Annotated in this window: 39 protein-coding genes (1 of these 39 only partly in view); 14 read left to right on the forward strand and 25 right to left on the reverse strand. The window is 50.7% G+C overall.

All coding sequences use genetic code 11. The features are described from left to right. Positions 1 to 668, forward strand: partial view of a uroporphyrinogen-III synthase gene (locus tag AC6I7T_RS05670; protein WP_497792357.1) — the 3' portion only. Its footprint begins 208 nt before the window's first position; the window shows 668 of its 876 coding nt (coding positions 209-876); the start codon falls outside the window, past its left edge; it ends in the stop codon at positions 666 to 668. Between the two features lie 74 nt (positions 669 to 742). On the opposite strand, the gene AC6I7T_RS05675 is transcribed toward AC6I7T_RS05670, so the two are convergent. The 7 genes from AC6I7T_RS05675 to AC6I7T_RS05705 all read right to left on the reverse strand — a co-directional run bounded on the left by AC6I7T_RS05675 (position 743) and on the right by AC6I7T_RS05705 (position 6839). Further along, on the reverse strand, positions 743 to 2392 hold the full coding sequence (locus AC6I7T_RS05675; RefSeq protein ID WP_497792358.1) for an IS1634 family transposase: 1650 nt from the start codon (positions 2390 to 2392) through the stop codon (positions 743 to 745). Between the two features lie 265 nt (positions 2393 to 2657). Then, the gene (locus AC6I7T_RS05680; protein ID WP_497792359.1) at positions 2658 to 3353 is read right to left on the reverse strand and encodes a class II aldolase/adducin family protein; all 696 of its coding nucleotides are present in this window, start codon (positions 3351 to 3353) and stop codon (positions 2658 to 2660) included. A gap of 258 nt (positions 3354 to 3611) precedes the next feature. Continuing rightward, positions 3612 to 4505: a 2-dehydropantoate 2-reductase gene (locus tag AC6I7T_RS05685; protein ID WP_497792360.1), complete on the reverse strand. Its 894-nt coding sequence runs from the start codon at positions 4503 to 4505 to the stop codon at positions 3612 to 3614. 197 nt (positions 4506 to 4702) lie between these two features. After that, entirely contained in the window at positions 4703 to 4963 is a 261-nt protein-coding gene (locus tag AC6I7T_RS05690; RefSeq protein WP_497792361.1) for a TrmO family methyltransferase domain-containing protein, read from the reverse strand. 143 nt (positions 4964 to 5106) lie between these two features. Next, on the reverse strand, positions 5107 to 5439 hold the full coding sequence (locus AC6I7T_RS05695; protein ID WP_497792362.1) for an ArsR/SmtB family transcription factor: 333 nt from the start codon (positions 5437 to 5439) through the stop codon (positions 5107 to 5109). A 28-nt stretch (positions 5440 to 5467) separates the two neighbouring features. After that, positions 5468 to 5926: an SRPBCC family protein gene (locus AC6I7T_RS05700; protein WP_497792363.1), complete on the reverse strand. Its 459-nt coding sequence runs from the start codon at positions 5924 to 5926 to the stop codon at positions 5468 to 5470. A gap of 346 nt (positions 5927 to 6272) precedes the next feature. Then, positions 6273 to 6839 carry a dihydrofolate reductase family protein gene (locus AC6I7T_RS05705; RefSeq protein WP_497792364.1) on the reverse strand — a complete coding sequence of 189 codons (567 nt, stop codon included), beginning with the start codon at positions 6837 to 6839 and terminating at the stop codon, positions 6273 to 6275. Positions 6840 to 7128: 289 nt separating this feature from the next. On the opposite strand from AC6I7T_RS05705, the gene AC6I7T_RS05710 reads away from it, so the two are divergent. After that, the gene (locus AC6I7T_RS05710; protein WP_497792365.1) at positions 7129 to 9906 is read left to right on the forward strand and encodes an ABC transporter permease; all 2778 of its coding nucleotides are present in this window, start codon (positions 7129 to 7131) and stop codon (positions 9904 to 9906) included. A 36-nt stretch (positions 9907 to 9942) separates the two neighbouring features. Here AC6I7T_RS05710 and AC6I7T_RS05715 read toward each other — a convergent pair whose 3' ends face one another. The 3 genes from AC6I7T_RS05715 to AC6I7T_RS05725 form a co-directional block, all read right to left on the reverse strand. After that, complete coding sequence (locus AC6I7T_RS05715; RefSeq protein WP_497792366.1) at positions 9943 to 10278, reverse strand: ArsR/SmtB family transcription factor; 336 nt, start codon at positions 10276 to 10278, stop codon at positions 9943 to 9945. Further along, positions 10259 to 10711: an SRPBCC family protein gene (locus tag AC6I7T_RS05720; RefSeq protein ID WP_497792367.1), complete on the reverse strand. Its 453-nt coding sequence runs from the start codon at positions 10709 to 10711 to the stop codon at positions 10259 to 10261. The genes AC6I7T_RS05715 and AC6I7T_RS05720 overlap by 20 nt, the downstream gene beginning before the upstream one ends. Before the next feature lie 293 nt (positions 10712 to 11004). Further along, positions 11005 to 14475 (reverse strand): TonB-dependent receptor, encoded by a 3471-nt coding sequence (locus AC6I7T_RS05725; protein ID WP_497792368.1) that lies wholly within the window; start codon positions 14473 to 14475, stop codon positions 11005 to 11007. Between the two features lie 428 nt (positions 14476 to 14903). On the opposite strand from AC6I7T_RS05725, the gene AC6I7T_RS05730 reads away from it, so the two are divergent. The 5 genes from AC6I7T_RS05730 (at position 14904) to AC6I7T_RS05750 (ending at position 23461) form a co-directional block, all read left to right on the forward strand. Next, positions 14904 to 15326: a DUF3788 domain-containing protein gene (locus AC6I7T_RS05730; RefSeq protein ID WP_497792369.1), complete on the forward strand. Its 423-nt coding sequence runs from the start codon at positions 14904 to 14906 to the stop codon at positions 15324 to 15326. Positions 15327 to 15393: 67 nt separating this feature from the next. Further along, a complete protein-coding gene (locus AC6I7T_RS05735) occupies positions 15394 to 15972 on the forward strand; it encodes a TetR/AcrR family transcriptional regulator (protein WP_497792370.1) in 579 nt (192 codons plus the stop codon). After that, complete coding sequence (locus AC6I7T_RS05740) at positions 15956 to 17440, forward strand: nitrilase-related carbon-nitrogen hydrolase (protein WP_497792371.1); 1485 nt, start codon at positions 15956 to 15958, stop codon at positions 17438 to 17440. Before AC6I7T_RS05735 ends, AC6I7T_RS05740 begins: the two co-directional genes overlap by 17 nt. Before the next feature lie 675 nt (positions 17441 to 18115). Next, the gene (locus tag AC6I7T_RS05745; RefSeq protein WP_497792372.1) at positions 18116 to 20137 is read left to right on the forward strand and encodes an FG-GAP-like repeat-containing protein; all 2022 of its coding nucleotides are present in this window, start codon (positions 18116 to 18118) and stop codon (positions 20135 to 20137) included. A gap of 582 nt (positions 20138 to 20719) precedes the next feature. After that, on the forward strand, positions 20720 to 23461 hold the full coding sequence (locus AC6I7T_RS05750) for a M16 family metallopeptidase (RefSeq protein WP_497792373.1): 2742 nt from the start codon (positions 20720 to 20722) through the stop codon (positions 23459 to 23461). 188 nt (positions 23462 to 23649) lie between these two features. Here the strand turns inward: AC6I7T_RS05750 and AC6I7T_RS05755 are convergent, their stop codons facing one another. Together AC6I7T_RS05755 and AC6I7T_RS05760 are read right to left on the reverse strand one after the other, a co-directional pair. Next, positions 23650 to 24597 carry an EamA family transporter gene (locus tag AC6I7T_RS05755; RefSeq protein ID WP_497792374.1) on the reverse strand — a complete coding sequence of 316 codons (948 nt, stop codon included), beginning with the start codon at positions 24595 to 24597 and terminating at the stop codon, positions 23650 to 23652. 93 nt (positions 24598 to 24690) lie between these two features. Next, positions 24691 to 25173 (reverse strand): GNAT family N-acetyltransferase, encoded by a 483-nt coding sequence (locus AC6I7T_RS05760; RefSeq protein ID WP_497792375.1) that lies wholly within the window; start codon positions 25171 to 25173, stop codon positions 24691 to 24693. A 106-nt stretch (positions 25174 to 25279) separates the two neighbouring features. On the opposite strand from AC6I7T_RS05760, the gene AC6I7T_RS05765 reads away from it, so the two are divergent. Beyond that, positions 25280 to 26203, forward strand: a complete 924-nt coding sequence (locus AC6I7T_RS05765; RefSeq protein ID WP_497792376.1) for a LysR substrate-binding domain-containing protein — start codon at positions 25280 to 25282, stop codon at positions 26201 to 26203. A 211-nt stretch (positions 26204 to 26414) separates the two neighbouring features. Here the strand turns inward: AC6I7T_RS05765 and AC6I7T_RS05770 are convergent, their stop codons facing one another. The 3 genes from AC6I7T_RS05770 to AC6I7T_RS05780 all read right to left on the reverse strand — a co-directional run bounded on the left by AC6I7T_RS05770 (position 26415) and on the right by AC6I7T_RS05780 (position 31985). Beyond that, on the reverse strand, positions 26415 to 26600 hold the full coding sequence (locus tag AC6I7T_RS05770; protein ID WP_497792377.1) for a hypothetical protein: 186 nt from the start codon (positions 26598 to 26600) through the stop codon (positions 26415 to 26417). 19 nt (positions 26601 to 26619) lie between these two features. Next, positions 26620 to 31098, reverse strand: coding sequence for a beta strand repeat-containing protein (locus AC6I7T_RS05775; RefSeq protein WP_497792378.1), 4479 nt, complete (start codon positions 31096 to 31098; stop codon positions 26620 to 26622). Positions 31099 to 31373: 275 nt separating this feature from the next. Next, the gene (locus AC6I7T_RS05780) at positions 31374 to 31985 is read right to left on the reverse strand and encodes a TetR/AcrR family transcriptional regulator (protein ID WP_497792379.1); all 612 of its coding nucleotides are present in this window, start codon (positions 31983 to 31985) and stop codon (positions 31374 to 31376) included. 716 nt (positions 31986 to 32701) lie between these two features. Here AC6I7T_RS05780 and AC6I7T_RS05785 point away from each other — a divergent pair. Continuing rightward, positions 32702 to 36097: a S41 family peptidase gene (locus tag AC6I7T_RS05785; protein ID WP_497792380.1), complete on the forward strand. Its 3396-nt coding sequence runs from the start codon at positions 32702 to 32704 to the stop codon at positions 36095 to 36097. Between the two features lie 143 nt (positions 36098 to 36240). On the opposite strand, the gene AC6I7T_RS05790 is transcribed toward AC6I7T_RS05785, so the two are convergent. The 6 genes from AC6I7T_RS05790 to AC6I7T_RS05815 all read right to left on the reverse strand — a co-directional run bounded on the left by AC6I7T_RS05790 (position 36241) and on the right by AC6I7T_RS05815 (position 44052). Next, positions 36241 to 37392 (reverse strand): acyltransferase family protein, encoded by a 1152-nt coding sequence (locus AC6I7T_RS05790; protein ID WP_497792381.1) that lies wholly within the window; start codon positions 37390 to 37392, stop codon positions 36241 to 36243. A gap of 39 nt (positions 37393 to 37431) precedes the next feature. Next, positions 37432 to 39810 (reverse strand): hypothetical protein, encoded by a 2379-nt coding sequence (locus tag AC6I7T_RS05795; RefSeq protein ID WP_497792382.1) that lies wholly within the window; start codon positions 39808 to 39810, stop codon positions 37432 to 37434. Positions 39811 to 40242: 432 nt separating this feature from the next. After that, complete coding sequence (locus AC6I7T_RS05800) at positions 40243 to 41547, reverse strand: hypothetical protein (RefSeq protein ID WP_497792383.1); 1305 nt, start codon at positions 41545 to 41547, stop codon at positions 40243 to 40245. A gap of 139 nt (positions 41548 to 41686) precedes the next feature. Next, positions 41687 to 42259, reverse strand: coding sequence for a GNAT family N-acetyltransferase (locus AC6I7T_RS05805; RefSeq protein ID WP_497792384.1), 573 nt, complete (start codon positions 42257 to 42259; stop codon positions 41687 to 41689). Between the two features lie 54 nt (positions 42260 to 42313). After that, positions 42314 to 43486 (reverse strand): 3,4-dihydroxy-2-butanone-4-phosphate synthase, encoded by a 1173-nt coding sequence (ribB, locus tag AC6I7T_RS05810; RefSeq protein ID WP_497792385.1) that lies wholly within the window; start codon positions 43484 to 43486, stop codon positions 42314 to 42316. 338 nt (positions 43487 to 43824) lie between these two features. Then, positions 43825 to 44052 carry a hypothetical protein gene (locus tag AC6I7T_RS05815; RefSeq protein ID WP_497792386.1) on the reverse strand — a complete coding sequence of 76 codons (228 nt, stop codon included), beginning with the start codon at positions 44050 to 44052 and terminating at the stop codon, positions 43825 to 43827. A 309-nt stretch (positions 44053 to 44361) separates the two neighbouring features. Here AC6I7T_RS05815 and AC6I7T_RS05820 point away from each other — a divergent pair, with 309 nt between their 5' ends. From AC6I7T_RS05820 to AC6I7T_RS05840, 5 genes are all read left to right on the forward strand, one after another. Beyond that, entirely contained in the window at positions 44362 to 44955 is a 594-nt protein-coding gene (locus AC6I7T_RS05820; protein ID WP_497792387.1) for a hypothetical protein, read from the forward strand. Between the two features lie 437 nt (positions 44956 to 45392). Continuing rightward, positions 45393 to 45902: a DUF892 family protein gene (locus AC6I7T_RS05825; RefSeq protein WP_497792388.1), complete on the forward strand. Its 510-nt coding sequence runs from the start codon at positions 45393 to 45395 to the stop codon at positions 45900 to 45902. A gap of 148 nt (positions 45903 to 46050) precedes the next feature. Continuing rightward, entirely contained in the window at positions 46051 to 48147 is a 2097-nt protein-coding gene (locus tag AC6I7T_RS05830; RefSeq protein ID WP_497792389.1) for a beta-galactosidase, read from the forward strand. 115 nt (positions 48148 to 48262) lie between these two features. Next, the gene (locus AC6I7T_RS05835) at positions 48263 to 50230 is read left to right on the forward strand and encodes a tetratricopeptide repeat protein (protein ID WP_497792390.1); all 1968 of its coding nucleotides are present in this window, start codon (positions 48263 to 48265) and stop codon (positions 50228 to 50230) included. Beyond that, positions 50227 to 51675, forward strand: coding sequence for a tetratricopeptide repeat protein (locus AC6I7T_RS05840; protein WP_497792391.1), 1449 nt, complete (start codon positions 50227 to 50229; stop codon positions 51673 to 51675). The genes AC6I7T_RS05835 and AC6I7T_RS05840 overlap by 4 nt, the downstream gene beginning before the upstream one ends. Positions 51676 to 51825: 150 nt before the next feature. On the opposite strand, the gene AC6I7T_RS05845 is transcribed toward AC6I7T_RS05840, so the two are convergent. The 4 genes from AC6I7T_RS05845 to AC6I7T_RS05860 all read right to left on the reverse strand — a co-directional run bounded on the left by AC6I7T_RS05845 (position 51826) and on the right by AC6I7T_RS05860 (position 57603). Next, complete coding sequence (locus AC6I7T_RS05845; protein WP_497792392.1) at positions 51826 to 53418, reverse strand: carboxylesterase/lipase family protein; 1593 nt, start codon at positions 53416 to 53418, stop codon at positions 51826 to 51828. 10 nt (positions 53419 to 53428) lie between these two features. Then, positions 53429 to 54763, reverse strand: coding sequence for a diaminopimelate decarboxylase (lysA, locus tag AC6I7T_RS05850; RefSeq protein WP_497794558.1), 1335 nt, complete (start codon positions 54761 to 54763; stop codon positions 53429 to 53431). A gap of 80 nt (positions 54764 to 54843) precedes the next feature. Next, positions 54844 to 55452: an anaerobic ribonucleoside-triphosphate reductase activating protein gene (locus AC6I7T_RS05855; protein ID WP_497792393.1), complete on the reverse strand. Its 609-nt coding sequence runs from the start codon at positions 55450 to 55452 to the stop codon at positions 54844 to 54846. Positions 55453 to 55455: 3 nt separating this feature from the next. Then, positions 55456 to 57603 carry a ribonucleoside triphosphate reductase gene (locus AC6I7T_RS05860; protein WP_497792394.1) on the reverse strand — a complete coding sequence of 716 codons (2148 nt, stop codon included), beginning with the start codon at positions 57601 to 57603 and terminating at the stop codon, positions 55456 to 55458. Between the last annotated feature and the right edge of the window lie 68 nt (positions 57604 to 57671).

The raw sequence follows: 57671 nt of genomic DNA on the forward strand, positions 1-57671 counted from the left end.
GAGCTGGTGCACGTATCCTCTTCGACTCCATCTTTACTCAATACGATCGCGAAACCTTTCTCTCCTCGCTACGTCGGACGAAGATTGCCGTGCGCGGGCCCAAACCACAGTCTGTCTTGCGCGAATTCGGACTTACAGCCTCCGTTGTGAGCACAGAACCCAGCACATGGCGCGAAGTTCTGGAATCCATGGATAAAGCCTTCGGTCCAGATATGAAAAATGTCCGGATCGCCGTACAGGAATATGGCGCAACAAATACTCCACTGCTCGAAGGACTTGCTTCAAGGAATGCGACAGTTACGAGGGTTCCCGTATATCAATGGGCTCTCCCGGAAGATGTCACAGAACTTAAGAACACAATTCACGCTCTCCTGCGAAAAGAGATCGATGTGGTTCTCTTCCTTACGGGAGTGCAGGCAATCCACCTGATGGAGGTGGCCAAGGAGATGGGACTTACAGAGGATCTGCGCAAGGCGTTCCGCTCTACGGTTGTCATCTCCGTAGGCCCAAGCACTACGGAAGAACTGGAGCGGCAGGGCATCACACCTGACTTTCAACCCTCCCATCCGAAAATGGGCGTCATGATCGCTGAAGCGGCACAGATCAGTCCGAAACTGTTAGCTGGAAAGCGCCCGGGACAGACGCAGACAGACGGATCTTCCGTTTGAAAGGGGGCAGAGATTTAGGTGTAACAGGAAGAGGGGAAAGAGATTGTTGTTCTCCGAGCGGGAAGAGGTTCTGACTACATAGCGGGAAGATGGACGTGGAGAGCATCCAGAATTTGCTTCTGGCGTATATCCGGCAAAGGCAGTTTGGTAAGGGTTGATTTCTCGTCGACCGGATAATGCAAAAGACATAGACGTTCTAAGGAAGCCAGGGCATCGGGCAAGGTAATAGCATTAGGGTCCGTATCGGTGGTGCCGAAAGCAGCTCTTAATCGTTGTTCGATGGTGCGGCTAAGTTTCAAGGCCAACATACAACAGAAGACATGTCCACGCGTACGATCTTCTTTGCGCACGAAGATGGGGCGGATATCCAATAACCCAGTTTTTATTGCACGAAAATCTCTTTCTACTTTCTGCAGTGCCATGTAGCTGTCATGCACCTGCTGGGTGTCGAGTTGTGTCATGGGGACATCGGTAGCCAACACGTAACAGCCCGCTAAGAGCAAAGCCTGCTGTATGGCTTCCTCTTTACGCTGTAGTCGCAGGAGATTTCCCTCTTGGATTAACTCAACAATTCCGCCTACCTTATGTCTTTGTGCCCAGTCTTGTAGCTTGCGCAATCCTGTTTCTGGTTTGCAGCGAGGATGCTGTTCCACCTGTACGTTACGTTGTTGGACCAACCGTTCCAGCTTGGTCAACTTATCTTCTAGACGGTATTTCTCTCGTCGCTCAGTGTCTTCGTTTTTGCGCAGGATATAACGAGTCCCGTTATCCTGAACCTCACAAATCTGAGAACTAAACAGATCCAACTGCAGGAGTCCCTGGCCCAGGAAACGACGAATCTGGGGATCGGTAAGAGCTGTAATGTAGTGCAGACCCCGCTGCTGAAGCTCTTGTTGGCCTTTGCTCTTGACCATTCCACGGTCGCCCACGAAGATCAATTCTTGAACCTGAAACTGTTGCTGAAGGAGACGGATCTGCTCCGGTACGGTGCTGGGATCGGCGGTATTGCCGGCAAATACACGCACCGCCAACGGCTCTCCCTCCAGATCGGTCAGCAGCCCAATGACAATCTGCATCTTGCCGCGTTTGCCATCGCGGTTATAACCGAAGGCTGCTAATTGGTTTTGCTCGCCTTCCAGGTAGCTGCTGGTGACATCGTAGAGAAACAGTTGCGGAGGTTCACTGTGCTGACGTCGATAGTGCCGATACAGCGCTTGCTCGATCTTTTCTTGCCGCAGGCATAGATCATCCAAGGCTTCGTATAAATCATCTTCACAGAACGACTGCAGACCCAACACTTCACTCACCGCCTGATCCTGGCTCCAGCGCACCGCCGAGAGTCGAGAACCTTGATGGGCAATCCGCGCCAGCACCAAAAACAAACCCAACTTGCCCAGTTCGCGATTTCCTAGAGCCGAACTAATCCCTATCTGATCGGCCAGTTGTTTAAGAACGGACAGGAGTCCGAAGGACGGCCCCAAGGTTGGCAAGCCGGTGATGGCTGCCTGATCGAAATCACCACGCAAAGCACCGCGAAGAGCGGCAATGCGTTCGTTTGACCAATGAGAGATGTTGGCGATGGTACGGTTCTTGATCTTGCCATCCTGGCGGTAAGACTCTCGCAGTAAGATGGCCGGTGGCGAGTTGCGGTTAGGAACAACAGCAACGTACATGCGTAAAAGAATAGCATAATAATGAACACTATAAAATATTATGTAAACCATTTACATGACTACATTTAGACACGCGAAAACCAATACCTCCATATCTCTCAATTATTTATCGATTTTTTGGCCCGGAAGATCCGACAGACTAGACCATCTCTACAGACGTGAGGGGAAGGACACAAAGGCCTACACAGCTTTCTGCCAGGAAAGCTGCACCGCTCCGGGGCTGGCAAATCTATGCCTATGAGGGAAATGTCTACGAAAACAGTGATGAGGCATAAAGCGTCAGCTTCGAAAAAGCCACGCTCCATACCTCGTACCGCTAGACAGGAACGGGAGTCCGGGACTCTGTGGAATGAGCCTTGTCCAGATATTTAGCCCTGGCTTTAAGAAGATCGTGGATATCCTGATCCTGCAATGGACGCGCCGACCCCAACTGGTGAGTCACCAGGCAGATATGGGCAAAGTGCTCTAAAGTTTCCATTTTCAGGAAGGCATCTAGAAGCGATTCTCCATACGTTACAGCCCCGTGATTTGCGAGCAGAATGACGGAATGATGGGGAATGATCGGCGCCAGACTGGCAGCCAGAGCATCGGTGCCCGTCGTGGCATATGGAGCAAGTGGAACCGAGCCCAAGGACATAATGGCCTCCGAGCATATCGGTTCGTCGAGTGGACGCCCGGCACAGGCGAAACCTGTAGCAATTGGCGGATGCGAGTGAACCACCGCATTTACGTCCGGTCTGGCCCGATAAATCGCGAGATGCATATTGATCTCGCTGGTTACATTCCGCGAGCCGAATACCTTGCGACCCTCTAGATCGGTAATCACCATATCCGAGGACTTAAGCATGTATTTGCTGCACCCCGTAGGCGTAGCCAATAAGCGATCAGCAGAGAGCCTGACAGAGAGGTTCCCTGAGGTACCGGGCATGAAGCCCAGCCGATAAAGCCATCTGCCGAATTTGACGAGATCGCGTCTTAGCTCATCCTCTGCCATGCATCCTGCAGTCGTCATCTTCACTCCACCCAGGTTCTGCCATCCATTCCATCACACTTGGAGCAACTACAAGCGCCGATTTACTCACGAAATAACCGAATCGGTCCCGCCGGGTATCTAAAAGGGAGAATCGGGTGACATATGAAACCCTAAGATGCACGCCAGAGACCAAAAGACAACCCGATTCCGTTGGCTTTCCCTAATAACCGCTCATCGGCCGAAGCAATCGAAAATCTGATCAATTCGAGTCATCACGAATACAAATTGCAAAATTTGCTATTTCGCCGTAGGTATTGCCGTACGCTCAAATGCCTGAAGCAGTGCCACAACCATTCGATTCGACGGCGTGTCGATGCCATGTTTTTCGCCCTTACGAACTATAACTCCATTTCGGGCGTCAACCTCCATAGAGCGTCCAGCCATTCGATCTGCCAGCATGGAATTGATGGAATCTGCAGGCTGGGCTCGATAGCGGGCAAGCACCTTCTGCGGCATCTGGTCATCGAGCCGGGCGCCTTCGGCCCTTCCTACGGCAACGCACTCCGCAACAATGTCCATAGCCACCCTGCCCAGTGCCTCCTCTTGTAAGATGCCGGCAGGCTTCATGACTAGTGCGGAAACCGCTCCCGCCGAGTTTACGCATAATTTCAGCCATGCCTCGGTAATGAAATCATCTGCAAGCTTAACTTCCGCTTTCGTTCCGCTAAATAATTCGGCGAAATCTCGTCCCAAGGTAGTCGTCTCCACCTTCATGAGCGCACCACCACGCTGCAAAACAAGCCCCTCTTCCTGGCGCTCTACCGAGCAATCGATAACTACAGGAACAATTCGCTCCGAAGGCAAATATGGCGCAAACCGCTCGCGGTGCTCCACTCCATTTTGCAGAACAGCTACCGGAGCTCCCTCCCGGGTCAAGCCAGGAAACCAGGCGGCAGTAGACTCAGCATCGTATGCCTTAGTCGATACCAGCACCCAGTCGACTGGTTGAGCTTCTTTAGGATCGAAAATATTCCGAGCATGAACTGAAACAGGACCATCAGGCGTCTTTACGGTCAGAGTCCGAAGAGGTCGACGCGTGCAGAGAGTGATCTCATGCCGGCCGGCTGTCTGCAAAAGCCCAGCCAGTGCACCCCCAATCGCCCCCACACCCACAACTGCCACTCGCGCCATAACCGACTCCTTACATAAGCTGTTCCCTAACAAAATACACGCTTTCTTCGCCTTCATTCACAGACTTTAGGAACTGGCCGGGACGAAGCATATCGATTTCGGAACGCCGGAGAAAATTGCGAAGGGAGTAATTGTGATCACGCCCACAACTGCGGGGAACAAAGAGGAAGGGCTTCCTTGGGAAAGTGAGAAATACACTATAAGGCGGGTTTGATGTCCACGACCGGAGTTCCATCGATTGCTTCCAGGGGACCCACTCTGAGGGAACCTTCCGCAACCTCAAAAACAGTCACGGGATGAAGACCAATGGGATTGGGGCGATCGGGGGAGCGCGTGTCAAAGACTCCGGTTATTGAAAAACTCTTGTCTCCACGGGGATGGACCTTCAAGACATCCCGCTTTGCCTGATGAAACCATGTGATCAGGACGATTTCCCGGCCCGCAACTACTCCAGCCAAGCCATCGCGAAAAGCCGGAAGAACTTCTATCCACGCTTCGGGGCGCCTTCGATTCCCTGCCTAGGCGCGTCCTGCCGATTCTTCAACGGCGAACGTACGAATCCTATTGGATTCACAGAGTAGCTAGCTCCATTCGCCATCTGCTATTCCTCCTCAGATTCGCTGAGCAGTCTTCCCAAACGATCAAGGCGCTTTGCCCACAAGGAACGACGATCATTTATCCATCTTTCTGCCACAGTCAGCCCGGCAGGCTCCATATGGCACGTACGAACCCGTCCAACCTTCGTGGTATGCACAAGACCACTCTTTTCCAGGACCTGTAAGTGCTGAACAACTGCCGCCAGGGTGATCGACAACGGCTCGGCCAAGCTCGAAACCGAAACAGGCCCCTCGCTCAATCTCTCAATGATTGCGCGCCGAGTCGGATCTCCAAGAGCATGAAAAACAAGATCAATTTTTACTTTCTGATTTGCCATGATTCCGTTTCGTCTGCTGATTCCTCAGCTACTCGGAAAATGCCTTAACAAGATTGTCGAGCAATAAACGCCATCCGTCCTGACGAATCTGCTGACCATCCGCTCCCTCATAGAATGCTGCCTGCTCCGTAAAAATAAAATCCGTTCCCTCTTCGGCAGGTAACAGCTCCATAGTAACGAGAGAAGAAGAGATACATTTTGACCCCAGGCTCATGTTGTAGGCAAAAACGACTCGCGTGTTCAGCACAATATCCCGATACACAGTGTCATTCGTAAATACCCATCCATTCTTTGCCTTCCGGACCGTGCGTTCAACGCCCCCAACTCGGAAATCCATTTCGAAGGATTCCGTCTGCGACTCCTCTCCGTCAGCAAACCAACGGCGTTTCTTTTCCGGATCAGACAGCGCAGCAAATACTTTTTCCAGAGATTGAGTATAGCGGCGCTCAATCACGAAGGTACTATGGGTGACAAACCGTTCTGCCATACGAATCTCCCCACAAAGGTATAGTACAAACTTAAGCTTTACTTATTGCTTGGTTCAGAACAATTTTGGGTATCCACCGCGTCTCCAGCTAGAGAGGAATCAGGGTTACGGTGTCCGATCCGGCAAAGGTTAAGTGCAGCTTTTCTTGACGGAAAAGCTGCGCAGTCCTCTGTGGCTTGCGGATACATCTACCCTGATTCCTCCCTCGCGCAATTCCGGCGTTACCAAGTCCGATCAAAGATCAGTTGGGGGCCGTTTTCTTCGCCGGAAAGTGGCTCGTGGACACAGCTATGCATCTATCTTCAATGGTTTTGGGCTTTCAACAGTCCGTCAGGTTAGCTTAGTGCTAAGCTGCGGGTTCATAACAGAGGAGGGTCTTTCCATTCTGAAAGATCCGTGAGCCTACACGGTTCAGCCTCAGAGTTTTCCCTATTCCATTGAATAGGGTTCTTCCTTTACCGAGGACTACTGGATTTATGACCAACTGATATTCGTCAATCAAACCTTCGGATGCCAGTTGAGAAACAATATTACCACTCCCCAGAATCACCAGAGTATCGCCTGTCCCGTTCTTCATACTCTGCACCTCTGTAACCATGTCGCTCTTTATCAGGCGGGTGTTATTCCACGTAACAGTGTTCAAAGTTTTTGAGAATACAACCTTGGGCATTCGATTCATACCTTCAGCAACAGCAGGCATGTGCTGCATAGCTGCAGCCGTTGGCCAGAAACTCACCATCAACTCGTATGTAATTCTTCCCATCAGCAACTGTCCGCCTCCGCTTGCATTCTGGGCAACAAATGCCGCGTATTCTGGATCGTCGTTTCCTGCACGCGCCCAATTGAAATCTCCATTCTCTCCAGTAAAGTAGCCATCCAACGTCACATGATTAAAAACAATCAGTTTTCGCATCTCATTTCTCCTCTAGTCATGGGCATTCTCCGTAGAAACGTACACATGGATCTCTCCATCGACACTTTAGCATGCGCTTGAGTATTGGCACGTTTACCACTATTGTCAAGCCAATACTTAACCATTGTTAAATCTCAACATGTTAGGTCTTAAGACTTCGTTTCGATTACAGCGACTCCGCGTGAATAGAGAAAACTCAACCGGTCGGGGCCTTCTTTCAGACTTCCTCTTGACAATCTAGAGAAGCAAGGCTCATGATTCCTCTAGATTGTCTAGAGGTTCTCAATCCATGCTCTACAAACTGCTGCGAAGTTTTTGGATCGGACTAAAAACACTTTTCAACCCAGCTCATCGAAGCGCTGAGCTGGATGAAGAGCTTCTTGGTTATCTGGAAGCTGCCACACAAGACAAAATGCGTAAGGGCATGAGTCGTTCCGAGGCAGTACGCGCCGCTCGAATCGAAATTGGCAGTATGGAAGCAGTCAAGCAGAAGGTTGTAACTGCCGGCTGGGAATTCGTAGCCGAATCCCTCTGGCAGGATCTTCGTTATGGCTTCAGGCAATTGCTTCGTAGCCCGGGCTTTTTCTCTGTCACAATCGTGACACTGGCCTTAGGAATTGGAGCAAATACGGCTGTTTTTACGCTGGTCCACGCTGTCATGTTAAAGCAGCTGCCAATCTCCGATCCTAAACATCTCTATCGTGTTGGCGAGGGTGAATTCTACTGCTGCGAATGGGGTGGTTTGCAGGGCTCATGGGGAACCTTCGACTATCCGTTCTACAAGCATCTGCGCGACACGGACTCCTCTTTTGAACAGTTGGCTGCTTTTTCCGGGGGAGCGCCAGCGTTTAATCTTCGCCGCTCAAATTCTGGAGAAGCTGCGCAAGCAATCGTTGGAGAGTATGTCTCCGGCAATTACTTTTCGACATTGGGCCTTCAGGCAGGTTCCGGTAGATTGCTCAATCCATCGGATGACCAGCCTCAAGCACCAGCAGTGGCTGTCATCGGATATAGAGCCTGGCAGCGTCACTACGCTGGCGATCCTGCCGTCATTGGATCGACTGTACTGGTAAACGAGATACCCGTAACTCTGATTGGAGTAGCACCCGAGGGTTTTCTAGGTGATAGATTCACCTCAAATCCTCCCGAGTTCTGGCTCCCTCTAAGTCAGGAGCCTGCCTTTGAGGGACAAGGGCAGAAGTCTCTTCTCTATTCTTCAGGAGATGCCTGGCTCTACATTATCGGAAGATTGAAAACAGGAGCATCGCCCCATCAGACAGAAGATAAGCTCACCATTGAATTGCGGCAATGGCTTCGTGAAAATAGAAAGCTCAATCAAGACGAGCTATCGGAATTACCGAGGCAGCACGTTCAGCTAACCACTGCGGGTACAGGCATCTCCCCATTTCGAAACAACTCCCGAAATGGACTGTACCTGCTTTCTGCAGCCGCGATGCTGGTCCTACTTATTTCCTGCGCTAACCTGGCAAACTTGCTCCTCGCCCGTAATACAGCTCGCCAGCAATTAACAGCACTACGTCTTTCGCTCGGAGCCACCCCCTTACGATTGGTTCGAGCAGCCTTGACGGAGAGTATCCTGCTCGCCATCGTCGGAGGTGTAGCCGGCCTGCTCGTGGCCTATGTGGGGGCGAAAGCTATCTTGTTAATTGTCTTCCGGGGTGCAAACTACATTCCTGTCGCAGCGGCTCCCTCTCTACCAATTCTGGGATTTGCATTGATGGCATCACTCCTTACAGGGATTCTCTTTGGCATCGTGCCGGCCTTAATGACCACAAGAAGCCAGCCGACCGAAGGCTTGAGGCATAGCAACCGAAGCCTAGGAACAGGCTCCTCGAGATCTCAGCAGGTTCTGGTTGTAGTTCAGGCTGCTTTTTCCGTGGTACTGCTCGCGATAGCAGGAATGGTCGTCCAGAGTCTTAGGAATCTCGAAAAGACCGATCTAGGATTTCAAACTCAGGGTAGGCTCGTCGCTACTACCAACTTCAAAGCTGCAGGCTTCAAGCCCGAACAACTTCCTGAAGTCTATTCACAACTACAGGAACGGCTGGAAAAGATTCCAGGTGTACGCGGTGCCAGTGTATCTAATAATGGGCCACAAAATCTCTGTTGCATCAATCTCAACATCTCCATCGGAGGGCGAGATGAAAAATGGATTGCAGACGTCAACACCCTGTTGCTGCGCATAAGTCCTCACTATTTCGAGACTATCGGAACTCCGATCCTGCGCGGACGAAGCTTCACGAAAGACGATACACAGTCGTCTCGTCCTGTGGCGGTCGTGGATGAAGCTTTTGCACGAAAGTTCTTTCCAGGTGAAGATGCTATCGGTAAACACTTCGGCCTTCAGTTACCAGGGCACGGTTACGACTATGAGATTGTAGGCATTGTCAAAGAGACAAAGTATAAGAATCCCACCACTATACAAAGTCCCATGTTCTTTTTGCCCTTCTCGCAGACCATACAATATGTCCCTACTGGTTACCAGCGTTTGGAGGCAGGAACACACTACGCTTATCTGATTGAAGTAAGCGTGATCGGCTCTCCACAGAACTACGAAGAAGCTATTAGGAATGCTCTATCCGATATAAGCCCAAACCTCTCGGTTATTACCCTCAAGACCTACACCGAGCAGGTAGCGATACAGTTCAATCAGGAGCGGCTCATCGCCCGCTTGACCGGATTCTTTAGCCTGCTGGCACTGCTGCTTGCTTCTGTTGGCCTTTATGGTGTTACTGGCTTCAATGTGGCTCGTCGTACTGCCGAAATTGGCGTTCGTATGGCCTTGGGAGCAACTCGCCCCAATATTATTCGAATGGTTCTGTACGGAGCACTCTTCCAAGTTGCTGTCGGTCTGTTTCTCGGACTCTCAACTGCGATTGTTATCGGTCGTTTCTTGTCATACCAGCTCTACGGAGTAGGAAAGTTTGACCTTTTTTCACTCTGCACTGCAACAGTTATTCTAAGCGTAAGCACGCTGATAGCGGGATTGATCCCAGCCGGACGAGCCGCCTCGATTCAACCCATAGAAGCATTACGCAACGAGTGAGGGCCTTGCTCCTCCTCTGCTATTCGCAGCTTAGTGCTACTTGCTTTCGACAAAACTCTTCAACCGGCCAAGAGCAGCATCCCAGTGCTTTGAAACAAGTTCGAGATAATCCCTCATCTCCTGAATGGGCCCTGGATTCATCTCAAACAAGGTTTCCCGCCCTGCATGCGAGCCATGCACGATGCGCGTACGTTCGAGCACACGTAGATGCTTGGTCACCGCCTGCCGGGTAAGCTTGGTCCCATCAGTTAACTCTGATATCGAATACCGCTGCCCATCCGAAAGTTTGGTCAGGAGCGACAGCCGAGTTTCATCACCTAAGGCTGCGAAAGCTGCCGCTCTAGTCCGTCCGCTAGAATTTCTTCGCAACATAGTCCTTGATATTGTCCATCTGCTGAGCCCACCCGTTATTGTTCATGCGGAAAGCCTCAGCCCGTCGATCAGAAGGAATCTTGTCGAAACCGGACTCAATCACTTTCACTAATGTCCCTATCTTTGTCGGCTCCAACTGAAATTCCACCAAAGTAGGCGTCTCCTGAGAATAGTCCACCTTCGGATCGACCGCATAAGGATGCCAAGTATAGGAGAAATATATCTCTGGCTTAATCTCCTTTACCACAATTTCCATTCGCAGATATTCATATCCTGGCCAGGTTAACTGTCCACTGACAGACTGACCGGGAACAAAGGGACCCTCCATCTTCACGCGAAACCATTCACCAAACTGCTGCGAATCGGTTAATGCCTGCCACACTCTGGAAACAGGTGCCGCAATCTCAATCTGCTTCTCAATACGATCATCCATATTCGCAACCTCCAGGTTGCATATTAATACATGCGCCAGGAAACGAGCAACCGTTTGGTTGCATGAAACAATGTATTGGCTGAAATGGATAAATCTCAACTGAGGCAGAGAGGCAGGAATAAAGGGGCCAGGAATCGGCCCCTTATCAGATGCTTAGAGCAAAACCAGCGTAGATGTATCCCGAGCCACAAATCCTTGCGCAGGTTTTCCGCTAAGAAAACCTGCACATCACCGTATTCGGGCAGGACACAGTGACGCTGGTTTTGCTTTAGGAATAGAAGACTGCCTGGATCTCAGAAGTTCACTTTCAGCGCAAATTGTCCAAATCTACGTTCGTCGTTTGCACCGCCATTGATACCGCCTTTTTTGCCGGTAACCTGAATGCCGGTACCGCCAAGGAAGTTTCCGATATCGTTCTGCGCACCGGTAACGTAAAGGTTAGCGTGATTCAACACATTAAAGCCTTCGGCCCTTAACTCAATATTTAATCCTTCTCGCAGAGGAAAGGACTTAGATACTGCCATATCGAGATTCCAGGCTCCGGGACCGGCAAATGCATTGCGCGCTGTCATTGCGGCTGGATAGGGACCAAAATCGGAAACACCTCCGTACGCAGGGTTTGAGAACGAAACAGCGTCAGGTAGTTTGGCTAATAAGAAGTTGTTTGCAGAAAGAAGACCACGAGTACCGGTAACCGAATATGAACGAATCGGCGTAGAAGGCGTGTACCGCACAATGCCTTGGCCGAATCCTGCATTAAGTGAGTTTGTGCTATCCGCGAAGCTAAACGGGGTTCCGGTACGAACCTGATAGATGCCGGATACCATCCACCTGCCAAGAATCTCTCCTTTCAACGAACGCTGAGACCTAAACCAAGGAGTCTCCCAGATAGGAGCAACTACAAAACGATGCCGAATATCGAAATCGGAAGAACCTCGGTCCAGATATGGAGTAAAGGGATTCAGATACCCCAAATTTCCAACACCATTTGAGGCGCTATTGCTCTCGGAAAATGTCGAGCTGATATCGTCAATTGCATGGCTGTAGGTATAGTTGATGACGAGGCTTAAACCGGAATTTGCCAAGTTTGAAGCTTGAAGCGCAATATTGGCACCTTGGTAATAAGAATCCCCATTCGAGCCACGGTTGTTGATCGAAGAGTATTGATTATTCGGGCGAGAGTAGTGATATTTCCCATCGGTAGCCAGCGCAAAGCTGTCCCCCATATACACGTTGGCGGCACCCAACTCGTTGTAGTTCTTGATGTCGTAGAGATGGGTACCGCGCGCAGCGGAATACTGCACGGAAACGACCGTACGTGGCAGGATTTGGCGATCAATTGCCAAACTCCAGAATTGAGTCTGTGCGGTGCGGATATTCTGGTCGACGTTCCTCAAGCTGGTCGGTGGCAGTGCTACGGAACCACTGCTCCCCGCAAGCGGCCCAGCATTGGAATTCGTCACAGGGGTATTCGCAACCTGAATTGTCGCGTAATTCGGTGGATTTTGAATAACGTTGTAAGTGATATTGCCGAAGTTACGCTCGTAGCTAATTCCATATCCGCCGCGAAGCGATGACTTGCCATCCCCGAACAGATCATAAGCGAAGCCAATACGAGGCGCTACGGTTCCGTACTGCGGATTCCAAAGTTTCTTGATCGGGCTATTCGGCACAGTGTAGACATTTCCGTTTCGGACCTGAGTCCAGATGTCTGAACCCGCCCCATAGTAAAAGTTGGAATCGAGATTCTGGTTATTGTTGTGTTGAATCCCGTAATACTCGTAGCGCACACCATAGTTGAGAGTTAAGTGAGGTGTAATTTTTAGCGCGTCCTGAGCATATACAGACCAGTCATTAAAGCGATTGCTACGTGCAAAACTCGGCGATGTTGCGGGTAGAGTCACACTGCAGGAAGCGGTTTGAGTAAGCGCTCCCGTAACATAGTTCTTCGCACAGGGTAGCGCTCCCCGGGGATTCACGGCAACCTGAAAGAGGACGTTGGTTCCCGTCATGAATCCATCGAGCCCTGTAAGCAGAGATTTGCCAAGCTGCTCAAGGGCCTGTCCATACGCACCATAGGCACGATTTTCTTGAATATAGATGAAAGAACCACCAAACTGCATGGAGTGGTTGCCCTTGGTAACGTTCAGATCCTGGTTCCACTGAATCGTGTTCTGCGGACCACCGTACGGCAAGCCACCCGTTCCTGTGAACTGGCTGAAAAATCCGGGTAACTGTATTAAATGTCCCTGGACAGATGCGTTGTTGTAGAGAAAAAGAGTGGGAGCATTTAGCAGGGTGGTATCGAAAGACTGCTTTGGGAAAAAGCGTGTAAAGCTCAACTTTGTATTGGTGACAATATAGGGATTAAAGAGATGGGAAATATTCCACAACACTGAATTCGAAGTATCGGAGTCACCAACGTTGTACTGGGGATAGGGAGTAGAAGAGACGGCTCCATTGGCGTCGGTCAACTGCCATAGAGCATAGCGCACGTAAGTCTGGGTTTTATCCGAAAAATTGTAATCGACCCGAGAGTTCAGATAGTACTGATTGGTCGGCGGCCCGCCTCCCGCGTTGGCAGGAGAGGTAAAACTCACTTCATCGAAAATGGGTGTACTTGCCGGAATAGCCGAGAATGGGCCACCGGGTGTACCGGAAATCTGACCGGCAGTAATAACTCCGGCATTCGCAGCGGGTTGTCCTTTGCCAAAGGTCGCAAAATAGCTCCGAACATTGGCAGGAGCAAGCGCAATGAATGCGGGATCTGGAACTAATGAGAGCTGATTTGCAGAACTGCGCACCCGCAGCCACTCAGTACTCTCAAAAAAGAACAACTTGTTCTTTATAGCTGGACCGCCGATATCAAAACCAAATTGATTACGGGTGTAGTTTCCCTTCTTTACCCCATTCGCATTATTGTCGTATGTATTCGATGTATACGCCGAGAGACGGTTAAACTCCCACGCACTGCCATGAAAAGCATTACTCCCGGATTTCGTGAGAACGTTGACCACGCCTCCACCGGCACGACCGTACTGAGCGGAAAAGTTATTCGTGATGACGCGATATTCCTGAACAGAATCGATTGGAATTGTCTGCCCAGGACCGGTGCTAAACACATCGTTGTTCTCTACACCATCCAGCAATATGTCGGTACCCGTAGATCTTTGACCATTAATCGTGAAGCCCACACCGCGGCTGGTATCGTTCTGATCTCCAACTGTATTGCCTGGACTTGTGCTGTAGGCTTGGGAGGAACGATCACCGCTGCTGACATTGCCAGAGATGGCCACGAAATCATAAGGATTACGGGTAAGACTTGGCAGCTGTGAAACCTGCTGTGTATTAACAATCTGCGAGAGTTCCTGAGTCTGAGTATTAACCTCAGCGCCACCACTCGCGACTACCTCAACTTTGGTTGTCTCAGAGCTGACTGAAAGTTTTGCATCCAGGGTTACATGACCACCGACGGTCACCTCCGCCTTGCCTGTAAACGGCTGAAAACCTGAGGCTTCAACTCTTATCTGGTATCGTGCAGGCGTTAGACCGCTGATTGTATAACTTCCCGAATTACTAGTCTTTGTGGCACGAGAGGCATCCGTCCCAAGATTCGTTACGGTCACAGTCGCATTAGGAATTACTGCGCCGGAACTATCTACGACAGAACCATTGATGGTGCCAGTTTCTACCTGGGACCAAACTGGCTTTACGAAAAAGGAAATGGCCAATAGCCCAACCACTAAGTGCAGAGTTCTTCTCACTTTGACACTCCTCAATTATGAAGGGGACATAAGAACTGCTTGGATTAGCTCCTAAAGCAACTGAAGGGCCAATCCTCAACACGTCCGTCAAATAATAGAAAGTAAACAGCTTAGCAGCAAAGAAGAAACATTTCCGGCAACAAGATTAGATCCGGCATTTATGGAAAACAATATTAATCCATTTCATTAATACCTAATTAAGTAGTTATCGAGGCAATTAGCGCCATGTTATTAACTCTACGATTGGGATAAATTCATGAACTTGAGCCAGCTTCCCTTCCACGCTTGAAACCGAATCGAAGGAAAAACGAATATCTGAAATCGAGAGGAATTCGGCATGAAGAAGAAGTCATCTTCAAGTAATATTTGGTCCAAATCCAGAATTGAGGTTTCTGAGATCGCAAGCTCCAGGACAAGAAAGGCGTAAAGTGGAAAGTCAAAATGCATTCATCGGCAAATCAGCCAAACCCTCGGAAGAAGAACTCGCCGAGGCCTTAGGCTCGAGTGCAGACGCATGGAAAGAACTTGTTGATTGGCTCGCAGAGGAACATGCGGTAACGACTCAGGAGTGGAAATCTTATTCAGTCAAAACCGGCTGGTCCTTGTTGCTCAAACTAAAAAAGAGAACCATTTTATATATGATTCCCCATGACGGCTTTTTCCAGGTAGCTCTTATCCTGGGAGGTAAAGCAATGGAAGCGGCAAAACAGAGTAAACCTTCTAAAAGCCTCGCCAAGATCCTGGAGGACGCCCCTCGGTATCCGGAAGGTACAGGGATTCGGCTAAAGGTCAAGGCAACAAAGGATCTATCCGCAGCCCGCAAGCTCGCCGAAATTAAACTGGCAAATTAAAACACCTGCTCAAACGCTGTTTTGACTAGACACTCTTCCGGGCCATCAGGTATACAGTGTATACCTGATGGCTACCCCCACGGCTCAAAAGATCGCCACCATCGCCCGCCGCATCCTCGATAAAGAGGGAGCGGATGCTGTCACGATACGCCGAGTTGCAAAGGTGGTCGGGATTACGCCAATGGCCGTCTATCGTCATTATGCAGACAGGGCAGCCTTACTGAATGTTTTGGCTGATACGGGTTTCGAAGAGTTAGCAACACGCCTGGAAGACACACGGATCTCCGGCGACATCGAAACCCGTTTAATAAAGCTACTGGACGTATACCTGGAACATGCTCTTGAGAAACCGCACCTCTTTGAACTTATGTTTCTTAAGCCACGTGCAGGAGCCCGGCAATACCCCCACGACTTCAAGGAGGGGTTCTCCCCCACCGCAAATTTGATGGCAAATTTAGTTCTTGAGGGAATGGCAAGCGGATATTTCCGCAAAGACGATGCCTGGGAAATCGTCTTTGAATCCGGCGCTCTTTTGCAAGGCCTCGTAATACTCTATTTAGGTGGACGTATGGACATGTCTGCCTCTCAATTCCGCACCTTCTGTCATCGCTCCTTCCAGAGGTATTTCCATGGCATTTGCAGCTAGTTACAAGCGTTTCGCGATCACATTGTCGGCAATTGTTATTTCGTCCGTTCTCTTCTGGTTCGGCAATGGCCTCAATCCCTGGTGGCCGTTGTTGTGGTTTGCGCCTCTGCCGATATTAGTCGTCTCCCTGCGCTCTCAATGGTGGACCGCAAGTCTAGCAGGCATTCTTACTCTTTTACTTGGCGGGCTCAATCTTTGGCATTACTTTCGATTGTTAGGAGCGCCTCCAGCAGTATGGGCAGGAGCCTTCGGAACAGCAGCCCTCGCATTCGCAGCATCGGTCTTGATTTTCCGTCGATTGGTGCTGTCCGGATCAATATGGACAGCGCTGATTGGTTTTCCTGCCGTCTGGGTCGCCTTCGAGTTTATCCGAAATCTCAGCTCTGTCCATGGCACAGGAGGAAGTCTCGCATACTCGCAGTTGCGCTTTCTTCCCTTTCTACAATTGGCATCGATAACCGGCCCATGGGGAATGAGCTTTTTCCTGATGCTGTTCCCTGCAGCTCTAGCAATCGGTTTCCATCTTCGCAGCTCTGCCCCAAAGCAAGCGCGTTGCATCATGATCACAAGCTTGAGCGTAATTGCCCTGATATTGATCCTCGGAGGGATACGTCTCGCTATTGCTCCTACGCAACCTCAGATTCATGTAGGACTCGTCACCTCCGATGCTCCCGAAAATGCAGGTATCGTCGCAGAAGGTGCTGCAACAGAGAGACTATTCCAAGACTACGCGAAAAAAGCAGAAGAGCTGGCGAACAGTGGCGCACAGGTTATTGTCCTGCCGGAGAAGTTGGGAGTAGTGGTAGATCCCGACAGTTCGACAACCGATGCCCTCTTCCAATCTGTCGCAAACAAGACCAGAGCCACCATCGTTGTCGGACTCCTCCATGTATCTCCCCCCGAGAAGTACAACCAAGCCAGAGTATATGCACCCGAAGCCGCCGTTCTGAGCTACGACAAGCATCATATGCTACCTCCCTTTGAATCCAGTCTTAAGCCCGGAACTTCACTTACCACGATGTCCAGACCTTCCGGCGTATGGGGTGTAGCAATCTGCAAAGATATGGATTTTACGCCTCTCTTGCGGAAATACGGGAACCAAGGTGTTGCCCTTATGCTGGTCCCCGGCTGGGACTTTAATATCGATCGTGCATGGCACGGACATATTGCCGTTATGCGAGCAGTAGAAGACGGCTTCACTCTGGTCCGTGCGGCAAAAAACGGATATTTGACCGTCAGTGACAATCGCGGACGCATCATTTCCGAAGCCCGAAGCGATTCAGCACCGTATACAACATTGCTGGCAAATGTCCCGGTAGTACACAGCAGAACCATCTACCTCATGCTAGGCGATTGGTTTGGATGGCTCGCAATTGCGATTTGCCTCATGTCTATTACACGACTGATTCGCTCCAGAGAAAAGCTAGCCCTGCAGGCAGTTACACGAGAGGAACAGGTCAAAACCTAATGTGGCTCGCAGGAATACAGTCGCACATAAGACCCCGACATCTCATGTACGGTTGAGGCGACTGTATTCCGCGATCTCCCTGTCGCCCGCCGTCCCCCGTAGCGTCTTTCCGGATCTAGAACAACTCATTATGAACCATCGTAGATTACATCCTTCGCAATTAACCCCCTACCACCTTCATCTGGACGGCCAAAGCGAAGGACATACACCAAGGGTCCCAGTCTTGCGCCATCCTAGTAAATGCATCAGGATGCAGAAACTTTCCAAGAAGCCAACCAAATCCGAGAAGTTGCATCACAGTCGGTGGAAAATAAACCTGGCTCGTTCTCATTGAGTTTAAAAATGACACCTGTTGATATTTCTTTTTCAACTGAAGTACTTCTTAAGTTTCTCCGATGCGCTCTTTGCTTCGCATCGTAAGTTTATCTGCTTTGTTCGAATATCAAAGATTCAACTATAAGCGCCTTTTTGGAAATCACATAGCGTAACCGAGCAAGGTTTCGAAGTAAGAATGAAACGTTTTATCGTGGCTCTGTTTTCGAAATCGCCGCGCAATTTGTGCATTTTCCACTTCGAAACGGGACCAAAGGCGGGACGCTCCACCCTGCCCTGTCAGTGGAGTGTACTAGTGTTATTCACTGCTTTGATAACTTGGGGGCCTCCCCTGGAGTTTCTATGTTTTCCGAATGCTGCCGTAATTATTCTGTTTCGTTGTTATTCACCCCTATCAACGTCCATCGAACCTTTACTGCTGTCTTGGGCGGCCTGCTCATTTCGGCCTGTTCAATCTATGCTCATGCTACAACACCCACAACCACATTCTTGCAAATCGCCGATCCTGCTGTAAGTTTTGGAACACCCGTAACACTTACAGCTACCGTTATCACAGGAAGACGGGCTGTTAATCCAGGACTGGTAAAGTTCTGCGATGCCAGTTCTAGATTCTGCGAAGACACTTCTTTACTGGGAACGGCTCAATTACAAAGCAACGGAACGGCAACGCTAAAAAAATCTCTGCCAGTTGGTCTACATGTAATCTATGCAGCTTTTGCCGGAACTCAAACAAGCGCAGCAAGTAATTCTCATCCCCAGAGTGCGTTCGTCTTCAGCACCAGCAGACTCGCAAGCACAACAACACTGCTGAATGATGGCCAGCAGTTGACAGCAACAGTCACTGGTTATGGAACTCCCTCGTTGACTGGCGATATATCCTATCGCGATGCTTCCACCGGACGTAATTTAGGGATCCTGCCGTTGAGTAATTCTTTGTTGAGTTTTGGAGCATCTGCACCCCAAACTCTTCCTGACGATGACACGACGGTGCCCCATCCACCATCGGCATCGAATATCGTGGTGGCCGATTTTAATGGAGATGGCCTCCCCGACCTCTTGTTCAGTAATCAGTACACTGTCTCTTCGCCAGACGACCCACTGGGAACCCCGATGAGTGATTTCTACGTCAAATTGAGCGACCCCTGTCACCCCGGACAGTATCTTCCCGGGACTGCTTATCCCTTCCCTAACACGCCGCTCTTCTCCGCCAGCTTCTATTACTATTTCCAGAATGGGGAGATGAATCCAATTGCTGTTGGTGACTTCAATGGAGATGGCTTACCGGATATAGCAATTATTCTGTCGGCGAGCTCGAATATCCAACCTGGGGACTTTGCTAATCCCGGCATCATTCAACTTCTTATGAATGATCCGCAACATCCCGGGCAATTTCTCTCGACGGCATCGCCGATTCCTATAGGCAATAATCCCACCTCCATTGTCGTCGGCGACTTTAACCGGGATGGATTGCCCGATCTGGCGGTAACGAATACTTTTGATGTGACGGTAGGACTGCTGTTCAACACACCCACAGATCCTGGCCAATTTCAGCCAATGAGCACGTTGACTATGCCATCGAACGTAACCTACGTGCTGGATATTGTTACGGGAGATTTCAATGGTGATGGAGTCCTGGATCTAGCGGTAAGTGACGGGGAGAATGGTAGTAGCACAAAAGCCGCGGCAGATGTGATGCTGGGAGATGCAACAGCGCCCGGAAACTTTTTGCCGGTAAAAAGCTACCCTATTGATAATAATTTTGGAGGAGCTGCCCTACGTGCGGGTGACTTTAATAAAGATGGCTTGACAGATCTTGCCGCCAACTGGGATGGGAATATATCTGTTTCCTTGGCACAATCCGACCAATCCGGAAAATTTGCTCCATTTATAACTTATACTGGGCCAGGTTCCAGTAATGGCCTTGAGTATATTGCCTTGGGAGATAGCAACGGAGATGGATTGCTGGACATTATGGGTATCAGTTGGCCAACGGCCCAGGGAGGCCATTATCAATACACGGTGGGGGTCCTGTCCAACGATCCTGGCAATCTTGGAAGCTTCAGTCCGCAGGTTATGTATCCTCTTGCTCCGTACCCAGCCTCCTTTCTCCCGTTGTCGTTTTCGGTGGCAGATATCAACGTAGACGGTCTCTCGGACTGGGTGGCTGCCGGGCTCAACACCTCGTCCGTTACTGCCATTGCAGCCTTGTCACAACCGTCCAGAACGGCCACTACAAGCCTGCCGTTGTCCGATGTAGCAGGTGCTTCGCAAGTCTTCGCACGGTATTCGGGGAACCTTGTTTACTCAAGCAGTAAATCGGCTCCCGTATCGACTGGCGCTAGTACCGCTGCTTCTCCGAAATAGCATTGCAAAAAAATAAGCTTAACAAGGGATGAGGACTCTCAGGAGTTCGCATCCCTCTTCACTGCATTCAAAATGCCTGTTTCCGCATATGAGGAACACACTCGGCATATCATCATTCATCCCTGTCGGTCTTTGCAGATATGGAGGATAACGAAGCCGTGGTGGGCAATATAGCCATGTTGATATTAGGACCGCTCGCACCGTCGTACCAGATAAAGAATCAGCACTAGATCACTGCACGGCATGGCAATACCACGCTATTGGCTACACTCAATTCGCGCGGCTTCCCGCCAAAGCAAGCTGCTCCTCACCATCGTCTGAAAGTCTTCCCAACTTCACTTCTCAATTGTAATTACAAAAGTACCTAGCCAAAATCAAGTTAGATCCATTTTTCCCGAACGAAAGAGCAGACATCTCCGTCCTCTAGTCAGCTGTTTGTGCATTCGAGACTGCAGCTTAAGATTGAAATAACTGGCAAACAGCCAGGATTGCCCCCATCTTGGCAATATTTAAATTGCCAAGGCTATCGATTGTGTATAATTCGACGTTATTTATCTTCACTTCTCGGAAGGGCATCGAAAGATGAAGCTGAAGCGATTCATCGCTATCCCTATCGTCACTATTATCCTCACCATTACAACTTGTGCTCAGAATCTGCCGTCAGGCGTTCAAAAGATTACTTCCATTGAAGGAATCACAGAATATGCCTTTCCGAACGGCCTTCATGTTTTGCTTTTTCCAGATAACTCAAAACCAAAGATTACGGTGAATGTTGTTTACAAAGTCGGTTCGCGAAACGAGGGATATGGCGAAACCGGTATGGCACATCTTCTTGAACACATGTTGTTCAAGTCCTCTACCTCAGGCCGTGAGATCTTTAAGGAACTGAGCGACCGCGCAGCCGGGAATTTCAACGGCACAACCTCCTACGATCAGACCATGTACTACGAGACGTTCAATGCCTCCGATGAAAACCTACGCTGGGCATTAGGACTTGAAACCGATCGTATGGTGAACATGACCATGCTGAAGAAGGATCTCGATACAGAGATGACCGTGGTCCGTAACGAGATGGAAGCTGGCGAGAACTTCCCTATGAATATCCTTCGCCAGCGAGTTCTCGCAGCAGCCTATAACTTCCATAATTATGGAAAGACCGTAATTGGAAATCGCACGGATGTCGAAAGAGTTCCGATTGGCAATCTGGCTGTCTTTTACAAGAAGTATTATCAGCCCGATAATGCCGAGCTAATCATTGCAGGGCAATTCGATGAGACCAAGACTCTCGGCATGGTGGCCGAAACGTTTGGTGCTATTCCCAAGCCTGAACGCACACTAGCTCAGCCATATACGGTAGAACCGACACAAGAAGGAGAACGTTCGATAACCTTACGGCGGGTCGGCAATATACAGGGGCTCATTGCCGTCTATCATATTCCCGCAGAACTGCATCCTGATAGCGCCGCTTTGGAAGTTATGACTGAAATACTCGGAGCCTCCCAGACAGGGCGGCTCTATAAAGAACTAGTGGACAGCAAGAAAGCGGTCGCCGCTAACATGTACGCATCCGGGATGCACGATCCGGGTTTCGCCATGGTTCATGTGCAGCTCAAACCCGACCAGTCCATCGAAGAAGCCCAACGGGTTGCATTGAAAACGGTGGAAGGCTTTCTGGACACCCCTCCCACACAAGAAGAAGTTGATCGCGCCAAAGCACGCATTCTAAAAAACACTGAACTCGCTATGACAAATTCGGAATTGATAGGAATGCGTTTGGGCGGAGCTGTGGGACGCGGTGATTGGCGTATTCTCTTCCTCAGTCGTGATGAAATAAATAAAGTCACGATTGCCGATGTCACACGTGTGGCAAAAACATATTTGAAGCCATCTAACCGCACACTCGGAGAATTTATCCCAACGACGAATCTGGATCGAGCCGAAATTCCGACAACCCCAGATCCCATCGCGCGTTTTAAAGACTACAAGGGCGGACAAGCCATTCAGGCGGGTGAATCTTTCAATCCTACTCCGCAAAACATCGAAGCTCGCGTTATCCGCGCTAAGCTGCCCAACGGCATTAAGCTCGTTATGTTTCCCAAGAAAACCCGCGGCGGTACTGTCGTTGCCACAGTCCGGGTGAGATTCGGCGATGAAAAATCTCTATTCGGCAAATCTACTGCAGGAGAGATGGCCGGTGCCATGCTAATGCGTGGCACAAAAAACAAGAATCGTCAGCAGATTCAAGACGAAACGGACAAACTAAAAGCCCAAATCAACGCCTACGGGGGTGCAAGTTACGCTACAGCAAACATCAGAACGCTGGAAGCGAACCTGGCTAATTCCTTGCGCTTTGCCAGAGAGCTATTGCGCGAATCATCCTTCCCTGAAAATGAATTTGAACAGATCCGGCAGCAACATATCGCCTCTGCTGAAAGCGGAAAGACGGAACCGGCGAACCTGGCATATCTGGAATTGAGTAGACACTTCTCTTCTCAGTATCCTCGGGGCGACGTGCGGTATGTCGCAACAATTGATGAAGAAATCGAAGACTTGAAGAAGGTCAAACTAGAGGAAGTACGCCAGTTTTACTCACAATTTTATGGTGCTGGCGAAGGAGAAATTGTCGTCAGTGGACAATTCGATCCAGAGCAAGTCAAGAAGCTGGCTACGGAGCTATTCGGAGACTGGAAGAGCAACAGTCATTATGAACGTATTGCCACTTCATATCGCAAAGTTGAGGCAATCAATCGGAAAGTAGAAACTCCAGATAAACAAAACTCCTACTTCCTGGCGAGAATGCCTTTAAAAATGACGGATACAGATCCAGACTATGCAGCGCTGACGATTGCAGGCATGGCCCTCGGAGGTTCTCCAAACTCACGCCTCTTTCTACGTATCCGAGTCAAAGATGGCTTGAGCTACGGGGCTGGAGCACGCTTCTCCATCCCTACCAAAGACGATGATGCGATGCTTTTCGGTCAAGCAATCGCAGCACCGCAAAATGCCCCCAAAGTCGAAGCTGCATTCAACGAGGAGCTTGCGCGCGCCCTCAAAGATGGCTTTACTGCAGAGGAGATAGAGAAGACAAAGAAAGCCTGGCTGGATGATCGCATGGTCCAAAGAGCCGAAGAAAGCTCGGTAGCAGGCATTCTGATCAACCGTGAGGAGTGGGGGCGCACATTGCAATGGGACGAAAAGCTCGAAGCAGCTGTAGCGGCGCTTACCCCACAGCAAGTAAATGATGCCTTTAAACGGCACGTCGATCCAGCACAGATCTCAATTGTGAAAGGTGGGGATTTCAAGAAGGCAGGTGCGTATCAATAGGACCTCCCAACACGATCAGTTTCACCATGGGGCTCGGCCTTTCCGAGCCCCATCATCTTTCTTCCATCCTTCTAGAGCGGAATCAGGGTTACTGTGTCCGATCCGGCAAAAGCTAAGAGCAGCTTTTTCTTGACGGAAAAGCTGCGCGATCCTCCGTGGCTTGCGGATGCATCTACCCTGATTCCTCTCTAGACTTCCCTCATCTTCTTCATCGCTGGTTCCTCCACAGCTTTCTTCGAAGACCGTGTGGTTATGATCACCACGCTGATCAAGATCAATCCCGTGCCAAGAGCTGTTCTCACACCAAGCTCTTCACCTGCGGCGAAATATCCCAAGAGAACGGCCACAACGGGATTCACATAGGCATAGGTTCCAACCTTAGTAGGTGACTCGTGATGAAGCAACCAGACATAAGCCGTGAAGGCGATGATGGACCCTGCAACAATCAGATAGAGCAAGGAAAACCACGCCCGCCCAGATACAGCCAACGGGTGGAAACTACCAAATTCTCCCAGCGCAGCCGAGGTCAGGCCTAAAAACACGCCACCGGCAAGCATCTGTATTCCGGAACTCATGACCTTGGATGATGGTAATGGCAGCTTACGAGTGAGGGCCGAGCCAATCGACCAACTGATAGAACCGACGATAAGTGCCATAGCTCCTGCTGTATCGACAGCAGCACCGCCAAGATTAAGCGACCGGCTCACCAAGATAGCTACCCCACCTATGCCGATCAGAAACGCGGCAATCAGCCCCGCGGTGAGCCGCTGCGTTCGAAGAATGACGATCTCCGAAAGAGACATAAACACAGGTATGATTGCCATCATCACAGCAGCCACACCCGATGGCACACGTTGCTCTGCCCAAAAGAGCAAACCGTAATCGAGCACGAAGATAAGTATCGCCAGCAGGCTTGCGGAAGCCCATTCCCTCCAGCGAGGAGAATGCTGGCCACTCAATAACATGGCGCAATAAATGGCAAACCCTGCGGTTAAGAAACGAAGAGAAGCCAACAAGAATGGCGGCACTTCGTGAACACCAATTCGAATCGCAAGGAAGGTGGAACCCCAGACAAAGTAGATGATCGCAAACGCGGCTAGAATCTTCCACGATGCAGGCTGCTTTTTGGTCTCCATAGTTAAAGATAACCGACAAACTTCTGAGCCAAAGGAAAATCTCAAGCACCACAGCCATTGAGGCTATGACTTCAAAGCCAGCATCGCAGATGATTAAAGAATAAGCTCCATAAACACATCGGCACGTTCATTCCGACAAAGCGTAGAGTTTTCCGAAGCAACGATTTGAAATCCCATAGACCGGTACAAGTGAATTGCCGGTTGAAGGAGACTGCTGGTTTTCAAACAAAGTTTGCATGCGCCTACCGCTTTGGCATGTTCAATGACAAACGCCAGCAATTGCCGGCCCAATCCCTTACCTCGTTGCGTTCCAGCCACGGCCATCTTCGCAACTTCCCATGATCGATCCCCCATAGGGAGCAAAGCGCAACAGCCCACAACGATTCCGGATTTCTCGAGGAAAAAGATCTCCCCTCCAGGGTCGATGACAGATCTCACCGGATCGCCCAGTATTCGTTTATCCCTTTCATCCATAAAGAAGTGCTCTAAAATCCATGACTCGTTCAAGCTATAAAAGGTAGCCTCATCTCCGGGTTGAAACCTACGAACAATCACCTTGCGAAAAATGGAAGTCATATTCTCTTCAGATAAACAGCTCAAGCTATCCCCCTCGTCTTCAATATTGGCAAAGAGGGATCGTGAGGTCCAATATCTTGTTAGCCTAGATTAATATCTATTGGGTATGGATGAGCAAATAGAACTTCGTCACTTGCGCTATTTTGTGGCGGTTGCAGAAGAACTCCACTTTGGCAAAGCAGCTCAACGGCTTCATATCGCCCAACCCCCACTATCAAAGCAGATCCGGCAGCTCGAGGAGATGATTGGGCATAAGTTGTTTCAGCGCACCTCTCGCTCCGTCAAACTGACGTTGGCCGGAGAAGCTCTATTGCAAAGCGCACAGCGCACATTGGCCAGAGTCCATGAGGATTTCGACAAGGTACGAAGCATTGCAAAAGGAGAAACAGGGTCCCTGTCTGTAGGCTTTGTCAGTTCAGCCATGCTCACGCCATTCCCCCGCGCTCTTCGCACCTACCGAACACTCTTCCCCAAGGTTCGTCTACAACTTCACGAGCTGCATACGGCAGAATTGGTCGAAGCCCTGATCAAAGGTGATCTTCACGTAGGTCTGGTGCGAGATCCAGGTTCGATACAGGAGCTTCACTCGGAACCAATCGTAAAAGAGTCTTTCGTCGTCATCTTTCCGAAAGGCCATCCATTCGCCCGATACCGGGTCGTGCCTCTGGAAAAGCTGAAAGACGAACCATTTGTCTTCTATCCTAAGGCAGCCGGAGAATACGCCTGGGAAACGACGATGAAGCTCTGCCAAAAGCGGAGTTTCCAACCGCGTATCACACAGGAGGCACCTCATTGGCAGACAATCGTCGGGCTAGTAGGCGCGGGAATAGGAATAACCGTTGCACCCCTTTGTGTGTCGAAGCTGGTCCCAGAAGACACTGAGTACCGGCCGCTGCTCCCCAATGGAACAACTGAAATTAATCTGGCACGCATTGCAGCGTCCAAAGACTCCTTAGCACTTTCGTTCAGCGTAGCGCTGCGCAAGAGTTTCTCGATCCCAAACAATCGATCCTCTCGGAAAATGACGTAGGAAAGATGCTGTTGAAACCGTTGGCGTCGTCGTCCAGTGCTTCGCCATAAAACGCGATACGCCGTTTAGCATCCATCCGCTTAACGAGATCATGCACATGCACGGTGTAGCACGGTCCGAAGGTTGCAGTCACCAGATCGAGCCCCACGCCTGAACCATGCATGTTGCCCGTGTGCAGGTCACTGACGTCAGTGACCTAGACTAAGCCGAGTCATATATGCCTTACCAGTTGACAGCTTCCACCCTGCAGCCAGAAGGGGTGCGTCGATCCGTTATAGGCTGCCTGATAGGTTACAGCCAGATTAACTGTTCCTTCCGAATAAGTGCCGGAGGTTTTTTGCTGCGCGTTGAACACGCGCAGCAAACGCAAAGCAGGAGCATGAGCAGTTTTCATCATCGAAGAGTTCTCCTTTGCGCTATTTAACGTTGAGCGTAACGGTGTGTGTCTGGATGGCTGCACCGCTGGTTGCTGTTACCGTCACCGTGTACGACTTCGCCGACTGAGAAAAGTAGCCGCCGCCGCATCCGGTTAGTACGGTCGTGACTCCGAGCGCAGTCAGAACGAACAACACAAGCATCCAGCGCCGTGCATGTGAGCGCATACGTTTAGTCGCTGCCAGAGGCAAGAGCAGCAAGGCTAACGCAAAGGGAGCTTTTGGGGGGCCTCCAGGAGGAACTGTGTTGAGGGCCTTGGCCGCCGCGGTGCGCACTGTCATCGTGACGGTAGTTGCCGCACTGCCGGCGGCGATTGATGTGGGCGAAAAGAGGGCTGTTGCTCCAGCGGGCAGTCCGTTAACTGCGAAGGTTACTGTATTTGAGAAGGTGCCTGCTGCTGGGGTGAACGTTAAGCCAAAGCTAGCGGCATTGCCTGGAATCACGGTCTGTGTGGGCAAGCTACTGCTAGCGTCCGTAATAGTAAAAGTGGTCGAAGTGGTAGTGACAGAGATCATGCCCGTGACCATGCTGTAGTTGGTCGCGTCAGACGGAGTGAACGTTACGCTGTAGCTTGCCGTTCCCGCAGATGGCGCGGTACTCGGTGTCGTCCAAGCAAAGCTTCCTGCCACAGTGGATGTGCCTCCAGTCAGGCTTGAAGAAGCAAGAGTCTGTCCGTAGGTAATCAATGATGCCGTGGGCCATGTGCTGATGACAGGCAGGGCCTTGCCTGTAGTGATGCTGATGGATCCTGTGACTGTACTGTAGTCGGTGGAATCAGTCGGCGTAAATGTGACGCTGTAATTTGCCGTTCCTGCTGATGGCGCTGTGCTCGGTGTCGTCCAAGCAAAACTTCCGGCCACAGTGGATGTACCTCCGCTCAGCGTGGAGGAAGCGAGAGTTTGTCCGTAAGCAATCGACGATGCCGTGGGCCACGCGCTGATAGTAGGCGTGACCTTGTTTGTAGTGATGCTGACAGATCCTGTGACTGTGCTGTAGTCGGTCGTGTCGGAGGGTGTAAACGTTACGTTATAGGATGCCGTGCCAACGGTAGGCGCTGTACTCGGTGTCGTCCAAGCGAAGCTCCCTGCCACAGTGGATGTACCTCCGCTCAGCGTAGAGGAAGCGAGAGTCTGTCCGTAAGCAATCGATGAGGCCGTGGGCCACGCGCTGATGGTAGGCGTGACCTTGCTTGTAGTGACGCCGACGGATCCTATGACTGTGCTGTAGTCGGTCGTATCAGTCGGCGTAAATGTGACGCTGTAATTTGCCGCTCCCGCTGATGGCGCTGTGCTCGATATCGTCCAAGCAAAACTCCCTGCCACAGAGGATGTGCCTCCAGTCAGGCTAGAGGAGGCGAGAGTCTGTCCGTAGGTAATGGATGAGGCCGTGGGCCATGCGCTAATGGTAGGCGCGGCCTTGCCTGTTGTGACGCTGACGGATCCGGTGACTGTGCTGTAGTCGGTCGTATCGGAGGGTGTGAACGTTACGTTATAGGATGACGTGCCAACGACAGGCGCCGTGCTCGGTGTCGTCCAAGCAAAACTTCCGGCCACAGAGGATGTGCCTCCGGTCAGCGTAGAAGCAGAGAGAGTCTGTCCGTAGGTAATGGACGATGCCGTGGGCCATGCGCTGATGGTAGACGTGGCCTTGCCTGTTGTGATGCTGACGGATCCGGTAACGGTGCCGTAGCCGGTCGCGTCAGAGGGAGTGAACGTTACGCTGTAGCTTGCCGTTCCCGCAGATGGCGCCGTGCTCGGTGTCGTCCAAGCAAAGCTTCCCGCTACAGAGGATGTGCCTCCGATCAGTGAGGAAGAAGCAAGAGTCTGTCCGTAAGCAATCGATGAAGCCGTGGGCCACACGCTGATGGTAGGCGTGACCTTGCCTGTTGTGATGCTGACGGATCCTGTGACTGTACTGTAGTTGGTCGTATCGGAGGGAGTGAACGTCACGTTATAGGATGACGTGCCAACCGCAGGCACTGTGCTCGGTGTCGTCCAAGCAAAGCTTCCCGCTACAGAGGATGTGCCTCCGATCAGTGAGGAAGAAGCAAGAGTCTGTCCGTAAGCAATCGATGAAGCCGTGGGCCACGCGCTGATGGTAGGCGTGGCCTTGCCTGTTGTGACGCGGACGGATCCTGTGACTGTACTGTAGTTGGTCGTATCGGAGGGAGTGAACGTCACGTTATAAGATGACGTGCCAACCGCAGGCACTGTGCTCGGTGTCGTCCAAGCAAAGCTTCCTGCCACAGAGGATGTGCCTCCGATCAGTGAGGAAGAAGCAAGAGTCTGTCCGTAAGCAATCGATGAAGCCGTGGGCCAGACGGAAACCGTTGGCGTGGCCTGGTCAACCTTAATGGTTTGATATGCGACTCCGGGTGCACATGAACTGGTCGCAGCAGCCGTGGCCTTAATCGAGATGGTTCCCGCGCCCGTAATAGTCAGGATTCCTCCAGAACTTGTGCTGCTCAGTGTGGCCGGACCTGTAACAGAGAGCGTGATTGCACCAGAACAACTGCCTGATGCGCTCACTGTTCCGCTGCTTACTGAGCCATAGGTAACTTCACTATTCAGTGGAGAGTCCAAGGTAACTGAAACAGTCTGCTTCGACAGGGTGACGGGTGTCAGAGATACTGTGTCGGAATTGCTTGCCGCGTAGGAATTGCTTCCGCTGTATTGAGCTCTTACAGCATGGGTATTACTTGCGGAGGTATCGTAAACCGTAATATTCGCTGTAGCGGTTTGACTGGTCTGCAAAGAAATATGAGAGAACGTACGGTTGTTGTCGCCCAGCAGCATGTCGGGATAACCGTCGCCGTTGAAATCTCCAGCAGCAATCGCGGTTCCTTGCGCAACTCCGAATATAGTGGTGTGACTTGCGTCTTTGCTGTGACTCTCAGCGAGGGTAAGAGTTCCAGTTCCATCTCCCTTGTAATAATAGAGAGTAGGACTGGAATATTTGTTCACCATCAAGTCCAGATTTCCGTCCCCGTCGAAATCGGTGAGCGTGGCAGGGTATTCAGGGTCAGCTATTTCGGCAATAATCTGATGTTGTGTAAAGGAGCCATCGCCTTTGCCGAGTAAGACTACCGACTGGTTGCCTGCCTTTCCCATAAAGACTATGTCCAGATGTCCGTCGTTGTTGAGGTCGCCGACAACAGCGTTTTCAGTACCGCCTGGGACTGAACCATCTGCACTGAGCGTTGTGGAGAGATAAGACTGAGTGGAGTTTGCTAATGCGAGTCTGAGAAACTTATTCGCGTACTCGCTGCCGTATGCGACATCATCGTACCCGTCTTCATTGAAGTCGCCGACTGCCAGCCGTTTCACGAAGCCATCCGAGGTCGGCTCCGTCGATGCCTCGGTGAACGTCAGGTCAGAGGTGTTTCCATCATTCAAAAAGAAGTAGAGATGCGCCCTGAGGTTTTGACTCATTACCAAGTCAGGCAGGCCGTCTCCATTGAGATCAGCCACTTCGATAACGGTCGGGGACTTGGTAAATGGAGAAGTCGTAATCGAGAAGGGTGTTCCAAAGGTACCATCGCCGTTTCCGAGCGCAACCATGATGCGCTGGTCACTGTATGTAGCGGCAAAGATGTCTAGCACGCCATCGCCGTTGAGATCAGCGAGGTGAATGTTGTAGGGTATGTTAATGGCAACACTGCCTGCCGCAGTGAGGTTTCCATGGGCATCGCCCATAATCACGGTCGCCGTAGTGGAACTGTAATATCCCAATATCGCGTCCAGATACCCATCGTTATTGATGTCACCTACTGCAATGCTTGAAAGGTTGAGAGCGGCAACGCAGGCATTCGAGATCAGCCCGAGCGCAAGAGTGGAACTGCCGAGGCTGGCATCGCCAAGCGAGCTGGCGTCTGTAGTGTCAAAGAATGAGACTGAGTCGCTCGGTGCTGGCAGGGTCTGCGAAGTAATGGTCGCGGTCAAGGGATAAGCGCCGGAGGCATCAACCGTGCTTGCCGCAATGGTCGTCGTCGAGGGTAGCCAGTTGTTTGCGGAAACCGTGACCTCTTCAACATCGCTGGCCGAGGCTGCATAGTTGGCGTTTGATACATAACGCGCGCGTATTTTATGGGTTCCTATGCTGAAACGACGCTTGAGAGTTGCGCTCCCCACGGCGAATCCTTTTGCGTTGGTCCGGACCAGCCACACCTCGGCTAACTGCGCTCCTCCGTGACAAGAAGTTGTCGACAGTGATTCGTCGCAAAATAATACCCTCCCGGCACTCAGAGGCAAACCGCCACTGTCTTGCACAGTAGCCATCAGCGTAACAACGTCTCCCGAGTTCACCGTTGAGGATGAAACCGTCAGCGTCGTCGTTGTTTGGGCAGCTGACGCATTCAGCCTGGGAGTAAGAAGCAAAACGGAGAAAAACAAGACAACACTGGATAGCGTGCAGCGCATTACGGAGCAACTTGGCAGCAGTCGTGCAGAGTTTTTGGGCATTCTTTCGCCTCAATTTCTTCCAGCCCTACAACTTATTTATGCTCCTGAACGGCTCATAATATGACAGGATGGCTTTCCGCAAGCATTTCCTGCCTATGTGCCCTTGAGGCGCTTTTTCACTACCGATATAAACGAAGGTATGTCGTTGCTATTGCTGGTGCTTTCATTAAAAATCAATATGCTTATTTTCGCAACCTATAGTAGCGTAATTGTTCAAACAATAGGACAGCACGTTCTCGTCCTCTTCGTCAGAGGGTTCTGAGTTCTCCGCGTTTTTACTTGGGCTGAATGCCTTCGACAAGTTGGCGAGCGAGGTGCTCGCATGCAGAATCATCCAGGCTTCCTGAACCACTCAGCAGACGATGCCAGAAAAGTCCCAGCAGCATGCTCAATGAGCCATTCAGGTCGGCGTTCGGATCTATTTCGCCCCGTGCGATACCATGCTGAAATGCCAGCATATAGTTTTGACTGCGCTTCTGCATGATCTGGCGTAGCAAGGAAATAACGGCAGGATCCGAGCGTGCTTCAATGAGGAGTCCCAGAACCGAGTCGGCTAAGCCTGGGCGCTTGGCGGCCTCACGGTCACGCTTCAAAATCGCGCTCAAATCGCCGACTATACTGCCGGTGTCTATGAACACATTGCCGAATTCGAGAGAACCCGACACCGCCTGGGCAAACAATTGCCCTTTAGAACGCCAGCGACGGTAGATCGTCGACTTCGGAACGCCAGTACGCTTTGCCACTGCATCGAGTGTCAATCCGAAGTAGCCTTGCTTAGAGAGAATTGCGAGTGTTGCTTGCAGAATTCGGGCGTCAAGCGTGGGATCCACCGGACGTCCTGGCCCGGCAGCCTTTGGCTGTTTTTTCTTCGATTGAGTGACTGGCATCTCAAGCTCCTTTGGCCAAAGATTCTTCCCCCTTCGCCGCTGTTCCCTATGATACAAAAACAGAAATTGTGGATTAGAGCAAAACCAGCGTTACTGTGTCCTGCCCGAATACGGTGATGTGCAGGTTTTCTTAACGGAAAACCTGCGCAAGGATTTGTGGCTCGGGATACATCTACGCTGGTTTTGCTCTAGCCACATGAGCATTTCTCCAGCTCTGCCGGAGAAATACCCACCCCACTGTCCGATTTTCGGGACCACGTTCGATATAACTGAACGCCATTCTCTATCTTTACTTATGGCTGCAAGAAAACAAATCTTCATGCCTTAGCATTAACGGCAGAGCGATTATCGATTGCTGCGGGTTGCTTTTGTTCAGCTCCGAGGTAACTAGCTAGACCTGGTAAATCGCTGAGCGTCCAAAGTTGGACAAGACCCGTCCATTAACGGACACCGAGAGAAGCAATTCTTACGCCTTCCAAGCGTGTCAATGGTCAAGAGGAGCCTTCCTTTGTGACAACGTAGGAACCCCGCTCGATGAACGAGTGCATTCCAAACCATCTTCTGGACTGGCAAATTCGAAAACTTCTGCAGATGGTGTATTCTTCCCTCCAACGAGCATTGTGTCTTCAGAGGAATCGCCGGTTATGCCGCTAAATCTCATTTCACTCTGATCGCGAAGGAAGATTTCACTTAGCAGGATGGTTTTCTATTTGCCCATGCCTATCAATAGAAGATTAAGCAAGCTTGTGTGCCTGGTTGGATTCGGCCTTGTGGGTTCGCTCTCACTATTCGCCAGCGATCAGGGAGAGATACACCGCGGATACTATCGTTTTCCCGCTATTCACGCCGATACCATCGTCTTTACCTCAGAAGGCGATCTGTGGACAGTGAACACACATGGTGGAGCTGCACGACGGCTCACTTCCAACACCGGCGTTGAATCCATGGCTACAATCTCGCCTGATGGCCAAACAGTGGCATTCGAAGGAGAATACGAAGGGCCTTCCGAGGTTTACACCATCCCGATTGAGGGAGGATTACCTCAGCGCCGCACCTGGAATGGAGATGCAACACCAGAGGGATGGACGCCCGATGGACGTCTGATAGTGCGGACTGCGCGCTACTCCACCCTTCCTGATCCCAAACTGGTCTTAATCGACAGTCATGGCGGCCAGCAAGTCGTGCCTTTAGCCTCGGCCACAGAGGGAGCCTATTCGTCCGACGGCCATACACTGTTTTTCACTCGATGGATCAAACAGTTCAGCTCAACCAAACGTTATCAAGGTGGCTGGTCGGAAAATCTCTGGAGCTTCGATGGAAAGTCGGAAGCAACGCCATTAACCTCCGATTGGGCGGGAACTTCTCATAACCCGATGTTCTGGAATGGCCGGATTTACTTCCTCTCCGATCGAGACGGAATTATGAACGTCTACTCCATGGACACCAAAGGACATGGCGTAAAGCAGGAGAGCCATCAACATCAGTTCGATGTCGAATCTGCTTCTATCTCCGAGGGGAAGGTTATCTATGCCTCTGGAGGGGATCTCTGGCTGTTGGATCTGAAAACAGGACAAGAGGCCGTTGTTTCTGTGTCGTTGCCCTCCGATTTCGATCAATTGCGTGAGCACTGGGTAAAGAAACCTCTCCAATACTTATCCGATGTGCACATCTCCCCTGACGGAAGCAATGCCGTATTCACGGCACGAGGAGAGGTCTTCAGCCTGCCTGCTAAGAACGGCCGCATTATTAAGATTGCAGCCAACTCGGCGATTCGTTATCGCGATGCCCGATTCTCTACAGATGGAAAGAGCATCATCGCGCTCTCTACCGAGAGTGGAGAGACCGAGTTCTGGAAATATCCGGCCAATGGCATCGGGACTCCCGAACAGTGGACCCATGATGCGAAGGTACTGCGCTGGGAGGGAATTCCCTCTCCCGATGGGAACTGGCTCGCCCACCATGATAAAGACCAGCAGCTTTGGATTTACAACATCAAGACAAAGCAGGATAAAAAAATCGAGCAATCGATGGCTGGCGGCTTTGAAAATCTCATGTGGTCGCCAGATAGCCGTTGGCTGGCATTCGTCGAAACGGCACCGAATCAGTTTTCACAGATCAAGGTACTGAATATCGAATCAGGAGCGATTCAGGCTATAACTTCCGATCGATATAACAGCGCCAATCCGGTCTGGAGCTCAGATGGAAAGTGGCTCTACTTCCTCTCAGACAGGATGCTGAGAACCAGTGTCTATTCGCCTTGGGGTCCGCGCCAACCCGAGCCTCATTTCGATCACACGGTAAAAATCTACGAACTAGCCCTAACTCCCGAACTACGTTCTCCTTTCTTGCCTGCTGACGAGTTACACCCAGACAAGGACAAGGATAAAGATAAGGATAAAGATAAGGACAAAAAAGCCGAGGACAAAGCTACAGGAAAGAAAGACGGCAAAAAGGACGATACAAAAAAGGACGCATCTGACAAGAAATCTTCTGAATCAGAAAAATCAGGCGATCAAAAGTCCGACGAAAAGAAACCACCGGAAGTTAAGATCGACTTCACTGATCTGGCTCTGCGTCTGAATGAGGTTCCGGTACATGCAGGAAACTATGGCGATCTGCAAGCAACGGAAAAACGCCTTTGTTGGATAGACGCAAGTAGTAATGGTTCCTTCAAACTCGCGCTGCAATGCCTGGATATCGCAAACAAAGGAGACGAAGCAGAAACGGTAATTGGAGACATTAAAGGTTACGAAATGTCTCAAGACCGCAAGAAGTTCCTCATAGCCAAAGATGATAACTTCTATATCTTCGATTCAGACGTAAAGGCCTCAGGGACCGGGGACGCGAAAGCTCTGGCTAAAGCTGCCATCAACCTCTCTCCTTGGAGTTTCTCTACCAATCCACGAGCGGAATTTCGCGGAATCTTTTTGGACGCGTGGCGACTGGAACGCGATTACTTCTACGACCGTAATATGCACGGGGTTGACTGGAAAGCAATGCGCGATCGCTATTTGCCCCTGGTTGACAGGGTTGCCGACCGCGATGAACTTAACGACGTAATTGCTCAAATGGTGGGTGAGCTCTCGGCCCTTCACACGTTTGTACGTGGTGGAGATAGAAGAAGACCATCCGACCATATAGATCTTGCAGGCCTGGGTGCTCAATTACGGCGTGATGAAAAGGCTGGAGGATACGTTGTCGAACATATCTACCGTCATGATCCGGATCTTCCTGATACAGCTCCTCCGCTAGCGCGTCCGGAGTCTCTCGTAAAAGAAGGTGAAACAATCGTAAGCATCGATGGCGAGAATCTCCTCACTGTTCCCGACGAACGCGCACTGCTGCGGGGAAAAGCGGGAACGCAAGTAATGCTTCACGTGAAGCCCGTTTCAGGGGAAGCTCGCGATGTATTGGTAACACCGATCAAATCGTGGGATGAAGAACATCTGCGCTATTCAGACTGGGAGTATTCACGACGGTTGAAAGTCGACGCTGAATCCAAGTCTCAAATTGGATATGTCCACCTGCGAGCAATGGGGCCGGACGATATGAACCAATGGGCTCGCGATTACTATCCCATTTACAAACGCCAGGGGCTTATCATCGATGTCCGGCACAATCATGGTGGCAATATCGATTCCTGGCTACTAGAGAAACTGCTACGACAGGCATGGTTTTATTGGCAGCCTCGCGTCGGACAGCCGGAATGGAATATGCAATATGCTTTTCGCGGACACATTGTTGTTCTCTGCGACCAGGAAACAGCATCCGATGGAGAAGCGTTCACGGAAGGTTTCCGCCGCTTCCACTTAGGTAAGGTAATCGGATTGCGGACCTGGGGCGGAGAAATCTGGCTCAGCGGGAGTAACGTTCAGGCAGATGGAGGCGTTGCTACGGCAGGAGAAACCGGGGTCTATGGGCCGGAAGGTAAATGGCTGATTGAGGGACATGGCGTTGAACCGGATATCGTCGTGGACAATCTTCCGCACAGCACCTTCGAAGGAAATGACGCACAGCTAGAGGCTGCAATCGATCTCCTAAAGAAAGAGATTCAGGAAGATCCGCGGCCAGTACCCAAGGCTCCGGCCTATCCAGACAAATCCTTTAAATAACTAACCCGAATCACAAAGAGGCCAGTATCTACATCCCAGATACTGGCCTCTTCTTTCCCTCAAGATCTTGCTGCTCTTCAACATTCTCAGCGATACAATTCAAGACACAAAATCAGTCAGTTCTATTCCTACGCAAGAAAACTCTATATCTTCAGAAAAATCTTCTTCCGGTAGAGCATCCAGAGAGGCAGATAACAGACCAAAACAAAACCCAGAGAATAGATCAACGATGCTAGGGGAAGGAACTTAACTTGCCCAGCAATCTGAGTGAACAGCCACTGATTGAGACGAAAGGATTGCCCCTTCCATCCGACGTGCACAACATCGAGCATGGGTGCAAGCATTTCGGAAAAGATATAGGCAACCAGCGCATTACTTCCAAACACAATGGCAGGATAACTCCACTTTCCACTCGTCCTACGAACATCAAGCCACCAATAAAGGACGGAGAATACCATCATCGTAATCCCACCGCAAACAAGAACAAAGGAACTCGTCCATAAACGCTTATTCAGCGGAAAGATCCCGCTCCACAAAAAGCCTGCATTGAGACAAATGACAGCACTCCAGAAAAGCACTTTTAACTTTACAATCTTTGTACCGTCAATAACTAACCACCGTCCGGCCAGTACTCCTAATAAAGTTGTCGCTAAAGCTGAAAACGTACTTACTAGTCCCTCCGGATCATAGAAGGTCTGCCGGTAAATGTGTTTTGCAGGGAGTAGATGGCGGTCGGTATAGGCCACGATATTTGCATAAGGATCAAGAAAGGGTATTTCCCGCCCCGGAAACCCCAAACCTGGAACAGGGATGTACCGTAGCAAAATCCAGTAACCGATCAATAAAGCAACCAGCACAGCCCCCAGTGTTCTCGTCCTCACGTAGAGCGTCAAGAAGCTGGCCACAAGCAGACAAAGTGCAATACGTTGAAGCACTCCGTAGACCCGGTAAGTTTCCCAATGAAAGAACGGAAAGCCATTTACGAAGAGCCCCAGCAAAAAGATGATGGCTACTCGTTGCAGAGAATGAATTATGAGAGCTCTTCGAGAATCCCCTCGACGCAAGCGGGAGCGAAAGGAGAAGACCAAAGATGTACCCGCAATAAACAGGAACGAAGGAAAGACAACATCTGCGAGAGTACATCCATTCCATCGGGAATGTAGCAACGTACTGAAAGCATGATCGGGATCGCCGTTATTGTTGACCAGGATCATGACGGCTATGGTTATTCCCCGAAGTACGTCGAGAGATAGGAACCGACCGCCACCGTCTTGAGCTGAACTAATAACGGCCATCGCTACCTCTCTTCGTTATAAGCAATAATCTTGTCATGCTTATGGTTCAAAGCCATTCTGCAGGTACTCTGCATACCGACGAGCGTATTCCATTTTGTAATCCGAGACGGCCTGGTCATATGAGTAGGGCTTTACATCCGGCTTGCGTCTCCACTGGATAGCTATCGTTCTGGTGCCAGGTTTAAGAGCAACAGCACCATCTTGCAGAGGTACAGAAATACCGTCGACCGTTATCCGATCCACCCGCATGAACCAGGGAATGTGAAGGAAGATCCGTGGCTTCCCATAGCGAATATCGGTTTGAAGGCGCAACGTGGCCTCCGTTTCGCTTTCCATCTGGAGAGAGAAACTAGCTTCACCAAAGGATGTAGGGGCCTTCTCGATGGAAAGAGTTTTTCCAGCTCCTATCCACGAAGGCGAAATCACAGACATCAAATGCAGGTCGGACTCGTCTTCACGAACCAGCATGCTACGTAGCAAAGTACGGTACTCAGAGGCAAACCAGCCATGCGGAGCCAGGTTAATTCCAAAGTCGCGACTCCCCCAAGGACGGATTGCATACTCGAAACCTGCATGTGTCGAGCTGGTGTGAAGTAAAAGACCATACAGTTCTGAAACAGCTTGCTCTTGATCCTCAGCTTTCCCCCGGGCCACCTCGGTCAAGGTATTTTTCACCGTTAGATAATGATGGAGATAGCGCCCTTCCCCATAGGTCATGATTCCCTCTTGATACTTAGCCAACGTCTTCTTGAGCGTGGCAGTTACGCGAGGATCGAAGGGAGTGAAAAGCGGCTCTGGCGTGATAGCTCGCATGTTACCCCAGTCCTCCCCAGCAGTAGTTCCGTCGAGGGTGGGGGGAATATAACCACCGGTTTTGGCGGTAATGGGATCGAGAATGGAAGTTAGCGTCTTGTAGTAATCCGCATAGATTTCGCTATATTCCTTCGCATCCTGCTGACGGCCAAGCGCACGAGCCAACACAATTGCATTCTTCAAGCCATCGAGAGCCAGGAAATTATTACCCGTCAAATGCCCCGCGATGTATTCGTTATCCAAAACATTTGTAGCAGGAATTAAGTGCAGCGGATCTTTCGCTCGCTCTTGTTTCAACCATGTAATGGATTTCTGCACGGCAGGATATACATGATTGGCAAAGGCAAGATCATGCGTCAGGCGGTAATGTATGCCGAAGGTATATAGAGCCTCACCCCAGCCATCCAACTGGCCAGGTTGCGATACGAAATTGCCATCGGGCTGCTGCGTAGACAAAATGTGCTCGGCAACTTCACCGGCGATCTTCGGATACCCAGTGAGGTCGTACATTGTCACAAGATCGGCAGTATCGCGCAAATAGAAACGATGGTACTGAAACTTGTTAACGGTTTGAATATACTGATCGTCGGCCTTGTCCCTTGCCAGCAGGTTATATACAAGACTGGCATTGTAGGTTTGCTCAACCTTACTTTCAGGAATGTGAATCCGCGTCCCAGATGTCAACATTGAACGCCAAAAATCTTTTGTCTGCTGCAAATACACACTGAAGTCTGCAGCTGCGATTTGCTTGTAAGCCTCACTCGACGGATCGACTGGAATGACAGGCTGCTTCAAAAAGAGAATCTGCTTCTCGCCAGGAGCCAGTTTCTGGGAAAACTGAGCAATCCCCACAGGAGTATCGGGCAGAACTTCTAGTTTTCGGGGCGTAAGGTTATGAGGACGGTTATACCCTTCTTTTAGGGTCAAGCGCAGACGAGGATTCAGTTCCCGCTGAAAAAGATAAACTGCTTTATTGTCGCGAAGGAAAGCCCCCTCATGGAACCCATATATCCAGTCGGGATTATATGACTCCCCCATTTGATAGACAGACTGCGGCCCCCAAGGCCTGGGTCTCAGATAACGATTGTCTGCAATTCCATCTGAAGTGTTTACAGGAGCTGTATAGCGGAAGCCTGCCGAGAAGTATGAGGTCAAAGGAGAATTCGAAGTATTCCTGATTTCAACCTTTATGAAATTGACCAGCACTCCGTCCGCCTTGCCATTCAAAGAGGCTTCAAAAGCGGTGACATCGTATTTCAGCCCATTTTCGTCCTGGCTCTTATAGTGGACAACAGGCAGATCTCCATCCTCGAGAGTTTTGACTCTCTGAGAAAAGGGGTGGTCCATGCCACCGGTAAAGAACAGTAACTCGCCATAGCCGGTATAGAGATAGCCCTCCGGTGTCACCTCAGTCCCGGTACGCGCATCCATGACACCAAGCATGTCTGTGGGTTTGCTGAAATAAGAAAAAGGTTCTGAAGACCGATCGATCTCAGGCGATACCATCTGCCCACAAGCCCCAGACGAAGCAAGAAGCAATAGTGCCGCACCCAGTCCAATACCAACACTGCTAGACGCCCTAAAGGCCAAATTCAAACCCTGCAAGTGGGAGTTCTCTCTTTCATGACTACAACAAACCACCGCCATCCCTCCGATTGTCCGTCGGATTTTGCATTGACCCGAGAGAGAGTAGAGATGGCGGGGCTTAAGAAGAGTCTCCCTGCCAAAGTATCGGTTCAGCAATGTTTTTTACGGTGCTAAACAATGCCGCTCACAGTGAAATGTAATGGAGAAACCGCTGCGGTATGCAGTTTCGGGAAAAATCGAGAATTCAGGCTCCGTCCGCAACGTTAAATAACGCAGTTACCGTTCGCAGCGGTACGGAGATGCTCAACAGTGAAGTCCGGACTCGAGCAATTCCAGCGTAGCCACCCACTAGAACACGCAAAAGCTAAGGCCGCTTTCCTCGAACAGAAGCGGCCCTTCACCAATTGGGGGTATGTATAGTAACGATGGAATTGCTCTGGAGCTGGAGAATCAGGGCATTACCCGATACGCTATCACCCGAGACTGTGGAGCATTTCCTCCAATGCTGCGAGTCTCAAGCAGGACCTCAAAATGAGGCAGCTTGCCGTTTTTCACGCCGATCTGCTTTGAAAAGGCAGCAAACGAGGAGGGATTAAAAAGAAAATCAGAAGCTGACTCGGTACCGGCCATGCTTGTACCCTCTACCAACATGGCATTTCCCTCCCCGTCCAGCCCAGGAAGGAATGCGACGACCCCGTAAGCCCGGTGCTCAGGATCGCTGCTGTTCTCCTGGTAGGAGGACGCTTCTCCTGGATGCGGAGAGCGGATGGCGACCACGTTTCGCGCAGTGGCAGGATCGTACGCCACATAAAAAGAAGTTTTGCCTTCAAATAGCTCAACCCAGGGGTTCGCTCTTGCCCCACCTATCAATACGACATTAGCTTCCTTTAGATCTCCCATCCTAAGGTCACGTGCATAGCGGATTTCGATATTGGCACGGCTCGATTCCGGTAAACGTGAAAACCTCACGGCAAGATCGAGATCGGCAATACTTGTGTACTGATGGGAATAGACAGATGCCGCTGTTAATGGATTGAGATCCTTGGGAAGTTCAATTTTGCTAATCGCGTTCCGATCCACATAATCAGACAGGCGAAATGACTTCTTCGAAAGCTCTTCAAGAAAAATCAGAGTGCTATCCGACGGTACGATAATGACTCTGCGGCCGGAATCAAAAAACGCCGACCACAAGGGGTGAGACACCGCCGATTTCCGTTCGCCCCGCTGCAAATAAAAGACCCAAAGATTTGCGATTAACAAAAGAATGATGACGACAGCTGATAGATGAAGCCATCGATAAGAGCTTTGGGATTCACGAACAGGCCCCGGCGGCTCAATCTTAGCAATAGCAGCTGGCTCGGATTTTTCTTCCACGAGGGGAGCAGGTAATTCTACCTGGACAAAAACCGGGACATAGCTTCCCTTCGGAATCTGAATCTGTATCGATTCCTTACTGCCCTCACCTTTGAAGTATTCCTCCAGCCGCTGTCGCAAAAATCGCGCTTGGGATCGAACAATGCTATCGTCGCCGGTGTTGTAGCTCGGATCTCGTCCGAAAACCTGGACCCCGATCTGCTGCTCGTTAATGTGTGTCGAATTCTCATCGAGAACCTGGGAACAGATAAAGGACAAAAAGCTCTTTAGTCGAGGAGATTTCAGGAAAGTTGAGGACGCAAGTACCCGCTCTACCAGTTTTCGGCATTCAGCCAGATATTGCTCGGATTGTTTCGGATTGGACAGGTCGATCTCAGCCACTCAACTTCACCGTAGAGAAAAATTGACTGCATCTTGAATCTTAAGCATCAATTTAATGTAGATTACAAAATCTTTGCCGTCCTGAACATGCAGACAATAACCGGTGGGGCTTCTCCACAAGCTGACAGATCGGACCCAACTAAAAAGTCTTGCGCAAGATAGGCCTTTTGGGGCTTCGACGGGCGGCTTCGGAGAATCCCGCTTTAAGGAAACTCGATTCCAGTCCTGTCCACACAAAAGCGTCAGGCAAAGAACCCGCCACCACCTGAGGATAGCCCTCAACAATCTTCGCTCCCTGGCTTTTCGCAAATTCAGCCGCCGCTTCTATTAGCGAACTACTCAATCCCTGACGGCGATATCCTTTGGCGATAAAGAAGCAGGAAATGCTCCACACTTGCTGATCGTCAACCGGCTGCAATACACGCGAGCGCATTAATGCCGGGTAATCGGCACGAGGAGCTACCGCGCACCAGCCAACGGCCTTCCCCATGTCATAGGCCAGAACTCCTGGCGCTGAACCTTTTTTCACCAGCTTCCGAAGCGCCTTGCGATTCTCTTCACCTTTCCCGGCATTGAATACTGCCCGTGGCAATCTCCACGTCATACACCAGCAACCGCCGCACGCGCCTCTGGCTCCGAACAAAGACTCAAGATCGTTCCACCGCTCCGGAGTCGCGGGAAGGAAGACAAACTTCGATCTAGAACTCTTCATGTCGATCCTTCCCTAAGCCAATCCTCAAAGGAGATAACGCTCAAACAGCTATAACTACTTGGCCTGCCGCGCGAGAAGAGGTTCGAGGGAAACAGGAACCTGCTCGACAATCTCAACCTCATACCCATCAATTGCGGGTAGATGCATAGGAGTATTGGAAAGCAGACGGACTTTATGAATCTTGAGATCGGAGAGAATTTGTCCGCCCAGACCGATCGAACGAAGAATCCGCTGATTCCGGGCTTCGTGTTCTTCCGCAGCGCGCATCTCCCGATGGAACATCAGCCGTTGCGGACTGCGGCTCTTGTCAATGCCAAATCCGGGACTTGCATTGTGCAAATAGATAAAAGCTCCACGTCCTGCATCGGCAATTACTTTCAAAGACCGCTGCATGACCTCATGACAATCGCATTCGACAGCACCGAAGAGGTCGCCTACCGTGCAGCGAGTATGGACGCGGACCAGTACCGGATCGCTGGACTCTTCAACATCTCCCCTGACCAGCGCAATGTGGCTCTCGCCGCGGTTCACATCGCTTTCGTACGCGATCATCCTGAATTCCCCATAGGCCGTTTGCAGGGAACCTTCGGCGACTCGATAAATCATTCGCTCCCTTTTCAGGCGATAACGAATGATTTCGGCCACTGTAAGCATCTTTAGACCATGCTCTTTGCAGAAGAGGATCAGGTCAGGGACTCTAGCCATAGACCCGTCGTCCTTCATAATCTCGCAGATCACTCCGGAAGGGTTTAGACCGGCCATACGGGCAAGATCTACCGATGCCTCGGTTTGACCGGCACGAACCAGAACCCCACCGCGGCGGGCACGTAAAGGAAAGACATGGCCGGGTCGAGCCAGATCTGCAGCGGTCGATTTTGGGTCGATTGCCGTTCGGATGGTATGTGCACGGTCAAAGGCGGAGATTCCGGTGGTCACACCTTCACGCGCTTCAATCGATGCGGTAAACGCGGTACCGAATCGCGAAGAATTCTCCTGAGTCATGGGATCCAGCTGAAGATAATCGGCCCGCTCCTCTGTCAAGGTTAGACAGATAAGCCCACGGCCATATCGCGCCATAAAGTTGATTGCCTCGGGGGTCACGAACTCGGCTGCGAAGGTAAGATCCCCTTCATTTTCGCGATCTTCATCGTCTACGACGACAATCATCCGCCCGGCTTTGATTTCTTCCAGTGCACCAGGCACATCTGTAAATGGCGCTTCCAACATGCTCACCGCTTCCAGAGCATCGACCCTTGGGTGCTTCCGAATAGAAGCATTTCCCGCAAAGATCTAGACCAAAGCACAGAAGCTAACGCGGCTTTCCGCCAAAGAAAGCCGCTCTTCGTTGCCTTCGGCGAGTCTATACCTATGCGGGAAATGCTCTAGGAGCAATTTCCCCGATCCTGCTCTTCACAATCTGCGCCCAGGAGCGACGCAGATTCATTGTCATTCACGAAACTGCTTCAAGCCAGTGAGTCAGATCACGAAACCCAAGCCCTCAAATGACAAACGCCGCTCCATGTTGGGAGCGGCGTTGTCCTTGTAATTACCGAAAAATACGAAACTTACAGTGTCGACTCGATCTCGAATCCCCAAGCTTCCAGCAACGATTCAGGTATGTACTTGGAGTTCTTGTTCCGGCGCGCCCATTCCCGCAGCCGGGTCGAACGAATGTATTGATCCGGGGTCAGCTTAAATTCCTTAACAATCTGCTCGAAAGAAGTTACAGTCGGCACTACCGGACCGATTGGTTCCGGCTTGCCCCAATTTGGATTGCCACGACGCTTTGCCATTTAGTTTTTATCCTTAAGCAAAAAAGGTGACGAGCTACTACGCCGGCACTTACGACCTTTTCTCCGTCTAGAAAAAGTCCACCGGAATGTCACAAAGATTTTATTTTAAGGATTTTTCCTCCATAAATCAATAGCTTTTGCTACCCCTGGAGGTCCAGCGGTCTGAGTTCCTACGAGGTAAATATAACATTTTAAAAGGGCATAGAATCCATTCCCATATTTTGATTGCCCTAGTGGTCAGACCTGTTAATGGTATTTTTCCCGCAAACTTCTGATTTCCGGACGCAGAGGAGTAATCTGCCTATAGAAATGATGCAAAGATCTGGGATTTTACTCTTTTGTTTACTGTTCTGTCTTATTCCAACGTGCAAAGCTACTGAATTAAAAGTATCGGCAGACGCCCTTGAGCGCACTTTAAAAACCCAACTCTTTAACGGAGAAATGGGACGTCATTATCTCTACGGAGATAGCCACTCGGCCTGTTTTGCTTATGTCGAAAACCCACACGTCACCTATTCCGCCGATCGCGTTGTTGTTCATATACATACAGAGGGGAAATTAGGGAAAGAAATGGCCGGACGTTGTTTGGGTATTCCTCTCTCCCTCAATACCGATGTCTCCTTTGCTCCGGACGCACAGAATGAAATCATTGGATTTAAGGACGCACGGCTGGAAAAACTAAGTGATTCTCCTGAATTAAACTTCTTTTTACAACCATTTCTGAATCATAAGGTTCCGGCGAACATGAAGATTAATGCCGCCGACCTCATACGCAAGGCTTTGTTCAATTCCCGGCAAAGCACCGGTTACACCCTCACGCTTGAGCGACTCAGGATTCAATCCATGCAAATACGTAATAACTCTATGGTTGTCTCCTTTGATGGAGCACTAAACGTGAACTAAGGAAGCTGAATTTTATTAATATCTTGAAGAAGGCGCAGCCAAAACCTGCGCCTTTTCTATATCGCTATCCTTAAGAAACTCACATCCTTAACTGCAAATCATATCTCTAGATCTACTTAGGTCAGCCAAGAAACTAAATCACAGAGTTACGCCAAGCCCGAAGCGTCCCACTGAAGAGCATCCCAAGCACAAAGATGGACATCCCACCTCTCCGTGTCGAGAGAAAGTTCAATTAACAACTATTCAGCGATTATTCCTCTTCGGGAATAATCGCTGAATACAAAGCGAATCTTGAACTCTCTCGATTACTCCCAAGAAGCAGCTACTAACATCCGAGCAGACCTAAATGCGAATAGGAACGGAGTAATTCTCCACTAAGACTTGTTAACGCTTGGTTGTTCTAAGAACCCATAACGTGAATCTCACGAGGTATTGCCATGAAGTTCTTCTCTGAGAATATCGAAGATTTGAAACAGCTTTATATCCACCGCCTTCAAATGCTTCTCTCCACTGAGCGACAGATCATCGATGCCCTTCCGAAGATGAGGGAGGCAGCAACCGATACGCAACTAAAAGATGCTCTGCAGTCACATTTACAGGAAACTCGGGTCCAGACCCAACGGCTGGAGGCCATCCTGAATGAACTTGAAGGAGAAGCAGTCGACAAGAAATGTAAGGTGACTGCGGCACTCATTACGGCGGGTGAGGACACAATCAAGGATGCCAACGATCTCGCGGTTCGCGATGCAGGTATTATCGGCGCAGCACAGGCAATTGAGCATTTTGAGATTGCCAGCTACGGAACCGTCCGAAGCTTCGCCCAAATCTTAGGATTCAGTCAGCAGGCGGAAACTCTGAATCAAACGATTCAGGAAGAGGGCCACGCCGACAAGCTCCTCACCTCGATATCAGATCGGGCAAACCCGCAAGCAGTACGAGCAGCCTAGTTTACCTCGACAAGCACACACGGCAAAGGGCTGCTTCGGCAGCCTTTGCCTTTTCCCGAAAAAATTTCCTTCCCAGAAGCTGAGAATATTGGCTTATCCGATATACACTGCTTTGCTGTAAGCGTTTTCTCGCGGAAGGGGCAATGGAGTGCACCGTTTATCCAAGTTCGCACACAGATCCACACAGATTCTCCTCCTGGCTTTCAGCCTGGGAGTCTTTTCTCAGTTCACAACCTCAATGGCTCAGGCAGCAGACCAAGTGCCCACGGCTAAACCCTCTCTGTGGTTAGGGGCGGCATGGTATCCGGAGCAATGGCCTGAAGCACGATGGGAAGCCGACCTTACCTACATGGAGAAGGCCGGAATTCGTTTCGTTCGTATCGGCGAATTTGCCTGGAGCGCCATGGAGCCGGAAGAGGGGAAATACGACTTTTCATGGATGGATCATGCTATTGCAGCTGCCGCACGCCACCACATCTATACGGTACTTGGCACGCCAACAGCCGCACCTCCCGCCTGGTTGACCCAAAAATATCCTGAGACTCTCCGGATGAGGGAAGATGGCCGGTACGACGAGCACGGCAATCGTCAACAATTCAATTGGGACAACTTGAAGTACCGGGAGTTGGCCCGCGGAATTGCTCACCAGATGGCGGTACGTTACGGACACAATCCCGATGTGATCGGGTGGCAGATCGATAATGAATACGCCGCCGAATCCTATGACCCGGCCACGAAGAAAGACTTCCAAAACTGGCTTCATACCCGGTATGGCACGCTCGACAACCTGAACAACCGCTGGACCACAGCCTATTGGAGCCAGACCTACTCGGATTGGAGCCAGATTCCAATCGAAACCCAATATGGAAATCCCGGTCTCTTGCTCAACTGGAAACGCTTTGTAAGCGATACATGGCGCAACTATCAAAAGAACCAGCTGGACGAAATCCGTGCCAACAGCACGCGGGATCAGTTCATAACGACAAACATGATGGGCTGGTTCAATGCCTACGATCACTACACCGTCAGTCAGGACCTGGATCTAGCCTCCTGGGACAACTACGTAGGCAGTGGCCACCTGGATCCGGCACGGAATGGCGCTACGCATGATCTGACACGAGGCTTCCTAAGAAAGAACTTCTGGGTAATGGAGACGCAGCCGGGCTTCGTCAATTGGCATTCCGTCAATAATGCTCTGAACAAAGGCGAGGTAAGGGCGATGGCTTGGCACGCCATCGGTCACGGTTCCGACGCTGTCAGCTATTGGCAATGGCGTAGCGCTCTCAATGGCCAGGAACAGTACCATGGAACTCTTGTCGGAGCTGACGGTACCCCCGTTCCTCTCTACAACGAAGTTGCACAGATCGGAAAAGAATTCGCACTCGCAAGCTCGGCACTAGAAGGCACAACCGTCCATTCGCAGGTTGCAATTCTCCATTCCTACGATGCTTTTTGGGCTATTGATTTCCAAAAGCACAACCGGGAATACGATCCGATCAAAGATTTGATTCGCTATTATGGCGCTGTCCGAAAGATTGCACAGACAGTCGACATCGTCTCCCCCACTGCCCCGTTATCCGAATACAAACTTGTGGTTGCCCCAGCCTTGAATGTCCTGTCGCAGGAAACGGCCAACCATCTGCTCGACTATGTTCGCAATGGCGGACATCTTGTTCTAGGACAGAGAAGTGCCATGAAGGACGAGGATAACGCCCTATGGCAGCAACGTCAGCCGGGCCCCTTCACGCAGGCACTGGGAGGACGGGTAGAACAGTTCTATGCCCTGGAAGGTACGGTACCGGTCTCCGGAGAGTGGGGTTCGGGCAGCAGCAGCATCTGGGCTGAGCAGTTGAGCACTCAGGATCCATCCACTCAAGTACTAATGCGCTTCGGCAAGAGCAATGGATGGCTGGATGAACAACCTGCAGTGATTTCCCGCAAGCTTGGGAAAGGCACGATCACCTATATCGGAGCCCATCTGGACGACACAACCCTAGCCAATGCAGCAAAGTGGATGACTTCCCAGAGCGGTGTAACTCCCGCCTTTGGTTCGGTGCCTGAGGGAGTTGACGTCTATACACGCTTCGGTCAGAACAAAAATGTAGTCATTCTGGTGAATTTTGCAGATGGCGAGCGGGAAGTCTCTTTACCGTCAAAGATGCATAGCATTTTCGACAACAAAGACGTAACTGCCGTAAAGCTGGAGAGATACGGAGTGGCCGTTCTCGAATCTGCGACCCGTTAATCTCATTTGTCACAGAGGAGGCCGGGCAACGGCCTCCTTTTCTTATTTTTCTCTTATCTTTCCCCGAACGCCTATACCTGGCGATTGCAATGCCCTTTCCTGTATGTGTGCATCAGTGGCCCAGATCCAAGACAATAGCAATAACGATCCCAAAGAACCTTCCCTTGCCGAGATTCTGAGCGAATCCCGGCTGCATCATCAGGCAGGACGGCTAAAGCAGGCGGCAGAAGGATATGAAGCGGTTCTCCGCAAAAATCCCAGGCATAGCGATGCCTTGTACTTCATGGGACTTGTCGCTCAACAATTGGGCCAGTACGACACAGCCATATACCTGATCAAAGCGGCACTCGTTCAAAGGCCTTCAGAGGTGCAGTACCTTCACGATCTCGGCAGAATCTATCTTCACCTCAATCGCAGAGTTGAAGCAGAAGAGTGTTTCCAACAGGCCTCTCAGGCAAATCCCGATTATGCGAATCCATTGACTGAAGCAGGAGAGGAAGCTCCAATTTCCCAGGCTCTTGCAGCAGATATCGGAAAGCGCACCAATCAGGAGATCGCGAATGAATTCTGGGAGCTTGGGAATCAGCAATTCCAGCAGTCACAGTATCTCCATGCGGAAGCGCTCTATCGCCGTGCTATGGAATTAATGCCTGACTTCCCTGAATGCCACAGAAACCTGAGTCAGACACTGATAAAGCAAGCTAAGTTTGAAGAAGCACTCGAGTTTTGTCAGAGAGCCGTAGCTCTGAATCCTGAATATGCGGCCGCACATAGCGATCTAGGCTTCCTGTACCTGCAATTGCAGAAATATGCAGAATCGGAGACTGCATATCGTCGCGCCTTGGAGTGCAATCCTTCTGCGCCTGAATATCACTACAACCTGGGGAACCTTTTTCGGCAGCAATTCATGTTCGCCGAAGCAATTCAGTGTTATCGGAAGGCTCTGAATCTGCTTGCAAAGAACGTGCAAACATCAAAGCAAGCCGCCACCGTTCAGATCCAGACGATGAATAATTTGGCACTGACCTTAAGGGAAAGCGGTCAGACAAAAGAAGCACTCCAATACTATCGCGATGCTATCCGTCTGGATCCACAGAATGCCGATTTACACTACAGTCTTGCTACTGCGCTTTTGGCTTCAGGCAATTTCTCTGAAGGATGGAAAGAGCATGAGTGGCGTTGGCAGATGCGTAGCTTCTCCACAAAGTTACATAACTTCGATTGTCCTCTTTGGACAGGACAACATCTAAAGGGCGAAAAGATACTTCTTCATGCAGAGCAAGGCTATGGAGACACTTTGCAGTGTATCCGTTATGTCCCGCTTGTCGCCGAGCGAGGAGGAGAAGTCATCCTGGAAGTGCCTTTACGGCTTTTCCGGCTCCTTGAGCACACTCCCGGAGCAAGCAAAGTGATTGTCCAAGGAGAAGCTCTCCCGGAATTCTCCTGGCACTGCCCGCTTATGAGCTTGCCCCTTGCCTTTGGAACGAATCTGGAAAACATTCCTTCGAACTTAGCCTATCTCTCTGTCCCCGTAGAAAACATAGCTAAAGAGCAACAGAAATGGCCGTCCAAAGAATTGAGAGTCGGCATTGCATGGAGTGGCAATCCACAACACACTCTCGATAAGCATCGTTCAATACAACTCAAACAACTTGCGTCTCTCTCCTTACTACCCGGCGTGTCGCTTTATTCCCTCCAGGTAGGTGAAGCCGCAAAGCAGATTGCCGAAGTCGCCGATACCTTTCCTTTGATAGACGTCTGTTCTGGATACACCGATTTCATCGATACAGCCGCATTTGTAGCAGGACTGGATCTTGTAATCACCGTCGATACGGCGGTTGCCCATTTAGCCGGAGCATTGGGAATTCCGGTATGGATTCTGATCCCGGCAACTCGCTTCGATTGGCGCTGGCTCGATGATCGGACTGATAGTCCATGGTATCCAAGTGCGAGAATCTTTCGTCAACCGAATCCTGGCGACTGGCATGGACTCATAGAACAAGTGCGACTAAACCTTCAACTCCTGGCGGAGAGCTATTCCTCGTCCACGGAACAATTTATGGAGAAAGGCTGCCGGTTATGACATCTTCCACCCCGGCCACGCTTGCCGATGCTGAAGCGTATTTTCGGAATGGGTGCAAATATCTGGACACCGGCTCACCTGCCCAAGCAGCAGAGTCCTTCAAGAATGCCATTAACCTGCGGCCCGATTATATAGAATGCTATAACGCACTGGGAATTGCGCTCTCTTCGCTAAACAACGTAAAAGATGCCGCTGAGTGTTATCAGAAGGCCATTGCGTTGAACCCGGGCTATATCGATGCTTATAACAGTCTCGGGCTCCTGCTGATGCAGCTCGGCGATGCCGTCAGCGCAGAACAGTGTCTGCGCATTGCCCTGCAACTACGGGAGAGTTCAAAAGGAACCACAAAGAACCCTCTGCCCCGTGGAGAAATAATGGGCGGGGCACTCTTTTGGCAATTGTTGCTCAACCTTGGAAGGACACTGGACTTTCAGGGAAAATTAAGCACTGCAATCGATTGCTATCGGCAAGCTATCGTAGAAAGCCCGGACACAGCCCTACTTCACGTCAATCTGGCGCTCGATCTTTTAGCAACCAGCCAATTGAAAGAAGGCTGGCGCGAATATGAATGGCGATGGAAGCTGCAGGGCCAGGAGATTGTTCCCCGGAACTTCACCTGCTCCCAGTGGACCGGTCAACCGCTGCACGGCGAAACTATCTTGCTTCATGCCGAACAAGGCTATGGCGACACGATCCAATTCGTGCGCTATGCCCAGATGGTCACACAGCGTGGAGGCAAAGTAATTCTTGAAGTGCAGCCAAGACTACAGCGACTGCTTCAGCAGCTTCCCGGAATCCATCAGGTCATCGCCAGAGGAGACACTCTTCCGGAATTCTCCTGGCATTGCCCGTTGATGAGCCTCCCGCTGGCCTTTGAGACAACAATCGAGACGATTCCCTCAGCATCAAGATATCTGCAAATACCGGAAGAGGAGATAGCAAAAGCTCTACAACTCTGGCCAGGAAAAGGTTTGCGAGTAGGCATAACCTGGGCCGGCAACATGAAGAGCACACAGGACGTCTATCGTTCTGTACCGCTGAAACAGCTTATTCCAATTGGAGATGTACCGGGGCTCTCACTCTATTCCTTGCAAGTGGGTGAGCCGGCAAGACAACTCGCCGAAGTTGCACAGCGGATGCACATCACCGATGTCTGCTCCCGCTACACGGATTTCGCGGATACGGCTGCTTTCATTGCCGGACTGGACTTGGTAATCACCGTAGACACAGCCGTCGCCCACCTCGCAGGCGCACTCGGGATCCCCGGATGGGTCATGCTGCCGCTGAACCGGACTGATTGGCGTTGGTTTCTGGAGAGAGAAGATAGTCCTTGGTACCCTTCTGCCCGAGTATTCCGGCAAAAGGTATCGGGAGTGTGGGACAGCGTAGTGCAGGAGATTCAAGCTGAGCTTCAGAAGCTCGCGCAAGAGAAGGCATCTCGTTAATCTTAGTTTGTATGGCCATCCCTTTTGACAGAATGGCCATACATATATTGCCCTTGGTCTACAACACAGCTATAGAAGCCTTCCCGAAAGGCCTGGGCTCGCCAACAATACCAGCCTAGCTACGCCAATCTCGAATTTCTGACTTCATGATCAGTTATCGAAGCGTTTCAGGAATTCGTATCTACCGCGAAGATCGTCTTTGTTGGCTTCAATCTTCTCGCCAAGATATATGAGCTTCCACCCGGTTTCAGGACGGTATTCCGGCCACACGGGCAATCCTTGTCCATTGGGATTCCCTGTTCTTGCGAAGTTCGTCCAATAGCTCATCATTTCGCTGGATAGCTTTCGGTCTGCCGGAGTCCAAGGCAGTGTCATTGAATCCAGCGTCCCAAAGACATAGAGGATATCGGCGGAATGATAAGCCCCCGTCCCTGCCGGATGATACTGATCCGGTGGAGGAGCCTGATCGAATCTGTAACGGAAGATAGGTGCTTCTCCAGTATCGGAATGAGCTTCAATCCATCTCCAGGTTGAATATGCGATAAACCGATCTCCGGCTAAAGCCTGCGTCGACTGAGCAGCTTCAGCATCGTTCTTTGCAGGATACAGAGAAAGGAAAAGGTCGGTTTTTTTCGGAAACTCCTTTTCCGCCATTGCACGGAAAGTCGCTACCGTAGGCTTATCCTTCGCGTCCAGGAGAACGCCTCCTGCTTCATCCCGATTCCAGCCGGCGAGTAATGGCACATGTGCCTGCTTGCCTTCGCCATAGATATCGGCTACCTCGTCAGGGAGAAAGTAACCGTCGATGGAAGGAATAAACCATGGGTTTTCGCCATGAGCTTTGAAATCCACATCCAAGATCTCCGAAGCGGACTTTGCGCGAAGTTCCTTCGGACTGGCAGATCCTAGAGCTGTCGTTAGAAACTGGCTATGCTTCTCCGCGGTCTCTTTCCCCGGCAAAAACGGCAGAGTTTTCCCGCCAACAGCGCTACCGCTCTCACCAATCGCTTTCTGGAACTGCCCCTTTGTCAAAGGCGAGGCCATCAACGCGCTCACTGAAAACGATCCGGCGGACTCGCCAAAGATTGTCACATTGCCAGGATCTCCGCCAAAAGCGGCGATATTGCGCTTCACCCATTCAAGAGCTGCGACTTGATCGAGAAGACCGTAGTCACCACTGGCCTTGTGTGGCGACTCGGCGCTGAGTTCGGGAAGGGCTAAGAAACCGAAGACGCCCAGACGATAATTGAGCGATACAACAACAACGCCCTTCTTGGCTAGATTTTCTCCATCCTGGCGAGGTTCGGATGAAGCACCCGCAAGGAAACCTCCGCCATGAATCCAAACCATGACCGGCAATTTGGCGGTGGCATTTGCAGCCGGAGTCCAGATATTCAGGGTGAGACAATCTTCGCTCGGACCGGAGTCACGGAAGACCATATCCGGATAAACATTCCCCTGCATACAACGGGAACCGAACTGCTGTGCCGGACGCACACCCGTCCAGGCAACAGGTGGCTGAGGCTCTTTCCAGCGAAGATCTCCAACAGGAGGTGCAGCATAAGGAATTCCCTTAAAGGCCCTGACTGTACTTCCGGCGGACTTACTTCCCTCTACAACACCAGCTTCTATCTTTATCTGGAGCGATGGCGCAGTACCGCGGTCAGCTGCCATTAAGCCATTTGCCGAACAAACAATTACACCGGCAAACAATTGCAAAACACGTCGTCTTCTCTGGAACATTCCCTGCTTCTTACCCCTGTTGCTTCCGTCCTCCCCATTCTTCTACCGCCAGGAGATCATCTATTGTCTCTCGACGACGAATTCTGCGGGCCTGCTTGCCCTTTACGAGAATTTCAGCAGGACGCGGACGGGTGTTGTAATTCGAACTCAGGGACATACCATACGCCCCGGCATCCAGCACTGCAACCAAATCTCCACGTTTCAGGGAAGGTAGCTTACGATCCCGAGCGAAGAAGTCCCCTGTCTCACAAATGGGACCAACTACGTCCATCGGACGAAGGGCACCACGATGCGGCTCCACCGGCACTATCTCATGATGCGCGTGGTACAGGGCAGGGCGGATCAGGTCATTCATGCCAGCATCGGTAATAAGGAAAGTCTTCTTTCCATTCTTCTTCACATAGACCACGCGAGTCACTAGAGCTCCCGCCTGGGCAACAATGAAACGGCCAGGCTCAACAAGGAGCTCTACATCCATGCCGTCAAGTGCCTGGTTGATTGCCTGAGAGTACTTCTTCACTTCCTTCTCAGCATCAAAGCTCTTGCCTAAGTGATATTCGATTCCCAGCCCTCCGCCGGCATCGATGCTGCGCAACTCGATTCCGCTCTTCTTGAGCTGCTTCACGAACTGAGCAACACGCCCCAGGGCGGCACCAAACGGATCGGCGCTGCGAATCTGCGACCCGATATGTACGCTGATCCCATAAGGTTCCAGCCACTTGTGCTCGGCAGCCTTGCGATAAACGCGGCGAGCAGTAGCAAAATCAACGCCAAATTTGTGCTCACGCATACCGGTAGAGATATAAGGATGCGTTTCGGCAAAGACATCCGGGTTGACCCGGAAAGCAATACGCGCGCACTTCTTTTTCTTCTTCGCACGCTCACCAAGGAGCTCCAGCTCCGGCTCGCTCTCAACATTGAAAAGACGGATTCCCGCATCGAGAGCAAGATCCATCTCCCAGGGCTCTTTTGCAACTCCGGAAAAGACAACCCGTTCTGCAGCTTTCGGATTCACCGCCAGGATGCGCTGTAGCTCTCCGCCGGAAACGATATCGAAACCGGCACCAGCCTTATCGAGTAATTCAAGGATAGCCAGGGCTGAATTTGCCTTCACCGCATAACAAACCAAATGCGAGCGATTGGCAAATGCATTCTGGAACAAGCTCAATCGCTGCAAAATCTCATCTGCAGAATAGACATACAGCGGAGTACCGAATTTCTTCGCGAGAGAATCAAGCGGCAACTCTCCGCAATGCAGAACAGAACTCTTCTTCGGGTGCGAAAACGGGCGACTCAGAACGCTAACCTCTACGTAATAGGAATGGTCTTGATTTGAGACTAGCAGATTGAGACCAAGGTGGAGAGAATTATTGGTTCCACGCCGGGAACCAATCGTTTTGAGCTAGCGCATCTTGCCGCAAGAAACTACACCCGCAAAGACGGGTCCAAGGCTGTCTCTGAACGAAATGACTGCAGAGAATAGCTGCTACGAGCTGGAATCATCGCTCGAACAGCTGCAAGATCTTCGGAAGCAAGCAGAGGCAAAACGTTTGTAGTTCGAAACTGATGGCGCACTCCGCTTTCGGCAATAAGATCGATACTCTCGCAAATGACGGATGTCTCTACAGCAATACCAGCCAGGACCTCATATCGAGAGAGCGGTGCCTTTACGTCCATTGCAACAAAATCCAATAGCTTCCGATCAAACAGGTCACGAAGCACCTTAGGACGGCTGCCATTCGTATCGAGTTTGACGGCGTAGCCCATAGAGCGGACCGCCACAAGAAAGTCCGCCAGATCGGCGTGTAGAGTGGGCTCTCCGCCACTGATCACAACACCATCCAGAAATTTCCGGCGGCTATGGAGAGAAGCCAGCACATCGGAGACCGCTATAGCAGTCTCCGAATGTGCCGTCAGTAAAGCTCCGTTGTGGCAGTAAGGACAACGAAAGTTACATCCCTGCGTAAAGACGACGGCAGCCATCTTCCCCGGATAATCGCAAAGACTAAGCGGAAGGAAACCTCCGATCAGCATGGATCAGGCTCCAATCGATAGCGATTCGCGCAATTCGAACTCGGCTTGTTTGCCTTTATTCCACTGGCCCACCGGACGCAAATAGCCAACAACCCTGGAATAGACCTCTGTACGAACTCCGCAATCGGGACATGATGTCTGCTCGCCGTTGAGATACCCATGCTCCGGGCAGATAGAAAAAGTAGGAGTCACAGTAAAATATGGAAGTCTGTAACTACTACAAACCTTCTTCACAAACGCTTTTACAGATTCCGGATTCGGCACAGCTTCTCCTAGAAACAGATGCTGCACGGTTCCACCTGTGTAGCGTTGCTGCAGAGCATCCTGCAGTGCCAATACTTGAAATAAGTCGTTCGTATAATCGACCGGAAGTTGCGTGGAATTCGTATAGAAAGGACTGCCCCCTTCTTTCACCTGTCGTTCATTTGCAGAAAGAATCTCAGGAAACGCTTCTTGGTCTAGCTTCGCCAGACGATAGCTGGTGCCCTCTGCAGGAGTCGCCTCCAGGTTATAGAAATTGCCGGTTTCTTCCTGATAGAGAGCTAACCGTTCACGCATGTAATCCAAGACTTCGGCAGCAAACCGGGAGCCCTCAGGGCTTCCAATATCGCAACCAAGAAAGTTTCTGCACGCCTCGTTCATTCCAACTAAGCCAATCGTGGAAAAGTGATTCGCCCAATAACGTCCGAAACGGGCACGAATGTCGCGGAGATAATATTGCGTATATGGATAGAGGTTCTTCTCTGTAAACCGCTCAAGGACTTTTCTCTTGGTCTCGAGACTTGTTCGGGCCAAATCCATCAGTTGATCGAGCCGCGCGAAAAACTCGTCTCTATTCTTCGAGAGATAGCCGAGACGAGGCATATTTAAGGTCACGACTCCAATCGAACCGGTAAGAGGATTGGCACCGAAAAGACCTCCTCCCCGCCTCTGCAATTCCCTGGTATCAAGACGAAGGCGGCAACACATGGAACGAGAGTCATCGGGAGAAAGATCGGAATTTACATAGTTGGCAAAATACGGCACTCCATATTTCGCCGTTACCTCCCAAAGACGATCCAGTACCGGTGAATCCCAGTGAAAATCGGCAGTAATGTTGTATGTGGGAATGGGAAAAGTGAAGACACGCCCGCGAGCATCCCCTTCGACCAAAACATCGAGGAAAGCACGATTGAGCATATTCATTTCTTCCTGAAACTGCCCATACGTCTCGCTTCGTCGCTCTCCGCCAATAATTACGGCCTGCTCCGCCAGCATGGTAGGAGGTTGCAGATCGAGAGTGAGATTGGTAAACGGAGTTTGAAATCCAACGCGTGTTGCAACATTGAGGTTAAAGACAAACTCTTGCAGAGCCTGCTTAACCTCCTCATAGGTAAGACCGTCATTGCGAATAAAGGGAGCTAACAACGTATCGAAGTTGGAGAAGGCTTGAGCTCCTGCAGCCTCGCCCTGCAAGGTATAAAAGAAATTGACAATCTGTCCGAGCGCTGTGCGGAAGTGCTTTGCAGGCCTGCTTTCCGCTTTCCCAGGAGCTCCCCGAAATCCTGCGAGTAAAAGATCCTGCAGATCCCATCCAACACAATAAACCGCCAAAAGGCCAAGATCGTGCAGATGCAAAGCACCGCTTACATGTGCCTCCCGCACTTCAGGAGAGTAAATCTCATTTAGCCAGTATGTTTCGCTGATTTGGCTGGCAATATAGTTATTCATCCCTTGCAGGGAAAAGGCCATATTGCTGTTCTCCTGCACCTTCCAGTCTGTCCTCTCCAGATATTGGGCAACCAGATCGACATTAGCCTGATCAACCAACTCCCGAATTTTCTTGTGCTGTTCGCGATACAAGATGTAGGCACGTGCAGTTTTCTTGAATGGTGAGTTCAAAAGAACTTCTTCAACAGCGTCTTGAATTGCCTCGACGCTTAACATTTCAGAGCGCTCAAGTGCCAGATTCAAGGCAATAACACGACGGGTAAGCGAAACTGCAATATCTTCTCCAAATTCTCCGGCCGCCTCTCCCGCTCTTCGAATGGCTGTCGTAATCTTCTGTGCATCAAAAGCTACAATGCTTCCATCTCTTTTACATATTTCAGTAAATGCCCCGGCACTATTTTTCTTTTGCTGTTCCCTATAAGTATTTGCAACGGTTTCCACATTGATCTCCTAACAGGCAAAAGGGGCAGCAAACAGAAGCGGCCACAGAAATATGACACACGACTGGT

Source organism: Humiphilus diazotrophicus, assembly GCF_059726315.1.

What these genes read in the sequence shown, in the direction of transcription:
- AC6I7T_RS05675 (WP_497792358.1), bottom strand. Translation starts at nt 2,392, where the DNA reads ATGGTTTACATAATATTTTATAGTGTTCATTATTATGCTATTCTTTTA.
- AC6I7T_RS05680 (WP_497792359.1), bottom strand. Translation starts at nt 3,353, where the DNA reads ATGACGACTGCAGGATGCATGGCAGAGGATGAGCTAAGACGCGATCTC.
- AC6I7T_RS05685 (WP_497792360.1), bottom strand. Translation starts at nt 4,505, where the DNA reads ATGGCGCGAGTGGCAGTTGTGGGTGTGGGGGCGATTGGGGGTGCACTG.
- AC6I7T_RS05695 (WP_497792362.1), bottom strand. Translation starts at nt 5,439, where the DNA reads ATGGCAAATCAGAAAGTAAAAATTGATCTTGTTTTTCATGCTCTTGGA.
- AC6I7T_RS05700 (WP_497792363.1), bottom strand. Translation starts at nt 5,926, where the DNA reads ATGGCAGAACGGTTTGTCACCCATAGTACCTTCGTGATTGAGCGCCGC.
- AC6I7T_RS05705 (WP_497792364.1), bottom strand. Translation starts at nt 6,839, where the DNA reads ATGCGAAAACTGATTGTTTTTAATCATGTGACGTTGGATGGCTACTTT.
- AC6I7T_RS05710 (WP_497792365.1), top strand. Translation starts at nt 7,129, where the DNA reads ATGCTCTACAAACTGCTGCGAAGTTTTTGGATCGGACTAAAAACACTT.
- AC6I7T_RS05715 (WP_497792366.1), bottom strand. Translation starts at nt 10,278, where the DNA reads ATGTTGCGAAGAAATTCTAGCGGACGGACTAGAGCGGCAGCTTTCGCA.
- AC6I7T_RS05720 (WP_497792367.1), bottom strand. Translation starts at nt 10,711, where the DNA reads ATGGATGATCGTATTGAGAAGCAGATTGAGATTGCGGCACCTGTTTCC.
- AC6I7T_RS05735 (WP_497792370.1), top strand. Translation starts at nt 15,394, where the DNA reads ATGGCTACCCCCACGGCTCAAAAGATCGCCACCATCGCCCGCCGCATC.
- AC6I7T_RS05740 (WP_497792371.1), top strand. Translation starts at nt 15,956, where the DNA reads ATGGCATTTGCAGCTAGTTACAAGCGTTTCGCGATCACATTGTCGGCA.
- AC6I7T_RS05745 (WP_497792372.1), top strand. Translation starts at nt 18,116, where the DNA reads ATGTTTTCCGAATGCTGCCGTAATTATTCTGTTTCGTTGTTATTCACC.
- AC6I7T_RS05750 (WP_497792373.1), top strand. Translation starts at nt 20,720, where the DNA reads ATGAAGCTGAAGCGATTCATCGCTATCCCTATCGTCACTATTATCCTC.
- AC6I7T_RS05755 (WP_497792374.1), bottom strand. Translation starts at nt 24,597, where the DNA reads ATGGAGACCAAAAAGCAGCCTGCATCGTGGAAGATTCTAGCCGCGTTT.
- AC6I7T_RS05760 (WP_497792375.1), bottom strand. Translation starts at nt 25,173, where the DNA reads ATGACTTCCATTTTTCGCAAGGTGATTGTTCGTAGGTTTCAACCCGGA.
- AC6I7T_RS05765 (WP_497792376.1), top strand. Translation starts at nt 25,280, where the DNA reads ATGGATGAGCAAATAGAACTTCGTCACTTGCGCTATTTTGTGGCGGTT.
- AC6I7T_RS05770 (WP_497792377.1), bottom strand. Translation starts at nt 26,600, where the DNA reads ATGATGAAAACTGCTCATGCTCCTGCTTTGCGTTTGCTGCGCGTGTTC.
- AC6I7T_RS05775 (WP_497792378.1), bottom strand. Translation starts at nt 31,098, where the DNA reads ATGCCCAAAAACTCTGCACGACTGCTGCCAAGTTGCTCCGTAATGCGC.
- AC6I7T_RS05780 (WP_497792379.1), bottom strand. Translation starts at nt 31,985, where the DNA reads ATGCCAGTCACTCAATCGAAGAAAAAACAGCCAAAGGCTGCCGGGCCA.
- AC6I7T_RS05785 (WP_497792380.1), top strand. Translation starts at nt 32,702, where the DNA reads ATGCCTATCAATAGAAGATTAAGCAAGCTTGTGTGCCTGGTTGGATTC.
- AC6I7T_RS05790 (WP_497792381.1), bottom strand. Translation starts at nt 37,392, where the DNA reads ATGGCCGTTATTAGTTCAGCTCAAGACGGTGGCGGTCGGTTCCTATCT.
- AC6I7T_RS05805 (WP_497792384.1), bottom strand. Translation starts at nt 42,259, where the DNA reads ATGAAGAGTTCTAGATCGAAGTTTGTCTTCCTTCCCGCGACTCCGGAG.
- ribB (WP_497792385.1), bottom strand. Translation starts at nt 43,486, where the DNA reads ATGTTGGAAGCGCCATTTACAGATGTGCCTGGTGCACTGGAAGAAATC.
- AC6I7T_RS05815 (WP_497792386.1), bottom strand. Translation starts at nt 44,052, where the DNA reads ATGGCAAAGCGTCGTGGCAATCCAAATTGGGGCAAGCCGGAACCAATC.
- AC6I7T_RS05820 (WP_497792387.1), top strand. Translation starts at nt 44,362, where the DNA reads ATGATGCAAAGATCTGGGATTTTACTCTTTTGTTTACTGTTCTGTCTT.
- AC6I7T_RS05825 (WP_497792388.1), top strand. Translation starts at nt 45,393, where the DNA reads ATGAAGTTCTTCTCTGAGAATATCGAAGATTTGAAACAGCTTTATATC.
- AC6I7T_RS05840 (WP_497792391.1), top strand. Translation starts at nt 50,227, where the DNA reads ATGACATCTTCCACCCCGGCCACGCTTGCCGATGCTGAAGCGTATTTT.
- AC6I7T_RS05845 (WP_497792392.1), bottom strand. Translation starts at nt 53,418, where the DNA reads ATGTTCCAGAGAAGACGACGTGTTTTGCAATTGTTTGCCGGTGTAATT.
- AC6I7T_RS05855 (WP_497792393.1), bottom strand. Translation starts at nt 55,452, where the DNA reads ATGCTGATCGGAGGTTTCCTTCCGCTTAGTCTTTGCGATTATCCGGGG.